This is a genomic window from Paraglaciecola sp. 25GB23A, from assembly GCF_040012495.1.
Lineage (GTDB): Bacteria > Pseudomonadota > Gammaproteobacteria > Enterobacterales > Alteromonadaceae > Paraglaciecola.
This window is the reverse complement of record NZ_JBDYKM010000028.1, coordinates 1-51,186: the sequence shown is the minus strand read 5'-3', so window position 1 is coordinate 51,186 and position 51,186 is coordinate 1. Positions and strand designations below refer to the sequence as shown.

Annotated in this window: 43 protein-coding genes; 12 read left to right on the top strand and 31 right to left on the bottom strand. The window is 41.5% G+C overall.

The features are described from left to right. Nucleotides 1-527: 527 nt before the first annotated feature. Nucleotides 528-1,874, top strand: a complete 1,347-nt coding sequence (glpT, locus tag ABKW31_RS20640) for a glycerol-3-phosphate transporter (RefSeq protein ID WP_348618504.1) — start codon at nucleotides 528-530, stop codon at nucleotides 1,872-1,874. A 48-nt stretch (nucleotides 1,875-1,922) separates the two neighbouring features. Here the strand turns inward: glpT and ABKW31_RS20635 are convergent, their stop codons facing one another. The 3 genes from ABKW31_RS20635 to ABKW31_RS20625 are packed head-to-tail and all read right to left on the bottom strand — an operon-like array spanning nucleotide 1,923 to nucleotide 3,993. Beyond that, nucleotides 1,923-2,249 (bottom strand): phosphotyrosine protein phosphatase, encoded by a 327-nt coding sequence (locus ABKW31_RS20635; RefSeq protein WP_348618503.1) that lies wholly within the window; start codon nucleotides 2,247-2,249, stop codon nucleotides 1,923-1,925. A 39-nt stretch (nucleotides 2,250-2,288) separates the two neighbouring features. After that, entirely contained in the window at nucleotides 2,289-3,092 is an 804-nt protein-coding gene (locus tag ABKW31_RS20630) for an ion channel (protein ID WP_348618502.1), read from the bottom strand. Between the two features lie 22 nt (nucleotides 3,093-3,114). Beyond that, nucleotides 3,115-3,993 (bottom strand): AraC family transcriptional regulator, encoded by an 879-nt coding sequence (locus ABKW31_RS20625; protein ID WP_348618500.1) that lies wholly within the window; start codon nucleotides 3,991-3,993, stop codon nucleotides 3,115-3,117. Between the two features lie 182 nt (nucleotides 3,994-4,175). Here ABKW31_RS20625 and ABKW31_RS20620 point away from each other — a divergent pair, with 182 nt between their 5' ends. Both ABKW31_RS20620 and pckA read left to right on the top strand, forming a co-directional pair. Continuing rightward, nucleotides 4,176-5,321, top strand: a complete 1,146-nt coding sequence (locus ABKW31_RS20620) for an iron-containing alcohol dehydrogenase (RefSeq protein ID WP_348618499.1) — start codon at nucleotides 4,176-4,178, stop codon at nucleotides 5,319-5,321. Between the two features lie 314 nt (nucleotides 5,322-5,635). Then, the gene (gene pckA, locus ABKW31_RS20615; protein ID WP_348618498.1) at nucleotides 5,636-7,261 is read left to right on the top strand and encodes a phosphoenolpyruvate carboxykinase (ATP); all 1,626 of its coding nucleotides are present in this window, start codon (nucleotides 5,636-5,638) and stop codon (nucleotides 7,259-7,261) included. Between the two features lie 87 nt (nucleotides 7,262-7,348). Here pckA and ABKW31_RS20610 read toward each other — a convergent pair whose 3' ends face one another. Together ABKW31_RS20610 and ABKW31_RS20605 are read right to left on the bottom strand one after the other, a co-directional pair. After that, a complete protein-coding gene (locus tag ABKW31_RS20610) occupies nucleotides 7,349-7,753 on the bottom strand; it encodes a VOC family protein (protein WP_348618496.1) in 405 nt (134 codons plus the stop codon). Between the two features lie 69 nt (nucleotides 7,754-7,822). Then, on the bottom strand, nucleotides 7,823-9,331 hold the full coding sequence (locus ABKW31_RS20605; protein ID WP_348618495.1) for an Hsp70 family protein: 1,509 nt from the start codon (nucleotides 9,329-9,331) through the stop codon (nucleotides 7,823-7,825). A gap of 387 nt (nucleotides 9,332-9,718) precedes the next feature. Between ABKW31_RS20605 and ABKW31_RS20600 the strand changes: the two genes are divergently transcribed. Beyond that, complete coding sequence (locus ABKW31_RS20600; RefSeq protein WP_348618494.1) at nucleotides 9,719-11,449, top strand: histone deacetylase family protein; 1,731 nt, start codon at nucleotides 9,719-9,721, stop codon at nucleotides 11,447-11,449. Between the two features lie 82 nt (nucleotides 11,450-11,531). Here ABKW31_RS20600 and ABKW31_RS20595 read toward each other — a convergent pair whose 3' ends face one another. Further along, the gene (locus ABKW31_RS20595) at nucleotides 11,532-12,713 is read right to left on the bottom strand and encodes an acyl-CoA dehydrogenase (protein WP_348618493.1); all 1,182 of its coding nucleotides are present in this window, start codon (nucleotides 12,711-12,713) and stop codon (nucleotides 11,532-11,534) included. 120 nt (nucleotides 12,714-12,833) lie between these two features. Between ABKW31_RS20595 and ABKW31_RS20590 the strand changes: the two genes are divergently transcribed. Together ABKW31_RS20590 and ABKW31_RS20585 are read left to right on the top strand one after the other, a co-directional pair. Next, nucleotides 12,834-13,727 (top strand): LysR family transcriptional regulator, encoded by an 894-nt coding sequence (locus ABKW31_RS20590; protein WP_348618492.1) that lies wholly within the window; start codon nucleotides 12,834-12,836, stop codon nucleotides 13,725-13,727. A 388-nt stretch (nucleotides 13,728-14,115) separates the two neighbouring features. Further along, nucleotides 14,116-14,916 (top strand): IclR family transcriptional regulator, encoded by an 801-nt coding sequence (locus ABKW31_RS20585; protein WP_348618491.1) that lies wholly within the window; start codon nucleotides 14,116-14,118, stop codon nucleotides 14,914-14,916. 103 nt (nucleotides 14,917-15,019) lie between these two features. On the opposite strand, the gene ABKW31_RS20580 is transcribed toward ABKW31_RS20585, so the two are convergent. The 12 genes from ABKW31_RS20580 to ABKW31_RS20525 form a co-directional block, all read right to left on the bottom strand. Then, nucleotides 15,020-16,360, bottom strand: a complete 1,341-nt coding sequence (locus ABKW31_RS20580) for a TRAP transporter large permease (RefSeq protein WP_348618490.1) — start codon at nucleotides 16,358-16,360, stop codon at nucleotides 15,020-15,022. A gap of 3 nt (nucleotides 16,361-16,363) precedes the next feature. Then, nucleotides 16,364-16,894, bottom strand: a complete 531-nt coding sequence (locus ABKW31_RS20575; RefSeq protein ID WP_348618488.1) for a TRAP transporter small permease subunit — start codon at nucleotides 16,892-16,894, stop codon at nucleotides 16,364-16,366. Between the two features lie 23 nt (nucleotides 16,895-16,917). Then, nucleotides 16,918-17,982, bottom strand: coding sequence for a C4-dicarboxylate TRAP transporter substrate-binding protein (locus tag ABKW31_RS20570; protein ID WP_348618487.1), 1,065 nt, complete (start codon nucleotides 17,980-17,982; stop codon nucleotides 16,918-16,920). A gap of 298 nt (nucleotides 17,983-18,280) precedes the next feature. Then, nucleotides 18,281-18,712: a PaaI family thioesterase gene (locus ABKW31_RS20565; protein WP_348618486.1), complete on the bottom strand. Its 432-nt coding sequence runs from the start codon at nucleotides 18,710-18,712 to the stop codon at nucleotides 18,281-18,283. Nucleotides 18,713-18,721: 9 nt separating this feature from the next. Further along, nucleotides 18,722-19,456: an enoyl-CoA hydratase-related protein gene (locus ABKW31_RS20560; protein WP_348618485.1), complete on the bottom strand. Its 735-nt coding sequence runs from the start codon at nucleotides 19,454-19,456 to the stop codon at nucleotides 18,722-18,724. Between the two features lie 24 nt (nucleotides 19,457-19,480). Then, nucleotides 19,481-20,458, bottom strand: a complete 978-nt coding sequence (locus ABKW31_RS20555; protein ID WP_348618483.1) for a nitronate monooxygenase family protein — start codon at nucleotides 20,456-20,458, stop codon at nucleotides 19,481-19,483. A gap of 83 nt (nucleotides 20,459-20,541) precedes the next feature. Then, a complete protein-coding gene (locus tag ABKW31_RS20550) occupies nucleotides 20,542-22,638 on the bottom strand; it encodes a 3-hydroxyacyl-CoA dehydrogenase NAD-binding domain-containing protein (protein ID WP_348618482.1) in 2,097 nt (698 codons plus the stop codon). A 40-nt stretch (nucleotides 22,639-22,678) separates the two neighbouring features. Then, nucleotides 22,679-23,878: a 3-oxoadipyl-CoA thiolase gene (locus ABKW31_RS20545; RefSeq protein ID WP_348618481.1), complete on the bottom strand. Its 1,200-nt coding sequence runs from the start codon at nucleotides 23,876-23,878 to the stop codon at nucleotides 22,679-22,681. 9 nt (nucleotides 23,879-23,887) lie between these two features. Further along, nucleotides 23,888-25,735 (bottom strand): AMP-binding protein, encoded by a 1,848-nt coding sequence (locus ABKW31_RS20540; RefSeq protein WP_348618480.1) that lies wholly within the window; start codon nucleotides 25,733-25,735, stop codon nucleotides 23,888-23,890. Nucleotides 25,736-26,392: 657 nt separating this feature from the next. Then, nucleotides 26,393-27,598 (bottom strand): serine hydrolase domain-containing protein, encoded by a 1,206-nt coding sequence (locus ABKW31_RS20535; protein WP_348618479.1) that lies wholly within the window; start codon nucleotides 27,596-27,598, stop codon nucleotides 26,393-26,395. A 113-nt stretch (nucleotides 27,599-27,711) separates the two neighbouring features. Beyond that, nucleotides 27,712-28,575 carry a crotonase/enoyl-CoA hydratase family protein gene (locus ABKW31_RS20530; protein WP_348618477.1) on the bottom strand — a complete coding sequence of 288 codons (864 nt, stop codon included), beginning with the start codon at nucleotides 28,573-28,575 and terminating at the stop codon, nucleotides 27,712-27,714. 37 nt (nucleotides 28,576-28,612) lie between these two features. Then, complete coding sequence (locus ABKW31_RS20525; protein ID WP_348618476.1) at nucleotides 28,613-29,620, bottom strand: nitronate monooxygenase family protein; 1,008 nt, start codon at nucleotides 29,618-29,620, stop codon at nucleotides 28,613-28,615. A 321-nt stretch (nucleotides 29,621-29,941) separates the two neighbouring features. On the opposite strand from ABKW31_RS20525, the gene ABKW31_RS20520 reads away from it, so the two are divergent. The 5 genes from ABKW31_RS20520 (at nucleotide 29,942) to ABKW31_RS20500 (ending at nucleotide 36,205) form a co-directional block, all read left to right on the top strand. Next, nucleotides 29,942-30,991, top strand: a complete 1,050-nt coding sequence (locus tag ABKW31_RS20520) for an AraC family transcriptional regulator ligand-binding domain-containing protein (protein ID WP_348618475.1) — start codon at nucleotides 29,942-29,944, stop codon at nucleotides 30,989-30,991. 316 nt (nucleotides 30,992-31,307) lie between these two features. After that, nucleotides 31,308-32,057: an NUDIX domain-containing protein gene (locus ABKW31_RS20515; protein WP_348618473.1), complete on the top strand. Its 750-nt coding sequence runs from the start codon at nucleotides 31,308-31,310 to the stop codon at nucleotides 32,055-32,057. A gap of 628 nt (nucleotides 32,058-32,685) precedes the next feature. After that, the gene (locus ABKW31_RS20510) at nucleotides 32,686-33,837 is read left to right on the top strand and encodes an acyl-CoA dehydrogenase family protein (protein ID WP_348618472.1); all 1,152 of its coding nucleotides are present in this window, start codon (nucleotides 32,686-32,688) and stop codon (nucleotides 33,835-33,837) included. A gap of 26 nt (nucleotides 33,838-33,863) precedes the next feature. Then, nucleotides 33,864-35,063 (top strand): acyl-CoA dehydrogenase family protein, encoded by a 1,200-nt coding sequence (locus ABKW31_RS20505; protein WP_348618471.1) that lies wholly within the window; start codon nucleotides 33,864-33,866, stop codon nucleotides 35,061-35,063. Nucleotides 35,064-35,083: 20 nt separating this feature from the next. Then, on the top strand, nucleotides 35,084-36,205 hold the full coding sequence (locus tag ABKW31_RS20500) for an acyl-CoA dehydrogenase (protein WP_348618470.1): 1,122 nt from the start codon (nucleotides 35,084-35,086) through the stop codon (nucleotides 36,203-36,205). Between the two features lie 187 nt (nucleotides 36,206-36,392). On the opposite strand, the gene ABKW31_RS20495 is transcribed toward ABKW31_RS20500, so the two are convergent. From ABKW31_RS20495 to smc, 4 genes are all read right to left on the bottom strand, one after another. Continuing rightward, on the bottom strand, nucleotides 36,393-36,725 hold the full coding sequence (locus tag ABKW31_RS20495; RefSeq protein ID WP_348618469.1) for a DUF3392 domain-containing protein: 333 nt from the start codon (nucleotides 36,723-36,725) through the stop codon (nucleotides 36,393-36,395). Further along, complete coding sequence (gene ligA, locus ABKW31_RS20490; protein ID WP_348618468.1) at nucleotides 36,726-38,759, bottom strand: NAD-dependent DNA ligase LigA; 2,034 nt, start codon at nucleotides 38,757-38,759, stop codon at nucleotides 36,726-36,728. It lies immediately after the preceding gene. Nucleotides 38,760-38,876: 117 nt separating this feature from the next. After that, nucleotides 38,877-40,244 carry a cell division protein ZipA gene (gene zipA, locus ABKW31_RS20485; protein WP_348618467.1) on the bottom strand — a complete coding sequence of 456 codons (1,368 nt, stop codon included), beginning with the start codon at nucleotides 40,242-40,244 and terminating at the stop codon, nucleotides 38,877-38,879. A 32-nt stretch (nucleotides 40,245-40,276) separates the two neighbouring features. Next, nucleotides 40,277-43,756 carry a chromosome segregation protein SMC gene (gene smc, locus ABKW31_RS20480; RefSeq protein ID WP_348618466.1) on the bottom strand — a complete coding sequence of 1,160 codons (3,480 nt, stop codon included), beginning with the start codon at nucleotides 43,754-43,756 and terminating at the stop codon, nucleotides 40,277-40,279. Between the two features lie 192 nt (nucleotides 43,757-43,948). On the opposite strand from smc, the gene cysZ reads away from it, so the two are divergent. Beyond that, nucleotides 43,949-44,680: a sulfate transporter CysZ gene (gene cysZ / locus ABKW31_RS20475; protein ID WP_348618465.1), complete on the top strand. Its 732-nt coding sequence runs from the start codon at nucleotides 43,949-43,951 to the stop codon at nucleotides 44,678-44,680. A gap of 84 nt (nucleotides 44,681-44,764) precedes the next feature. Here cysZ and ABKW31_RS20470 read toward each other — a convergent pair whose 3' ends face one another. From ABKW31_RS20470 to ABKW31_RS20430, 9 genes are all read right to left on the bottom strand, one after another. Next, nucleotides 44,765-45,160: a PAS domain-containing protein gene (locus tag ABKW31_RS20470; protein ID WP_348618464.1), complete on the bottom strand. Its 396-nt coding sequence runs from the start codon at nucleotides 45,158-45,160 to the stop codon at nucleotides 44,765-44,767. A 54-nt stretch (nucleotides 45,161-45,214) separates the two neighbouring features. After that, the gene (locus ABKW31_RS20465; protein ID WP_348618463.1) at nucleotides 45,215-46,267 is read right to left on the bottom strand and encodes a 2-dehydropantoate 2-reductase; all 1,053 of its coding nucleotides are present in this window, start codon (nucleotides 46,265-46,267) and stop codon (nucleotides 45,215-45,217) included. Between the two features lie 360 nt (nucleotides 46,268-46,627). After that, a complete protein-coding gene (locus ABKW31_RS20460; RefSeq protein WP_348618462.1) occupies nucleotides 46,628-46,981 on the bottom strand; it encodes a DUF1428 domain-containing protein in 354 nt (117 codons plus the stop codon). Between the two features lie 329 nt (nucleotides 46,982-47,310). After that, on the bottom strand, nucleotides 47,311-47,784 hold the full coding sequence (locus tag ABKW31_RS20455) for a tetratricopeptide repeat protein (protein WP_348618461.1): 474 nt from the start codon (nucleotides 47,782-47,784) through the stop codon (nucleotides 47,311-47,313). Nucleotides 47,785-47,877: 93 nt separating this feature from the next. Then, nucleotides 47,878-48,531, bottom strand: coding sequence for a helix-turn-helix transcriptional regulator (locus ABKW31_RS20450; RefSeq protein WP_348618460.1), 654 nt, complete (start codon nucleotides 48,529-48,531; stop codon nucleotides 47,878-47,880). Between the two features lie 154 nt (nucleotides 48,532-48,685). Next, nucleotides 48,686-49,252: a hypothetical protein gene (locus ABKW31_RS20445; protein ID WP_348618458.1), complete on the bottom strand. Its 567-nt coding sequence runs from the start codon at nucleotides 49,250-49,252 to the stop codon at nucleotides 48,686-48,688. A gap of 231 nt (nucleotides 49,253-49,483) precedes the next feature. Further along, nucleotides 49,484-49,831: a hypothetical protein gene (locus tag ABKW31_RS20440; RefSeq protein WP_348618457.1), complete on the bottom strand. Its 348-nt coding sequence runs from the start codon at nucleotides 49,829-49,831 to the stop codon at nucleotides 49,484-49,486. A 521-nt stretch (nucleotides 49,832-50,352) separates the two neighbouring features. Then, nucleotides 50,353-50,877 carry a hypothetical protein gene (locus tag ABKW31_RS20435; protein ID WP_348618456.1) on the bottom strand — a complete coding sequence of 175 codons (525 nt, stop codon included), beginning with the start codon at nucleotides 50,875-50,877 and terminating at the stop codon, nucleotides 50,353-50,355. Nucleotides 50,878-50,997: 120 nt separating this feature from the next. Continuing rightward, a partial coding sequence (locus tag ABKW31_RS20430; RefSeq protein WP_348618455.1) for a hypothetical protein occupies nucleotides 50,998-51,186 on the bottom strand: 189 nt, incomplete at its 5' end.

Here is a 51,186-nt window from a genome sequence, read left to right as displayed (position 1 = left end):
TTTATAGACACCTCATTAGTCGAGAGTCGTCATACCTACGGTTCTTAATAACACTGGCTTGCGGACAATAATGCTTAGGCAGTGGATAGTTCAGCTGTGGCGCTGACCTAGATCAGTGACAGCTATATTTGTATCTAATTTAAGAGAATTGATCGCCGCTATTAACCCATCTTCCACTGCAATTGCTGCTGGACCGATAAATTTACACTTGGCAACATTCAAATATTTTTTAACTTTGAATACTTTTTATCAGTAGCATTACTGATAAAACTCAATAGTAAACTTTATTTAAAAACAGACATCCTGCGACTGACCCACATTCTTATCCCCTGACGACGACGTCATATGTTTAGCTCTATTCTTGGGTCTTGGGTCTTGGGTCTTGGGTAAATCATCCAATAAATTCCAGCTTTTATCATAATCTGTTTAAACCTAAGGCATTAATTGTAAATAGATTATTAAGCAGATAGACAAGCCTTGAGTTTTTCTGCTCTAATCAAACAAACACGTTGAATTAAAGCCTTGTTATGTTTGGAATTTTTAAGCCCGCCCCCCATCAACCACTCATTGCCGAAGAAAAAATTGAAGATGCTTACAAAAAATATCGTTGGCAAATTTTCATTGGCATATTTGTAGGCTACGCGGGTTACTATTTAGTACGCAAAAACTTCTCGTTAGCCATGCCCTTCTTAATTGAAGAGTACGGCTACAGCAAAGGTCAATTGGGTGTAGCATTATCAGCGGTATCTATCGCTTACGGACTCAGTAAGTTTTTAATGGGCAGTGTGTCTGATCGCAGTAATCCTCGTTATTTCTTAACAACCGGTTTGCTTATTTCCGCTGGCATTATGTTTACCTTTGGTTTTAGCGACTGGGCTCTGCAAAGCGTAACCAGCATATTTATTTTATTGTTCCTCAACGGCTGGGCTCAAGGCATGGGGTGGCCGGCGTGCGGCCGAACCATGGTGCATTGGTACTCTGGTAATGAACGCGGTAGGACGGTATCTTTTTGGAATATCGCCCATAACGTGGGAGGCGGTCTTATCGGGCCGATTTTTATTTTGGGCATGTCTTGGTTTAATGATTGGCAAAGTGCTTTTTACTTGCCAGCCGCGGTAGCCACATTTATTGCGGGTTTTATCTTTTTTACTTTACGTGATACGCCACAGTCGTTAGGTTTACCGTCGATTGAAGATTATCGTCAAGACTATCCCAAAGACTATAGTCAAAGCCACGAAGAAGAACTCAGCGCCAAACAGATCTTTTTTACCTATGTACTAAATAATAAATTGTTATGGTACATCGCCGTCGCCAATGCCTTTGTTTACCTTATCCGCTATGGCGTGCTTGATTGGGCGCCAACCTATTTGTCTGAAGTTAAAGATTTTACCGTTAATAAAAGTTCATGGGCCTACTTTTTATATGAATGGGCTGGTATTCCTGGCACCTTACTGTGCGGGTATATCAGTGACAAATGGTTTAAAGGGCGTCGTGCCCCGGCCGGTATTTTGTATATGGTATTGGTCTTGATAGCGGTATTAATCTATTGGTTTAATCCTGCAGGTAACCCCGCTATTGATATCGCCGCATTAATGGCCATTGGTTTTTTGATTTATGGTCCTGTGATGTTAATTGGCCTATTTGCTCTAGAGCTAGTACCCAAAAAAGCGGCAGGTACCGCAGCGGGTTTAACTGGATTGTTTGGCTATTTAGGCGGAGCTGTGGTGGCTAATATAGCGCTGGGTTATACCGTGGATAATTTTGGTTGGGACGGCGGATTTGTGTTGTTGGTGGGTGGCTGCATTTGTTCTATTGTCTTAATTGCCATGACCTTAAAACATGAAATAGCCCATGAGCAACGCAAAAAAGTTTAAACTTTAAGCAAAATTAAAAGGTAATAAGCCACTTAGCCATGCATACCACTAATTAAGGTGAATATGCATTGCTACTTTTTGCTTTAACAGCAGCACTAATTCGGGCTGCATGCACTGATAGTTATCAGCAATGGCCAAGCAAATTAAACGCTTGCCCTTCAACAACGCTGAATATTTTTTTGTTGCTTTGCTTTTGTGCGACTGTTCCATTACAAAAATCACATCAGCCCATTCGATTAAATCACCAGATAGTGGTGTTGCAGCATCTGCATTAGTACCGCAGCCAATGGCCACAAAACCCTCATATTCAGAGAATACGGATTCCGCGGTCGGGCTACGCAGTCTATTTTCAGTACAGATAAACAGTAAATTCAAATCCTTCTCCTGCTGCCATATTGAGCATTAATAGCTGAATCAAGCTCTTCCGTCTGTTTCAATATGTACAATATGGCCACAATGTTTGCAATGGATAGCGTCACTATCATGGCGACTCAAACCACAACTTGGACATTCAAATTTAACTTTGTTGGGGCGAAATATGGTTTGAATAAGCCGTAAAAACAGTGAAATACCAAATATCATGATCAGCACGGCTAATATGCGGCCATCCGTGCCCATCAGGGTAATATCACCAAATCCGGTGGTAGTTAATGTGGTAACGGTAAAATACAGAGCATCAACATAGTTAGCTATTCCGGGGTTTTTGCCTTCTTGGCTAACCAAAACAACGGCGGTAATCACAAAAATAAACACCAGTAAATTAACCACACTAAAAATGATTTCTTCATTGGCTCTAACAAAGCTAGATTGTTTACGTAAAGCTTTAATCACATGATAAGAGCGCAATAAACGCAGGGCTCTGGCAACCCGTAAAAAGCTAAAATTGGCAGCCAGTGAGGGCATAAATAAAGACACAATTACAATTAAATCTGCCAAGCCAACCGGATGAATTATGTCGCGAATACGCTTTTTGCTGATCAGTGTTCTGGCTAAAAACTCGACTAAGTACACCACTCCTATACTAATTTCTAACCAGCGTAATTCATGCATGTAATGAAAAAACGAAGAAATAATAAAGTATAAGATAGTCAGAGCATCAAAACCTAATAGCCCCCAACGAAACCGGTTGGCATTTTTACTATTGCCTAAATACAGCAATTCTATTTTACGCAGCCATATTTGTTTGAAACTCTGTTCTGTAATGCTTTTAGTTGTCATAGATAGTCTATTTTACTCAATATCAAGCCGCACTCGGGGATTGATTAAATTGTCGTTTAAATTCTCGGCTAAATTGAGATGGGCTGGTATAACCCACTAATAATGCTGCTTCACTGGCTTTTTTACCTTCGTAGTTAATTAAGTCTCGCGCTTTAACCAGTCGTACTTTTTTAACATATTGTACCGGCGATTCCAGCGTAACTTGTCTAAAAGCACGGTGAAAGGCCGACACACTCATATTGGCTTCTGAAGCGAGGAAATCAACACTTAACTCTTGCGCATAATCTTGATGAACTCGGGTTAGTGCTTTGGCCACACGGGCATAATGACCGTCATGTTGCGCTAAGCCAAATAAAGTTTGACCTTGTGCGCCGATAAGAACCCGATAAACAATTTCTCGAATAAGTCCAGGCCCGAGGACTTGTGCTTCTGTGGGATTTTTAAGCGCCTTTAATAAGCGCATACAACTGAGCTGAAAATCTTCATCAAGACTGGCAGATTTTAGCCCGCAGGCGAGTTGATTTTTAGTCGGTCCAGAGTAACGCTTGTTTTGTGCCAATATATTAACCAGCTCATGCAGCACAGCATTTGGCACATCAATACTCAAACCGAGTATCGCTTGCTCGTCTTCAACAAAGGCTTCGCACTCTAATGGTAAGGGAACGCCGACGACCAAATAGTCACCTGCCCCGTAATTCACGTGGTGCTCCCCTAAGTGGATCACCTTGCGACCCTGACCAATAATAATAATACCAGACTGGTACAACAGTGGTTGACGGGCACTGCTTTGACTAGCACGATAAAAATGCACACCGGGTAAGAAAGTGGCCTTGCTGCCCTCCAAGGACTGAAAACCCATCACATCAACATAGTCTTGCATCGAACTTGCAATATTGCGCATGACATCCTCACTTGCTAATTAAAACGCGAAATCTACTCAAATAAGTAGCTTTAGGCAAGATATTGCGTGTTTTAACCGTTATAAAAGTTATTTTTAAGCATTATTATATGCGCATAGATTAACACGTAACTATATTAAAACTTGATTAATGCGCTATTAATCACCTAACAGGAGAACTAAATATGAAATTTTCTTTTTTAAATCCTACCAAGATTGAATTTGGCCAAGGTCAAATTGCCAGTATTAAAAACAATATTCCTGCTGATAGCAAAGTACTCGTCATTTATGGCGGCGGCTCTATCAAGAAAAATGGCGTATATGAGCAAGTTGTTGCTGCTTTGGCACAACATAATTGGCAAGAATTCTCTGGTGTTGAACCCAATCCTACAGCTGAAACCCTAGACAAAGCAGTGGCCATCGTGAAAGAGCAAGGTATTGATTTTATCCTAGCTGTTGGTGGAGGTTCTGTTATTGATGGCTCAAAATACATTGCTGCCGCAGCCCTATATGACGGCGGCGCTTGGGATATAATGACCGGTAAACATAAGGTCACTAAAGCGGTGGCGATTGGTGCGATATTAACTATACCAGCAACTGGCTCTGAATCTAACGGTGCCTCGGTGGTAACTAAAGCGGCAACTCACGACAAGCTTGCCTTTATGTCTCCTTTTGTATTCCCTAAGTTTGCCGTTATGGATCCCGAGGTAATGGTCACCCTACCCCAACGTCAACTTGCCAATGGTGTGGTTGACGCATTTGTGCATGTCTGTGAACAATATTTAACCTTCCCTGCCGGCGCCATGGTGCAAGATGGTTATGCAGAAGCCCTATTAAAAAATCTAACTGTATTAGCCGCTAATTTTAAACATCAAGACCAGGCATGGCGCGCTAATTTAATGTGGACAGCTAATCAGGCCTTAAATGGTTTAATTGGCGCCGGCGTTGCGCAAGATTGGGCAACTCACATGATTGGTCATGAATTAACTGCACTTTACGGTGTGGATCACGCGCGTTCTTTGGCGATCATTCAACCCTCATTATTACGTAATCAAATGGAGCATAAAAAAGCCAAACTTGAACAAATGGGTCGTAATGTCTTTGGCTTAAAACAAAGTGACGAGCTAGCAGAGCAAACAATTCAAGCAATGGAAGCCCTCTATCACAGTGTTGATGTGGCTACCCAGTTGACTGAGCACGGCACAGATAAAAATACTGCAGTAGAAGCAATCCTTAAGCAATTGACCAAACATGGTTTGTTAAAGATGGGTGAGCATCAAGCCATCACGCTTGAAAACAGCCGAGTTATTCTAGAAGCAGCGGTTGCTTAGTTGCGATAATTTTACCCATGGCGACTCACTCTGATGAGTCGCTTTTTCTGCTTTTGTTACTTCCCCACATACTGTCTATAAAGAATCAGCACCTAAATGTAAACGTCTTGCACGTTTTCGAAACCTGAGTATCTACCCATAAAATGCAGCCTTTCGCCCTAACTGTCTGGTTGAACATCGCCTATTTTTAACAGTATAAGCTTGGCTAATAGCCAACATAACGACAAAAGACTACTCAGCTGGCAGGCAATCTGGCTCAATACAAGTGCTGATATGCTTTAGCGTTTTGCAAGACATTTTAGGAAGTGTTATTTATGACAGAAACAAAAATTATTACCGAACTAGCTCAATATGGCATTGTTGACGTCAACGAAATAGTACACAACCCCTCTTATGAAAAATTGTTTGAGGAAACCACATTAAGCTCATTAGTGGGTTATGAACAGGCCGTTATAACAGAATGTGGTGCAGTGTCGGTTGACACAGGTATCTTTACTGGCCGCTCTCCTAAAGACAAATACATCGTAGAAGATGCGGTAAGCCAAGACACCGTGTGGTGGTCTACTCAAGGCAAAAATGATAACAAGCCCATCAGCCCTGCAGTGTGGGGTGAACTCAAAACCTTAGTCACCAAACAATTGTCGAATAAACGCTTATTTGTGGTTGATACTTACTGCGGTGCCAACAAAGACAGCAGACTTAAAGTCCGCTTTATTACAGAAGTCGCATGGCAAGCCCATTTTGTAAAAAACATGTTTATTCGTCCCACAGAAGAAGAGCTGAAGAGTTTTAAGGCTGATTTTGTGGTCATGAATGGCGCTAAAACCACTAACCCCAATTGGCAAGCGCAAGGCTTGAATTCAGAAAATTTTGTCGCTTTTAACCTCACTGAAAAGATTCAGTTGATTGGCGGTACATGGTATGGCGGAGAAATGAAAAAAGGTATGTTCTCAATCATGAACTATCTATTACCTCTCAAAGGTATCGCCTCTATGCACTGCAGTGCTAACGTGGGGAAAAGTGGCGATGTAGCGGTCTTTTTTGGACTATCAGGCACCGGTAAAACCACACTTTCAACCGATCCTCATCGTCAATTAATAGGCGATGATGAGCATGGTTGGGATGACAATGGCATATTTAATTTTGAAGGCGGTTGTTATGCCAAAACCATTGATTTGTCAGTCGAAAATGAACCTGATATTTATCATGCCATTCGCCGCAACGCCCTGCTAGAAAACGTAGCCGTTGATGCCAAAGGTAAAATTAACTATGCCGATAAGTCTAAAACCGAAAACACCCGGGTTTCATATCCTTTAGATCATATTGAAAATATTGTTAAACCCATTTCGCGAGCAGGACATGCCAACAAAGTCATTTTCTTAACTGCAGATGCTTTTGGGGTATTACCCGCAGTATCCAAATTAACAGCTGAGCAAGCCCAATATTACTTTTTATCAGGATTTACCGCTAAATTAGCGGGCACTGAACGAGGTATTACTCAACCTACCCCCACCTTTTCTAGCTGTTTTGGCGCGGCGTTTTTGACCCTACACCCAACCATTTATGCAAAAGTATTAAAACAACGCATGCAAAGCTCGAACGCCCAAGCCTACCTGGTTAATACAGGGTGGAATGGCAGTGGTAAACGTATTTCTATTAAAGCAACGCGAGCTATCATTGATGCCATCCTAAATGGCGATTTAGATGAGGCACCTTGCCGTAACTTGCCGATCTTTAATCTGTCTGTACCAACTCAACTTGAGCATGTCACCTCTGACTTGCTCGACCCACGCAGCAGCTATGCTGATGAAGGTGAGTGGCAACAAAAAGCAGAAGAGCTAGCTACCTTATTTATAGAAAACTTCAGTAAATTTACCGATACCGCCAATGGGATGTCATTAGTTGCTGCTGGCCCCAGTTTACTGGCGATGAGTGAGTAGTAGAGCAGAAAAACCAACCTTATAGTCTAGATTCAGGCTACGGCACTTAACTTTATTTGAGTTTTAGTGCCGCTTTTTTTTGCAGGCTTAAGCGTTTTTATTTTTATCATCCCACAGCATCGGCTGCCAAAGTTCAACTTTGTTACCATCAGGATCCATAATCCATGCAAATTTGCCATTTTCATGGGATTCAGGTCCCGCGACAATCACGATGCCAGCGGCCTGCAGTTGCACTAAAAGTTCATCCAGATCATCAACTCGATAGTTAATCATAAAAGAAGAATCACTCGGACTAAACCATTGGCTGTCTTTATCCGCAAGACTCCATACGGTTAGCCCTTTATCTTCAGCTTGGTCATCTGGCCACTTTAAAATAGCACCACCAAAATTTTCTAATGAAAATCCTAAATGTTGCTGATACCAAGCAGCAAGGGCCTTGCTATCACCTTTACACTTTAAAAATACGCCACCAATGCCAGTTACTTTCGCCAAGGTATTATCCTATTTGTTTAGTTAAATCACTTAGAGCATAAACTATTATTTGAATTTACCTATACAGCGTTAAATTTTAGTGAGTTTCGCCGCTTGAATAGCCAAACCTTCACACACTGAATTAAATGCATCGCCCTCAATGACGGGTAAATGGGGTAACATAATCTCTTGTAGTTCCTTTTTAACGATAGGCGATAAACTCATTCCACCAGTAATAAATAACATTTCAGGTGGCTCAGCACTGTTTGCTATACACTCAGTGACTAAACGTTTTACTTTTGTTAGCCACGATTGCATAGAGCGATGCAAATCATCGGTATCAATATTCACATCATAATCGGGCTCAATATAATGTAATGGCAAGACGATCTTGTTTTTAGAGGATAACAACTCTTTGGCCAGTCGAGATGAATTAACTAAGCGGGCTGATAGTTTTTGCTCCTGCACAATTAACAGGCGCTCTAGCAACTTTGGCTGTTTTACGATTGACTTTGTTTGCAGGATTTCTAGGCCATATTCTTCTGAAAAAAAGCGATTAAGTCGCGGAATATCATCAACCGCACACATATCTGAAAAGAAAGCAGGAGGCACAGGTAAGCCATTATAGGTCAACAAATCCTGACCCATTGTCGGGGCTATTGATTTGACGATGAGATTTTTATCACATTCCATGCCACCCAGACGAGCCCCCGTTACCGACAGCACATCATGTTGCCGGTCAATATTGCTTAGCTTTTCTGGAGACAATCGAATGCAGCAGATATCAGTAGTGCCTCCGCCAATATCGATAACCAATACATTGGTGTGCTTTTTGAGGCTGCGTTCAATTTTATAGGCGGCGGCGATCGGCTCTTCCAGAAATTCAACCTGCGCAAAACCGGCTTTTTGTGCAGCTTGGGTCATAATGTCGATGGCTTGTTTGTTGCCTTCGTCACCTCTAGAGCCATGAAATTTAACTGGCCGTCCAATAACAGCCGTATCCACCACTTGCTGCAGTTGTTTTTCAGCACTTAGTCGAAAAAACTCCAGTTGCTTGGCTATCATGCCAACAAAGGCCTCGTGTTGACCGGCAATCAAATTAGCGCCTAAGAAATTTTTAGGCGAGTAAATTAATCGACCTTTTTCAGGGGTTTGTAGATAACGCTTAAACCCTTCTTCACCAAAAGCAAATTTGCCGGTTTCGACTAATCTATGCAAAGGCAAGTCTTGTACGGTCATATCTTCTAATAAAATATCAATAGCACGGCGTTGCAAAGCAGGCTTATTGTGAAACTCGGCTCGAAGATCATCTATTCTATCACTATATATCTGCTGTTCTTTGGGCGTACTGGCTTCGTAGTAGCCCTCTTTCGCTTTATCAATTTGCTGGGAAATAGCGCCTTTGATTTGCATCACTTTTGCTTCAATAGATGAATCTGCAGGTCTGGGTAATTCACCGTCGTAATAGATAAATACTGACGAACGGATCTTATTAGCTGATTCTTGGGTAGGATCAAGCGTTATTAGTTGGTGCTGTCGCCCGTCAAAATAAATAGCCTCCGAGTTAGAGGTTCCGTAGTCAATACCAATTGCTGCCATTTTTACCACCAGATAGCCTAAAACAAAGCCGCGGATTGTAATGTAAAAACCAACTTAACTCATTAGAAGTTTTGCTTAAAACGTCTACTAGGGATTTTAAGTAAAATTACAGCTAGAATGTCGTCTTAGACTTTTTCAATTTTGCAAAAAATATGGGGGCTTAGGAACGTCTTTTTTTATAGTCAAGATCTCGAATTACTAGCAAAAACTCACCTTTATATCACAATTATTTAAGGACCAAATCGCCCCTTGATACCAAACAAGTTGTCACAAAAACTAAGGCTTAAATATACTGTTGTTAACCGCTATTAATAGATCTTGCACTAAGATAAGCTAGTCATTATCGACTTATATCTGTCTTATTATTATTTAAAAATGGAGAACAAAATGTTACGCATCCGTGTGTTACGGCATGTCGAATCAGACAACGACTTAGTGATACTTCAACAAGTTGAGGAAATTGCTCAAAAGCAATTTCCCTTGGCTTCTGATGCGGAAATATCCCGTGTTTCTGAGCGCTTAAAACAGCCATTGACCGATGAGTTTTTTCCTTTGCTATTCGTTGTTGAAGGCTTTGATGGTCAGGTCAGTGCTTATTGCAGTGTATTAATGTTTCCTCCCTTAAAACTGGCGCATATTGAATATATCAGCACAGCCCCTAATCGTCCTGGCGGTGGTTTAGGTGGCCTGCTATATGAACGAGTGCGCGATGAGTGCAAGGCCTTAGGCTGTCATGCCTTAATGCTTGAATGTTTACCTGACGAGCCTGGCGCCAGTCGAGATGATGCAACCTTAAAAATAAATCAACAGCGCTTAAAGTTTTATGAACATTTTGGCGCACGCCCACTGATCAATACGGGTTATGAAATTCCTGCCAATATCGGGGATGACATTGGTGCGTTTATTGTTATGGATCCACTGGATTCGTCATATCGACTGCCGCAAGAGGCGGCAAAAAAATATCTAAGCGCTTTTTTGAGTTATAAATATCCGCAAGATTGCCCGCCAGAGATAATCCAAACCGTAATTGAGGGCATCAAGGACGATCCGATTGAAATGCGTGCACCTCGATACTACAAAAAGCCGGCTAAGGCAGCACTACCCGTTTCGGTAAATGTACCTAAATACGCCATGGTGATCGCTGATAAACATGAAATTCATCATGTACGCGATAGAGGCTACGTTGAGGCACCGGTAAGAATTTCCAAAATTCGCGATGAATTACACAAAACCACTTTGTTTACAGAACTTCCTATCGGCCACACTAGCGAAAGTCACATTACTGCGGTGCACAGTAAAGATTATTTTAATTACCTAAAAAAGATCTGTTTATCACTACCTGAAAATAAGTCGGTGTATCCGCAGATCTTCCCGATCCGTAACCGCACTCGCCCGCCAAAAGATCTGGCAATGCAGGCTGGCTATTACTGTATTGATACCTTTACCCCTTTAAATAGAAATGCATATTTAGCGGCGCGCTCGGCTGTGGACTGCACGCTTACCGCAGCCAACGCTGTGCTAGACAAATATCCTATGGCTTATTCTCTAGTGCGCCCACCGGGGCATCACGCAGAACGCAGTGCCTTTGGTGGATTTTGTTACTTCAATTCTTCGGCAATTGCAGCCAACTACTTCAGTCAATATGGCAAGGTTGCCGTCATCGACATCGACTTTCACCACGGCAATGGTACCCAGGATATTTTTCTGAATAGAAAAGATGTATTTACTGTATCAATACATGGTAATCCGGTAAGCAACTACCCCTTTTTTACCGGTTTTGCTGATGAAGTAGGAGAAGATGAGGGCAAGGGCTTTAATCTCAATATACCACTGCCAGATACGCTTACTCCTGAGCAGTATCGCACGCATCTGAAGCGGGCTATTACCGCGATTAAAAAGTTCTCACCACAATATTTTGTTATTGCAATGGGCTTAGATACGGCTAAAAGTGATCCGACAGGAAGCTGGGCATTGATGCCTGACGATTTCTTTAAAAATGGCGCAATGCTGGCTGAACTGAAATTGCCAACATTGATTGTTCAAGAAGGTGGATACCGCACAAAAACCTTGGGACAAAATGCCCGTCGCTTTTTTGAAGGTTATCATTCGGTCAAATAAAACACTTAATATTGGCGAGGCTCAAGGCCTCGCCAATATTTACTTTTAATCGACAATACTTAGATTTAGCACTGACTAATTTTTAGAAGAAAGCCTGAATATTAGTGATTGCACGACCTAAAATTAGCGCATGAACATCATGTGTTCCCTCGTAGGTATTGACTGCTTCAAGATTCATTACATGACGAATGACACCATATTCATCACTGATACCATTACCACCATGCATATCCCGCGATACACGGGCAATATCTAAAGACTTACCACAATTATTTCGTTTCATTAGTGAAATCAATTCAACTGGGCATTGATTCATGTCCATCAAACGCCCCATTTGCAAACAGCCCTGTAAACCAAGTGCTATTTCAGTTTCCATATCAGCAAGTTTCTTCTGAATTAATTGATTCGCGGCCAAAGGGCGACCAAACTGCTCGCGATCTAGGGTATAAGTTCTAGCTGCATTAAAGCAAAATTCTGCTGCACCCATTGAGCCCCACGCAATTCCATAACGGGCTTTATTTAAACAACCAAAAGGTCCGGCTAAACCTGTAATCTCAGGAAAGATATTTTCTTCTGGCACCAAAACGTTATCCATCACAATTTCGCCCGTAATAGAGGCGCGTAAAGAAAACTTACCTTCTATTTTGGGTGCAGATAAACCTTGCATACCTTTTTCAAGTACAAAACCGCGAATTTTACCGTCAAGTTTGGCCCAAACAACAAAAACATCGGCTATGGGTGAGTTAGTGATCCACATTTTATTGCCTGTTACACAATAACCCCCGTCCACTTTTTTGGCGTGAGTGGTCATTGATGCCGGATCGCTACCTGAGTTTGGCTCAGTTAAACCGAAACAGCCCACCCATTCACCAGAGGCAAGTTTGGGTAAATACTTCATGCGTTGTTCTTCAGAACCATAAGTGTATATCGGGTGCATAACCAGTGAAGATTGAACACTCATGGCGCTGCGATAACCACTGTCTACCCGCTCTACTTCGCGAGCGATTAAGCCATAACTCACATAATTAACAGCACTGCCACCATATTCAGTAGGTAAGGTAGCCCCCAACAGCCCTAACTGACCCAATTCATTCATGATCTCCCGGTCAAAGCGTTCGTGCCTATTGGCCTCAAGTACACGTGGCATCAGTTTTTGTTGGCAATAATCATGAGCAGTATCACGTATCATGCGCTCTTCTTCACTCAATTGACTATCCAGAAACATGGGATCTTGCCAATTGAATGCAGTATGTTTTTGACTCATAAAGTGCCTCTGTTTATATGCGGTTATTGAGTAATGATCCAATTTATTCCTCTACTCTATACTCATTAGATAAATATATATAACATATAGTTTTTATAATTTTCATAGTTTTTATTTATCATGCTTAGTCATCTAAATTTAAAGCGTCTAGAGTATTTTTGTCAATTGGCCATGCTGGGTAACTTTACTCGGGCAGCCCATAAAATAGGTATAGCCCAACCGGCCTTAACCATTGCTATTCAAAAGCTAGAACAAGAAGTTGGACTAAAGTTAATTAATCGTACTGAAAAAAATTCCTTATTAACCGCTGAAGGTGAAGTCCTGCATAAAATAGCAACCCAGTTATTAAGCCATGTTAAGCAAGTCGAATTAGAACTGGAAGGACTGAAAAATTTAGAAGGAGGCACTATCCGTTTTGGCGTTTCCGCTATGATGGGCTCTTATTACTTTCCGCAAGTTTTGACCGCATTTAAGCAAAAACATCCAAAAATAAAAATACACTTAGTGGACCAAGGCACCGCAGCTCTGGAAAAAATGCTACTCAATGGCGAACTTGATCTGGCCTTGGTTCGAGGGGATTTAGAGAATTCGCAACTGCGTTACACTGAACTTATTCATGAGGAAATAGTGGCCGGCATGGCCAACTCCAATCCCCTCGCGCTTGAGCAAACATTATCCTTAGGGCAATTTTGCCAACAGCCCCTAGTATTATTTCATGAGGGTTATTTTTTGCGAGAAGTAATAAGTCAATATTCAAAAAAACATCACATACCTTTAGATATTCGCATAGAAACTAATCTCATTGAGCTGCAAAAATCCTTAGTTCGCAACGAGGTTGGTATCACCACTTGTTTATCGCGGATTTTACAAAATGAACCACACATGACAGCCATACCTTTTGCCCCAAAAATTGAATTTAAGTTGAGTTTAGCCTGGAAAAAAAATCACAACCTTTCTAAAGCCAGTAAAGCCTTTATGACTTACTTAAGTTCAATGGTTGATTGCATGGCCTGAGCTTAAATGATTGAGCTTAGCGAGTTAATATCAGCTTTAATTAACTGCTGTTGAGCGTGAATTACTTAGTCGTGATAAGCCCTACTGTGAAAGATTTTAATCCTAAAATTCACTCAGGGACCATTAAAACACATCAACTTATTTTTGTTATATTATCGTCCCTAGCGCAGCGGAATAGGCCAAATCAGCAAATTTGTGGTAAGCTAATTTGGCCTGAAGCCTTAGCCGCCGTTATTTATAATTCCGTAAATGTTTATATTTAAACCAAGGTATAAAGTTTATTTTTATAGAAAATAATGGGATCATGATGGTCATAATTTTCGACAAATGTATTGGCAGTTATCTGCCGCCAGTACACCGAGTGTGATAAACAATTGAGTAGTTCAAAATGAATACACTGACTGGTATGCCAAGAGATACAAAAAGGGAAGTCGATCGTAAGTTTGTCGAGGCACTTGCCAGAGGACTAGATATATTGCGGGCGTTCAATCCCGGAGATGGATTTCTTGGTAATCAAGAGATTGCCCAACGGACCGGATTGGCTAAATCAAGCATATCTCGTTTAACTTACACGCTAACAAGTTTGGGCTATCTTACCTATTCAAAGCGCTTAGAAAAATATCAGCTTGGAGCCGGCGTATTGGCATTGGGTTATGCCTTTGTTTCTAACCTAGCGATTCGCCAAGTAGCAAACCCCGTCATGAAAGAGCTTTCAATTGCAACGGGAACATCTATCGGTCTGGCAGACAGAGACCGATTAGATATGATTTATGTTGATCATTGTGCCCCAAAAGATATTGTCACCTTTAAGAAGGATATTGGCGATAGAATTCCAATGGCAACCACAGCGGCTGGACGAGCTTATTTGGTGGCTCTGTCTGAAGAGGAACGTGAATTTTTTATGCGCCATTTTAAAGAAAAATTAGGCGATAAATATGAGGCTATCAAAGCCGGTGTCGAACAAGCCGTGGCCAGCTATAAAGAATATGGATATTGCTATTCTTGGGGCGATTGGGAACGGGATACTAATGCAATTGCGGTTCCCCTAAAACTCACTCAAGGGCAAATCTATGTATTCAATGCCGGTGGGCCCGCATTTAGATTATCCAAGGAATTTTTGAGTAGTGAAGTGGCGCCGCAGTTAAAGAGTATGGTGCGCAATATTGAAGCCACCTTAATTCGCTTTTGATACTCTATCTTGATATGAGTATTTAGACTTTATTTGCGGTGGCTGGCATTGTGACCATACGGGGAATACCATACGGCGAATACCATATGGTGAATACCAGCCGTCACATCATTGCGTTAGGCAGCAGTAATGACAGTATTGGAAAGGCAATAATCGCAATCAGGACTAAAATATCCATTATCAAAAAACGTGCAACACCCATAAAAATATCATAAACCGCAACCGAAGGTTTAATCACGCTGGCGATAACAAACACATTTAATCCTACCGGCGGTGTGATCAAACTTATTTCAAGCAATTTTATCACTACCACGCCAAACCATATTAAGTCTAATCCATAACCATCTACCATAGGGATCAGAAAGGGTAAAGTTAGTACCATAATGCCCAGTGGATCTAAAAACATACCAAGTAAAAAGTAGATAGCTGCGATCATGACCAACAACAGCCACAGAGATACATCTGCTGATTCTACCAATTCAACCAAGGCCGGAGCCATACCAGTTAGGGCCACAAAGCCGACAAAAATCTTAGCGCCGGCCGCAATAAAAAAGATAGAGGTTGTCTGAGTGCAGGTTTCCTTGATAGATAAGATAAACTGCTGCCAATTAAGGCGCTTTTGCACCGTGCCTATCAGAACTACGGAAAATGCGCTGATCGCTGCGGCTTCGGTGGCGGTGAACAAACCACCATAAATTCCGCCAATAATAATAGTGAATAACAATAGTGCCGGCCAACACCTTATAGCCGCTTTGCGGCGATCTCCCTTAGCCAGTACTGAATCATCCACTGGCGCAGCCTCTGGGTGACGTTTTACCCACAAGTAGATAACCACTAGAAACCCGACTAAAGATAACAGTCCAGGCAGTACACCAGCCAAAAAGAGACGACTCACTGACATTTCGGTAAAAATACCGTACACAATAAATAATACACTTGGCGGGATCAGCGAACCTAAGGTGCCACCTACCGCTACAGTCGAAGTTGCCAGACGCTTGTCGTAACCCATGCGTAGCATTTCTGGCACGCAGATTTTGCCCATTGCCGATGCACAAGCTATGCTGGAGCCGGTAATAGCCGAAAAGCCACCACAGCCAAATACAGATGCCATGGCCACGCCGCCAGGCAAACGTTTCAGCCAAACTCGCGCAGCATGATAAATATCAGTGGTGATCCCGGTGTGATAGGCGATATGACCTAACAGCACGAATAGCGGAATCATACTCAAGTCATAAGAATGGACCAAATCAAAGGTATTGGATGACACCATCGACAAAGTAGGTGCCACTGCACTGACAATGTCAAAACCACCGTGTCGCATGGCAAAAAATAATAATATAAATACTGATGATACACCCGCCAAACTGAATGCTATGGGCACCCGCAATACCAGTAACAGCAAGGCACAGGCAAACCCAACGAGACCAAGAATCAATGGATCCACAGGTTAACCCTCTTCAACAATATCGTGTTCAGCATCTGTACGCTGCACAAGATATTCAGTATTACTACAGACAGCTGCACGCAAATCCGCCACAAATATAATGACTAAACGCACAATAAACAGCGCAGCCCCAGCAAAAAAGGCAAATCGACCCGGCCATTCAGGCAGCTCCAACTCGCCAAAAAAATAAGCACCACTGCTGGCGGCATGGAAAAACCCTTGCCATGCGGAAAATACAAGGGGCAGCAAAATTAATAGACTTATTAGCGAACCAATAGCTAACAGCCATAATTTTTTATGTTGGCCCAAGCGTTTGAATAAAAACTCGATGGTAATATGACTATACTCAGCTGTGACGTAGGCTAAGGGCAAAAACACAGCTCCCACCATAAGTTCTCGCACAATAACCACATCGTCGGTCACTGCCCAGCCAAATAGATTACGCGTAACAACCGTTAGGGTGATCATAAGACCGAGAGTGACTATGCACACACCAGCTATCATCAATGCCCCCTGCTCAATTTTTTTCAGCATAATAATCACTCTATAGGCTTAAATTAACGGGTCCAAGGGTAGCCGACCAGGTCGCGTTCTTGGCTGTATTTAGTTAGGGACCTTCGGTAGCTTTTCACCATGGCTTCTCCATCGAGGCCACTTTTTATGGCTTCTTTTTGCCATTTACTAATATGTGATTGACTCGCCGAATATAACTTTGCTGATTCACTAGGAGAAAGGCTAATCATCTCCAACTTACGACCATCAATTCCTTGCGTAAATCGTTGCTCTGCAGCTAAATCAGACTTCAGTACGTTCTGACCAAGGTAATCAATAAAGGACGCGCCAACCTCATTTAGCACCTTTTGTTGAGACTGACTCAATCTCGCCAGCGCATCTTTATTAATAAAAATTCCCAAACCGGTGTAAATTCCCCAATTGAGTTTGGTTAAGCTGTCAGCGACTTCATGGTGTTTGAGGGCAAGTGAGGCGTTCATATAACCTTGGCTGCAATCGAGCAAACCATTATCAAGTCCTTGGTATGCCTTATAAATATCCATACTGACTAAGTTTGCCCCTAAATCACCAAATATCTTACCAAAGGTCCCCACACCCCGGATTTTCTTATCTTTTATGTCCTCAAGGGAACGAACAGCGTCGCCTGTACACAGCATAATTACGTTAGAAAGCATGTATGAGCTAACAAAGACTAAATTTTGCTTGGCCAGATTTTGGGTAACTTCAGGGGAGGTCATGTGGTCAAAGTTGGCTTTTAGTCCCACCCAAGGATCTAGGTTTTCAAAGGGTAAGTTAGTCAGTGAAAAGGAGACCATTTCTTTTGGAAAATAATCCGGAATAATCGTACCTAAATCGACTACACCCGCAGCAATAGACTGTCGTGCAGCATTGGCCTTAAATAAAGCACCGCCCCACATAATGTTAATTTTTAAATCACCACCAGAGCGTTTTTCAACTTCCTGTGCAAACCATTGAGTTGCACCAGCCCGAGCACCTCTATTTGGACCTGGCTCACCATAGGTAAGCACCGTTTCCGCAAAAGCAGGGATAGTACTCAAGGTCATGGCTGTTAATGTTGCAGCTCTGAAAAATTGTTTCATCATTTTCATTGTTTTCAACTTCTCACTAGAGTTACTGATATTTCGCCTAGCGGAATAAAAGAACCACCACAATTTTTTTACTTTACATTAACAAACATAGTGCTGCAAGGAAGTCGTTGACTAATTATAACTAATTTTTTTACCTTAAATGGGTTAATCAAAAACAGCTAATATCCACTAAAACCAGCAAAAAACCGACCATCAGCTCTCAACTGTTTTGTTTGTTGTGCAGAGCACTATGTGACTGCTTAGCCCGCAATTGATAACACTCTCGATGTGTTGGCTTGCTTAAAAAATCCATTACCTTTTATGTTTGAATATTGACTGCGTTAACCTGAGTATGCTCTTGTCTATATCTGAATACCCCTTGGCCTGATGCAATAAGATTATGCAAGGAATCATATACCTCGGCAGAGCCGTAATAAATATGTCGACCAGAAGCAGTGACTCTGCCAATAGCATAAAGTTTGTTGGATTGTGCTTGCCCTAAATAATTGATGTTTAGTGATAAAGTTAGTGCTTTGCGATACTCAGTTGGATCATCACTATAGGCACCAGACAGAGCTGTGGCGGCATCGACCAAGGCCGAAATAAAACCACCATGTGGAATATCAGAACGGTTGAGATGTTCAGGCTTTAATGCAGCGCTAATTTTAATATGGTTTGCTTGCCATTCTTCAATCACAAAGCCTAGATGATTATTAAATGGCGGCATTATTTTATTGGCCCAAGGAGTCATTTTCAGCCCTTATTTTCTTTTTCTAGCAGCTTGAGACTCTTCACTTTGCAGTAACTCAGAAAAAACCACTAATTCATTTTCAATAATGTTAGTTAGCAGTGTCTGCTGTGAAGCTTTGAGCAATCTTTTGGTGGTCAGCAGAGCATTTTGAGGTTTGAGTGCTAAGGCTTTAGCTTTGCTTAAAGCAAAGTCAAAGACTTCAGACTTGTCTAGTTTCTGATTAACTATGCCCATATTAATAGCGGCTTCAGTGTTAAAAGCATCGCCCAACATCAACACCTCAGCAGCTTTACGATGGCCGGCCAACTGAGGAATAAGGAGGCTTGAACCACCTTCGGGGCAGACGCCTAAATCGACAAAAGGCATTTTAAACACTGTTTCCGATGCATAAACCAAATCAAAATGCAGCAACATGGTGACGCCTATACCAATCGCAATACCAGAAACAGCGCCAACAATCGGCTTAGGGTAGTGATGTAATTCATATAATAGAATCGCTGCGGGAGAAGGTTGATTAACATCGCGACTGTCAAAATCGTTTAGGTCGTTACCCGCTGAAAATACCTCCTCAGTGCCGTGTATTAAAACAACTTTTATACTTTGATCAGAAACACTGTCTTTTAACGCACTAGACATGGCGGTATACATTAAACTGGTTATCGCATTTTTTTTCTCTGGGCGATGGATACCAATGTGTAAAACACCATTATCTTTATGCACGACTATGTTAGTTTGAGATGTCATATTGACTGCACCTGTTGATTGAGACTATTGTTTATTTAAATTATTTAGTCGAGAAAGCGCCGAATCGTATTCTGTTTTAAAGCGATTAACGATAGTCGCTACATCGGTAATATCAGCAATACTGCCTAATCCTTGCCCTGCCCCCCAGATATCTTTCCACGCCTTAGATTTGCTGCCCCCTTCAGAGCCAAATTTCATGTTGTTTTTATCACCCTCGGCCAAGTTATCAGGATCCAAGCCCGCTTTCGAAATACTGGGTTTGAGATAATTCCCATGCACGCCGGTAAATAAAGAGCTATACACAATATCTTTGGCGCTACTTTCAACTAACATGTTTTTATATTCTTGTTCAGCATTGGCTTCTTTACTGGCAATAAAACGGGTGCCTATATAAGCAAAGTCAGCCCCTAATGCTTGAGCAGACAGAATAGCGGCGCCATTTGCAATTGAACCTGATAAGGCAATAGGACCCATAAAAAACTGTTTAATTTCACTGACTAAGGCAAACGGACTTAAAGTACCTGCGTGCCCACCTGCGCCAGCACAAACTAATACTAAACCATCAACGCCAGCCTCTATGGCTTTTTGGGCATGACGTACATTAATAACATCATGAAAAATAATGCCACCATAAGCATGAATACGCTCGACTAATGCAGGATCCAAGGCTCGCAAACTGGTGATAATAATTGGCACTTCAAATTCAATGCAGGTATTCACATCATCTTCTAAACGGTCATTGCTTTTATGCACAATTAAATTAACCGCATAGGGCGAAACGATAGCCTTTGGGTTAGCGGACTGATAGTTAACTAGCTCAGTTTTAATGGTAGTTAACCATTCGCCAAGTAAAGACTGTGGACGAGCATTGAGTGCTGGAAAAGACCCGACAATACCCGCTTTACATTGGGCAATAACTAATTCTGGTCCCGATATGATGAACAAAGGCGCACTGATAACAGGTAAATATAATTTATTCTGGAGGATTTTTGGAATTGACAACTTAGCTCCTTAGAAAATAGTCGAAGTAATGAATCAAACAAAGAGTTATGGCAGCAAAACGCCATAACTCCTTCTGTAGTGGTTTAGCTATTGGCCCATTCAGTCAGAGTTTTACCCTCTGTAACCAGTTGTTTTAACAAGGCTGCTGGTTGCCAAAACTCTTCTCCGTAGGTTTCACCAAATTCACAAATTGTTTGATATATTTTTTCTAAACCAATGGTATCTGCATAGTGCATTGGGCCGCCGCGATAAGCAGGAAATCCATAACCGTTTACATAGACTACATCAATGTCACTGGGACGCTGAGCAATGCCTTCTTCGAGAATTTTAAAACCCTCATTGATAAGGGCAAAGGTTAATCGAGCTAAAATGCTGTGCTCGGTTAACCCTTCGCGCTCAACATCATATTTTTCGGCCTGTTCTTCAATCACTTGCTCTACAACAGGATCAAGGTAGCGCTGCCGTGTTTGTGGGTCATAGCGGTAGTAACCTGCCCCCGTTTTTTGTCCTAAGCGCCCCATTTTGTAAAGCGCATCTGCAATACAATAGGTCCTCTCGTCACCTTTTTGTTCAGCAGTAAGTCCTTCACGGGCTTTGTAACCAATATCGAGTCCAGCTAAATCACTGACGGCCAATGGCCCCATCGCCATGCCAAAGTTTTGCATCACTGTGTCTATATCATCGGGTGATGCACCTTCAAGTAAACATAGTTGTGCTTCGCGGGCATATTGGCGCAACATACGATTACCAATAAAGCCGTAACAAACACGGGACATGACCGGCACTTTATTAATGATTTTAGCCATGGACATACAGGTGGCTAGTGCTTGATCAGAAGTATGTTCGCCGCGCACAATTTCAAGTAATTTCATCACATTAGCCGGGCTGAAAAAATGCAAACCAAGCACATCTTGCGGACGAGAGGTGGCCTGAGCAATTAAATTCACATCTTGATAGGAGGTGTTAGTGGCTAAAATAGCCCCCTGTTTACACACTGCATCGAGCTTGCTGAAAACTTGTTTTTTAATCTCGAGGCTTTCGAATACTGCTTCAATCACCAAATCCATATCCGATAAATCAGCATAATCAGTGGTACCGGTGATCAGGGCTTGACGCGTTGTTGCTTGCTCGGTACTTAACTTACCTTTACTCACGGTCATGGCGTAATTTTTAGCAATAATATCTTTGCTGCGCTGCAATGCGTCTTGGTTTATTTCAAGCAAAGTCACCGGAATACCCACATTCGCAAAATTCATTGCAATGCCGCCCCCCATAGTACCGCCACCAATAATACCGACTCGTTTTATGTCTTTTAGCGGTGTATCTTTGGCTAAACCGTCTATTTTTGCAGCCTTTCTTTGGGCAAAAAACATATGCCTTAAAGCAGCAGACTGGGAAGATTGCATGCACTCTACAAATAAACGTCTTTCAACTTTTAAACCTTTATTAAAGGGCTCATTTAACGCCGCTTCTACACATTCAACAATACGTTGTGGGGCTTTTTGTCCGCGATAACGTTTTTTCAATGAGGCTCTATATTCAGCAAAAAACTCATCTGTAATGCCTATTTTATCTACCTTTAATTCACTGACTTTTTTAAGCTTGGCACCTGTAGCAATGACCTCTCTGGCAAAATCTATTGCGCCAGTAAGCAAATCACCTTCAACCACTTTATCAATTAAACCAATACTGAATGCTTTAGCCGCTGCAATAGGCGTGCCTGAGGTCATTAAATCTAATGCGGCTTTAACGCCTGTTAATCTTGGCACTCTTTGCGTACCACCTGCACCAGGTAACAAACCTAATTTAACTTCTGGTAAGCCCACTTCTGCACTAGACAAGGCACAGCGATAGTGACAAGCCAAAGCGGTTTCTAATCCACCACCAAGGGCAGTGCCATGAATAGCCGCAATAATGGGTTTTTGTGATGCCTCAATGATAACAAGTAACTCTGGCAAAGATGGCGCTTGCGGGGTTTGTCCAAACTCAGAAATATCCGCCCCAGCAATAAAGGTGCGCCCTTCACATATAAGCACTATGGCTAAGGAACTATCCGATTTGGCTTGGATGACCGCATCTTGAATACCGCTACGTAAAGCATGGGAAAGCGCGTTAACCGGTGGGTTATTGAGACGAATAACACCGATATCACCGTCTAATTGATAACTAACAACTGACATAAACTAATTCCTTATTTTTAGAATGTTATTCACTGTAGAGCTAAACACGCTCAATGACCACTGCGATACCTTGCCCAATACCGATACACATTGTGGCGAGCGCATATCGACCGCCGGTTTTTTCTAATTGACGTAATGCTGTCAGCATAATCCGCGTACCACTAGCCCCCAAAGGATGACCAATAGCAATCGCCCCGCCATTTGGATTAACCCGAGGATCATCAAAAGCGATACCCAGTTGTTTCATACAGCCTAAAGCTTGCACCGCAAAGGCTTCATTAAATTCTAATACATCCATATCAGCTAGGGTTAAGCCCGCTCTAGCTAGGGCTTTTTGTGAAGCGGGTACGGGTCCTAAACCCATCACTCTTGGCGGGACACCGGCAATGGCACCAGCAAGAATTCTCCCACGAGGTTTAACGCCAAATTTTTCACCGACGTCTTTATTCCCAATAATCATCGCTGATGCACCATCGTTAATGCCTGAAGCATTACCCGCCGTTACAACACCATCAAACAAGGGTCGCAAATTACCTAAAGCTTCTAGTGTAGAAGCCGGACGTGGATGTTCATCAGCGGTGACAATAAGTGCTGGTTTCTTGCGGCCTTGTGACACTTCAATAGGAATGATTTCATCGTCAAAATACCCCGCTACTCGCGCCGCTTCGTATTTAGCTTGCGATGCGGCTGCAAATATATCACTTGCTTGTCTACTAATATTTAAATCACTGGCAATGTTGTCTGCTGTTTCAGGCATAGAGTCAGCACCAAACTGTTTAATTACTTCAGGGTTAGTGAAACGTGCACCCATAGTGGAATCGAACATTTCTTGCTGGCGGGCAAAAGCAGAAGTGGCTTTGGCTAACACAAAGGGTGCGCGACTCATCGACTCAACACCACAAGCAACAAATAATTGACCTTCGCTGGCTTTAACACACCGAGCGGCATCTAAGGCGGCGGCTAAGCTTGAACCGCACAAACGATTAACAGTTATACCACCGGTCTCAATCGGCAAACCCGCCAATAGTCCAGCAGTGCGAGCTACGTTTCTGCTGTCTTCACCAGCTTGGTTAGTATTACCAGCGATCACATCTTCATAAAGACTTAAATCAAAGTTGTTGCGTTGTACTAGTGTTTTAATAAGGTGAGCCAGCATATCATCGGGTCGAATAGAAGATAAAATGCCTGCATGTCTTCCAAATGCTGTTCTTGCGGCATCATATATATAGGCATCTTGCATAATGTTTCCTTATGGGTTTGGGTAATTAATTAAGGCTGGAAAAGCGACCAGTAAACTCGAGACTTTCTGCTGGTCTTTGACACTAGATAAGTGGATATGCACAACCTGCCCTTTTTCCGGGACAAATTCTGCTTCAACCTGGGCAGTGATATTATGTATTTTTAATAAGGCAGTGACGCTAAATTCTGTTGCTTTATTACGCAACAGTGGTTTAAACACTTTGCCCACAGCCGTTAGCGGTATGCTATCCACTAGCTCGATTCGTTTAGGAATGGCGGCTCTTTCACTAATAGTCTTTTGACAATAATCAAGTAATTCAGATGCCGAAGTTTGCTGTTTGTCTTTTACCACCACATAGGCAATAGGTATCTCGCCTGAATGCACATCAGGTTGACCAATAGCCACCGAGCGAATAACGTTAGCATGCGTCATTAATGCATCTTCAATGATCTGCGGATCAATATTATGCCCGCCTCGGATAATCAAATCCTTGGCCCGACCCGTCAGCTGAATATGGCCTAAGGTATTGATCACGCCTAAGTCGCCGGTATTAAACCAACCATCCTCGACCCATGCCCCATCATTATCACTTGGATTTAGGTAGCCCTGAAAAATATTAGGACCTTTTACTAAAATAATGCCAGATTCATTAGGTGCGCAAATACGGCTAATTTTATTATCGATCACTTGTGCAGCAATTACGCGACTGTATGGTATGCCATTGCCCACTGACACCCCACTGACATCGTAGCCAGGCAAAACTCTCGCAATTAAACAGGCTGACTCTGTCATGCCGTAACCATTAGTTACGTTACAATTGAATCGGCGTTGAAACGATAATTTAAGTTCAATAGGTAAAGGCGCCGATCCAGAGCCAGCATGTTTAAAACATGTTAAATCAATTTTTTCATCTTCTTGCTGCAGCAAAACTGACATGATGGTAGGTACCGTAGGAAACCAACAGACTTGATATCTGTTTACAAAATACCACCAGTTTTTGACTGTATTAGGATTTCTAAATCCTTCTGGGGTCATAATAACCACGGTGCGACCCACAATGAACATTGACAAACTCGCGGCAATCACACCAAACACGTGAAATAAGGGTAAGGCATTTAATACCGCAGATTTACCATGAAAAACATTAAAGCCGGCATATACTTGCACCACAAAACTAATATTACCGTGAGATAGTTTGGCTATTTTAGGGCGCCCTGTGGTTCCGCCAGTATGAAAGTACATGGCAATATCCTCCCCCTTTGGCTGAGAACATTGCGCTAGCCTTGCACTGGGTTGATTAGCTATAGCAGAATTAAAATCAGTGATGGTGACTGTTTTACCTGTGTTCGGCGTAAACCCATTATCAAGTACAAGCAGATGCTCAAGGGATGGCACTCGTTCAATGATCTCATGCACTTTCTTACCTAATTCAGTGGCATCATCCAGAGAAACAGTGACTAATACTTTTGCTTTGACCTCATTCAATATTTCAACAATGTGCTCAACTTGCAAAAGATAGTTGATAGGGTTGGCAATGCCTACTGCCTGCGCTGCCCATAGACTAAGATGAGTTTCAGTTAAGTTGGGTAATAATATAGAAATAACATCACTACGCTTAACACCTAGTGATTGGTACAGCGTGGCTGTTTGATTGATTTTTTTGGCTAAAGCAGTAAAAGTGAGTTCTTTGGCTATTTCATTACGAGTAGCACAGACATGTTCAGCTATGGCTAAGTCAGTAGAATATTCATCTGCTGCATGGCAAAACACATCGTATGTTGTTTTACACTGATAGCGGTTTTGGTAGCTTATTTTTTCTAAATCAGCCAATAACTCTAATTCTGTTGGTTTGGACATTAATCACTCAGTCAAATACAAGTTATCATTATCTACTACACTACAAATATCGCATAAAAACAGCGCAGATATTCTGCAATGCGGAATTTCATTTTGCAAGTATTTAAGAATACTATTAAATGTACTCTATAAAATTAGTAAATCCATCAATGAAGACTGCCTATCCTTGGCTATCTCCCTGTGCTTAGTGATTATTTTTTTCGACACTCATTACAAAATGGACCGCTTATCAGCCTACCGTTCAAATAGCTGCAAGCATGTTGGTACTGTTTACTTAACACCAATGAAAAAACTAGATTTAACCACAAAAATAATAGCCATAATGGCCACTGGCTTAAACTCCGTTGACGTACTCATCGGTGCTCGTATCATTGGAATTCTTCCCCTTAATATGAGATTCAAATGGAATGGTCTATGCCGTGTCTCAGTACTGTTAACATTAGCTTGTTTTAGTGGGATGTTAAAAAGTAGAAGTTATCCTACAGCAGACTAACACTTGAATTCTAAGCCGCAGTGCCAGAGCAAAAAAGTCAGCAAGCGTTAATTATTGATACATTTTATTTATAGACCTTGAACTGATAAAAAGTATTCGCCAGAATCGAAACATAGCGCAAAGATTCTGACAAAGGTGCATTGTTTACTCTGCTTGATGGCTGATTATTTTATCCAGACTCCCGCTTTGTTATTTTTGTAACCCAAAGCAAGATAGGCAGCATCAACTAAGCTCTGGCCGCGTTCGTTAAGTAATAGGCCACTGCCCATTTGTGTCATGGTATAGCTGAAAGCCAAACCACATTCTGGATCTGCGAAACCAATAGAACCTCCAGCACCAACGTGGCCAAAAGCTTGATCACCAAGAATACAGGACTGGCGATTTGCCACCGTGCGTAAGAGTCGATTATCGACAGACTTCATAAAGCCCGAACTAAAACGCGTGGGCACTAATAGGGTAAAGTCTTGTTGCGTTGCAGTGGTCACCATGCTCATATTTTTTAGCCTCTCAGAGGAAACCAGACGACCGTCATTGTTAGCCAATGGTTCATACATCGCCACTTGACCGCGGGCATTGGAAATCCCACCCGCACCACCTATTTGTGCGCGATAACCTGCCGGATTATCGGCTTTCCAGCCCCCATTATTGAGAAATGACAAAGCTTGGACGGAGCTAGGATCGCTGATCAGTTTAGCCGTAAAATCAGACAGTAAATCATTAGGATTGGGTGAATATGGAATCATTGGAGCGATGATTCGATCAAAATCCTCTGGAATACCAATCCAGAAATCAGCGCCTGTTGGATTTGCCACTTCATCAGCAAAAAATGCACCTAGGGATTTGCCAGAGACTCTGCGCACTAGTTCTCCCACAGTCCAACCAAAACTCAACATGTGATAGCCATTGCGAGTGCCAGGCTCCCAAAATGGCACCTCATCTTCCAAGCGAGAAATCATATAGTTCCAATCAAAAAAACCACCCGGTTTTATCGGCTCACGGAATGCGGGCACACCACTTTCATGATTAAGCATCATCGCCACAGTGGTGTTATGCTTTCCATGTTTGCCATAATCAGGCCAATAATCGGTGACCAAGGCATTCAAATCAAGCTGTCCCCTATCAATTAAAATATGCGCGCACAGTGCAGTAGCTGCTTTGGTGCATGAAAATACAATAGATACCGTATCCCGCTCCCAGAGCGCGCCCGTTTCTCGATTAGCCACCCCACCCCATAGGTCCACCATAGTCTCACCATTCACACTGAGACAAACCGAGGCACCAGATTCACCTCTGTCGGAAAAGTTACGTTCGAATTGAGCCTGTAGCTCGGCAAATTTTGGATCACACTGACCTTTTACTGATATGGGCATTTATTGTCTCGATTAATGTAACTTAATAAATAATAAAGAGCTGGTTAACATTTCAACAACATCAACTAGCCCGCTTTTAAGCGGTAGCTAAAAATAGCCTAGCGCTAAAAAAGTTAATCCCACCAAGGGTAAAAGCTGGGCATGTCAGTGGATGATTTTGAACTGAAATTAGGCTCTCGTTTCTCAAGAAAAGATTTCACACCTTCCTTACCATCCAATTGACTAGCATAGAATATAGCCAAGGAATCAATGTTGTGAGCTTCTCTCGGTGTTTGCGCAGCTGAGAGTCTGAGCATCATTTGTCGTGCCAGTGTGATACTCACTTGGGATTTTTTGGATATGCTGCGCGCCAGTGTATAGGCCGCTTCCATTAAATCCTCAGGAGTATGGACTGAGCGCACAAAACCACTTTCTTGCGCTTTTTGCGCATCAAATATTTCACCGGTGTATACCCACTCAAGCGCTTGGCTAATACCGACTATTCTGGGTAGAAACCAGCTTGAGCATGCTTCTGGGGTTATGCCAATTTTTTCAAATACAAAACCTATTTTTGCTTTTTCTGACGCCAAACGGATATCCATCGCCGCCAACATGGTTGCACCAACACCTACCGCAGCGCCGTTGATGGCAGCAATCACCGGTTTTTTACAATCATAAATACTTAGGTTAACCGTACCGCCGGTATCACTAACCCCAGGAATAGTCTCGCTAGACTGCATATCTGCTAGACTTGGTTTTTTACTTTCATCTAAACCAAAAACATTTCCTTCTCGGGTAAGATCCATGCCTGCGCAAAATGCACGACCATTGCCAGTGACAACGATGACGCTGACTTCATCGTCTTCACTAGCGCGCTTAAAGGCATGCACCAATTCATTTGCCATCTCTACAGTAAATGCATTCATCTGCTCAGGTCGATTTAAACTCAAAGTTAAAATGAGATCCTGTACCTGATAATCAATGGTCTTGTATTGCATATTTCGACTTCCTACCCTTGTGTTAGATATGTGTAAATCAGCTAGTAGATTTTGCAGATTCACTTGTATATTGTATCTGGTGACTGGCAATGGCTGCATGATATTCATTGACAAGTTGCTCGACTAATTCTTTTGTGCTGAGCACTTTATCGATCGAGCCTACACCTTGTCCGGCCGACCAGATATCACGCCATGCTTTTTTCTCTCCTGTTTGTGGTTTGTCATCAATATCCAATTCAGCACCAAAGTCCAATTCAGATTTAGGCCTCAAGTCTTCAGGGTCGATACCTGCATCGACAATACTTTGACGAATGAAGTTGGCGTTTACCCCTGATATTTTAGGTGTATACAAAATATCGTTGGCAGTACTGTTAACAATCAAAGTTTGATAATCCTGTGAGATATTAGCCTCTACGGTAGCGAGAAAACGCGTTCCCATATAAGCCATATCCGCACCCATCATTTGAGCTGCTGCCACATCGCTACCACTGGATAAACTGCCGGCAAGTATTAACGTCTTGGCAAAAAATTGTCTGATTTCTGCTACCAGTGCAAATGGATTTGTATTACCAGCGTGACCTCCAGCACCATTACAAACAGCGATTAGGCCATCTACTCCGGCTGCTGCTGCTTTTTTACCGTGACGGGCATTCACCACGTCATGAAAGACTAATCCACCATAAGCATGCACTGCATCAACCAGATCAGCCACCGCCCCTAAAGAAGTAATGATTAAAGGAACTTTGTGCTTAATACAAATAGCCAAATCGGCTTGCCAGCGCGGATTACTGCGATGCACAATTAGGTTCACACCAAAAGGCGCAGCCTTGGTACCTGTTTGTTTTTCCCAGCCAGATAAGCGCGATTGGATTTCAATTAACCAAGCTTCAAAGCCTTCGCTCGTTCGTTGATTCAGCGCAGGAAAAGTGCCCACTATCCCTGCTTTGCAACTTTCAATAACAAGCTCAATGCCACTGGCGATAAACATGGGCGATGCGATAAGTGGCAGGCGTAAACGATGTTGAAACTCAACTGGGATAGTCATAATATTTCCAATAGTAAAAATGTTAATGTCATTTTGCTTTGCCTGTTCATCGGCCTAAACTACCAAGTTATATGACTTCTTTTATCATTTCTGACATGCCAGTGCAGTGAGCCTTAAAGCGCGTGTCACGAGAAAAACGAGAGACAGAAAACTTGAACTACTTCATTATAAAATAAGCATAATCATGAAGAATTATTGATAAAGAAATGTTCACAAGCAATGAGAAATAAAGTCATTTACTTAGCAAATCCGGACAAATTTATTTAATTAATAGCTATTAAATGCTTAAATAAACAAATATTTTGTTAAAAGCGGACAAAAGTGACACTTAAAAATAGTTTTGTAAATCAGTATACCATTGCCAGTTATTTTGCTCGAACGCATCTGAGCAATGCTGTTTTACTGGGCGCAAATGAACAACTATTGTTAGCACGCGCCGATTTAAGGCCCGCACAGTTAGAACAAGCAAAATCAAGAGTATTGCCCACACAATTGGCGAGTATTATCAAAAGTTGTTGGCAATTAAGTGGTGATGAACTTTTAGGCTACACCCAAAATAAAATAAAAGTGGGTATGTTTAGATTATTAGCTGAACGCTTGATTGCCTGTAAAACACTGGCGGAAGTCTTCACTCATAGCGCCGATTTTTACAATCTAACCGGCGATCAGTTGCGCTTTGAAATTAAAAAAATAAATAGTCTCGTTGTGGTTAGCCTCAACGCCAACTTTAAATCAAACACCCAACATTCCTCACCCAACAGTTTACTCAGCGAACTAATTCTTTTGATTTGTCATCGATTTTCTAGCTGGTTAGTCGGACAGGTTGTTCCATTGGTCAAAGTCGAAATGCAACATGCAAAACCAACACATTATGAGGAATACAGATTAATGTATCCCTGCCCATGTATGTATCAATGCAGAAATAATGCATTGGTGTTTGATACAAAATATTTGCATCTGCCTGTAGTTCGAGAGCAAGCTGAATTAGTGGAGTACCTAAACCAGGTGCCCTTGCAATGGTTTAAAAAACAATCTTATTACGACACGTATAGTGCGAAAGTACTGCGACTATTAGAGAATGCGGTATTGGATAAGGAATCCAATCTAGAAATGCTAGCAGCAAAGCTCAATATGACCTCACGAACTTTGCGTCGAAAATTAATTGCAGAAGGTAGTCGATTTCAACAATTAAAAGATAATGTTAGACGAGATAAGGCCATCAGCCTTTTTGAACAACCCAGCTTGTCCATAGCGCAAATAAGTATAGCGGTTGGCTTTACTGAAATGGCAACTTTCTCTCGCGCTTTCAAACACTGGACTGGCGTATCACCTAGCACTTATCGCAATTATCGTTGGTCGTTCTCCCAGTAAAATTAGGCCTTAATTCAAAAAAACTAAACACTGATTATCTCTGATTCAGCTACAACTATATTTAGTCTGGTCACAAATACCTTATCAAATTGAGCTAGCTGAGAAATTTACTCTGTCATCAACACGTTCGACCCAACTCAATTATTTGAGTCCAGTTTGCACTCAATAAGCAGAGCCACTAGATAACATTAGCTGTTTACAAGTTACAATTACTTTAGAATACTGCACGATTAATAGTGCTTCGCGGCTCTGTAAGTTAGCCCTAGTCCTCTAAGCCCGCAAAAAGCGACGTGTTTTTAAATATAAGTGAGAAATTTTGTTAGCATTTGAATACAACAAATTTAACGGTATCATCGTCAACAGTGCCCAACTTCCTGCAGACATCGATGTATTCTTAGCAGAACTAAGCGCCTTATTGGATCATGCAAAGCTGCAAAAAAAGGCCGTTATTTGGTTAACATTATCCATTGATTTAGCCCATTTTATCGCAATAGCTACCTCACAAGGTTTTACTTTTCACAACTGTCTGCCTACTGAAGTCACTTTAATTTTTAAGTCACAAGCACAAGATTTTGTTCCTTTTGTGCCCACTCATTCACTTGGCGCCGGTGGTTTAGTGCAAAATTCACACGGCGAAATATTAGTGATCCGCGAACACGGAGCAACTACCTACAAGTTACCCGGTGGCCACATTGAATTGGGTGAAACAATTGAAGATGCTGTGATCCGAGAAGTACTCGAAGAAACCGGTATTCAAACTACCTTCAGCACCGTATTAGGCATGGCCAGTACTCACCCATATCGATTTGGTAAATCCAATATTTACATAGTGTGTAAGTTAGTGCCCCTATCAACGCAAATCAATATTCAAGATACCCACGAGGTTGATGATGCTAAATGGATATTGCCCCAAGACTACTTACTAGACGCTAATAATAGTGCTTTTAACAAGTATTTAATTAAATCCCTACTAAACGCCACTGGCTTAGGTAAATCAACCCTCGATCTCAGTCAATTCTCCACCCTAAAACATGAAGTCTTTTTAGCTGACAATGGGCTTAAGTAATTGCTTTGACCTCAATAATCCACCCTGCCCTTTAAACAGATTTATCTATTGGTTTGAAAATACGCCTTGTTGTACTAGTGTATTTTTCGACTGCTTGTGTTTTTATAATTTTTTTGCATGGTGATATTTTCAGATACTCTTTATCAATATCCCGATTTTAAAATAGTGTGATTGCATCTCAGTATTGAACTGTCTGTCAAGTATTTATCAAGGCCCTATTTCACAAGCTCTTCAAAGTAAGATTATGTGCCTGTGTTCGTGCAAACAATCACTTAATAATCCAAGTGCATCTCAGCTAGCAAATCCCTTGTTTTTTATAAGGATTGTGCAAGGTATTTTGATTGAAAAAACAACCCTGTTACAAAAAACCAATAACCGCAGCAACCAATAAGATAAAAATATTTTTTGCGATAACAGTCCTGATACGCAGATTACCCAAGCCATTTATGGCATTAAATATCTACAATAACAGGATTTTTCCGCGGCAAATAAACTGCAGGTAAGTCTGATTGAACATCACGCTTAACTTGGCAAAGAATTGCGGTCATAAAGCTTAAATACGCCTTGATATTTTGCGGCTTTTTTGTTCCACTGTGCGGAACACGATCACTTTCAGTGAGGATTAAAAATGATTCGAGATACAGAAATGTTGAATCAATTTCTGCACAGTATTGCCAAATTTGTCAAAGAGCGCTTAGTCCCGGCAGAGAATGAAGTGGCTGAAAACGATGCGATTCCTGATGATATTGTGCAAGAGATGAAAGATATGGGTCTGTTTGGCATGACAATCCCAGAGGAGTATGGTGGCTTAGGCCTTACCATGGAGGAAGAAGTGCTAGTGGCCATTGAGTTAGGTAGAACATCTCCAGCCTTTCGCTCCCTCATTGGCACTAACAATGGTATTGGTTCTGCCGCTATTGTATTTGACGGCACTGAGCAGCAAAAACAACACTACTTACCTAAATACGCGTCGGGCGAGCTTATTGGCTCGTTTTGTTTAACCGAGCCGGACGTTGGCTCTGACGCCGCAGCAGTCAAAACGACAGCAGTCAAAAAAGGCGATGAATATATTATCAACGGCACCAAGCGCTATATTACTAATGCTCCCAGAGCAGGCACATTTACCGTGATGGCGCGAACCGACCCATCAATAAAAGGCGCTAAGGGCATCTCAGCCTTTATAGTCGATGCAACAACGCCGGGTATTACACTTGGCCCTAAAGATAAAAAAATGGGCCAGCAGGGTTCTTATACCTGCGATGTGATTTTTGAAAATTGCCATGTGCCTGCACAAAACATCATTGGTGGAATTGCAGGTAAGGGTTTTATAACATCAATGAAAGTATTAGACAGAGGGCGTTTGCATATCTCCGCCTTAAGTGTTGGTATTGCCGAACGCTTAATTGATGATGCGCTAAGATACGCAATAGACAGAACTCAATTTGGTAAACCCATTGCAGAACACCAAATGATCCAAGTTATGTTAGCGGATAGCAAGGCCGAAGCCTACGCAGCTAAATGCATGGTGCTTGATGCGGCAAGACAAAAAGATCTAGGCCACAAAATAACCACAGAGGCCTCATGTTGTAAATTGTTTGCCACAGAAATGGTGGGCCGAGTCGCTGATAAAGCGGTGCAAATACATGGTGGTGCAGGCTATATTTCAGATTACGCCGTAGAAAGGTTCTATCGTGACGTCAGATTATTCCGATTATATGAAGGTACTACCCAGATCCAACAAATGATCATTGCTAAAAATATGATTAAAGACATTCAATAAATTACGTACAACCAAGGATTTGCAAGATGAATTTAAATTTCACCGCTGAAGAAAAAGACTTTCAACAAGAAGTGCAGCAATTTTTGCAAGAAAAACTGCCAAAAGATACCGCTGTAAAAACTCGCAAAGGCTTACATCTAGAAAAAGAGGCTTATATTGAGTGGCAACAAATACTAAATGCCAAGGGGTGGGCCGCGACTAACTGGCCAATCGAATATGGCGGCACAGGTTGGAGCCCAACACAGAAATACATTTTCGCTAATGAGTGTGCGAAAGCAGGTGCCCCAGATGTAGTACCCTTTGGTTTGAAAATGGTTGCGCCTATTATTTATACCTTCGGTAATGAAGAACAAAAACAACGTTTTCTACCTGATATTTTAGCCAGTAAAGTTTGGTGGTGTCAGGGATATTCAGAAACCGGCGCAGGCTCAGATCTCGCGGGTGTCAGAACCACGGCAGTAAGAGATGGCGACGAATATGTAATTAACGGCACAAAAACATGGACCACTTTGGGCCAATACGCCGACTGGATATTCTGCTTAGTCAGAACAGGTCCGCCTAGCGCAAAAAACCAAGAAGCCATCAGTTTTATCCTTATCAACATGCACGATCCTAAAATTACGGTATCGCCGATTATTACCATTGATGGTAAACATGAAGTAAATGAAGTGCACTTTGATGGGGTTCGCGTTCCAGCAGAGAACCTTATCGGTGCCGAGGGCCAAGGATGGACCTACGCTAAAGTGCTATTAACTCATGAACGCACCGGTATTGCCCGTGTGGCAATTTCTAAAGAACGCCTTGTACAACTAAAAGAATTGGCTGCAACATCTCCTGACGGGGACAATAAATTAATGGACGACCTTATATTTGCCCAAAAAGTCGCCAAACTAGAAATTGATTTATTGGCTTTAGAATATACTGAATTACGCACCCTCTCCGCTATCAGCACAGGCAAGGCACCGGGTCCAGAGTCCTCAATTTTAAAAATTGTCGGAACGCAGATTATCCAAGCAATTGATGAGCTATATGTCGAAGCCGCTGGATACTATTCAATGCCCTATGTTCCTCAGCAGTTCCATGATGATTTTGACGGGCAGTATATTGGATCTGATATGGCCGCTAACAGTGCATTACGTTACTTCAATAATCGCAAAGCCTCCATTTATGGTGGCAGTAACGAAATTCAAACTAACATCATCAGCAAAGCCGTTTTAGGCCTTTAAATTAGGATTAGGAGTTTATTATGGACTTTTCGTTAAGTAGTGAACAAAAAATGATTCAAGATAGTGTCTCGAGATTTATTCTCAACGATTACGATTTTGATACACGCCGAAAAATAATTACTTCAGCAGCAGGTTACAGCCAAAAAAATTGGAATACCTTCGCTGAACTCGGATGGTTAATGCTGCCATTTACCGAAGAAGACGGTGGTTTAGGTGGTTCGATGACCGACCTTATGCTGGTGATGGAAGAGTTTGGCAAAGGCATGGTAGTGGAGCCTTTTATTGCCACGGCGGTTATGGCCGGTGGTTTAGTTGCTCTAGCGGGTAATCAACAACAAAAAGACGATTATCTACCCAGGATCATGGCCGGTGAATTACAAATGGCCTTTGCTTATGCAGAACCACAAAGTCGTTATCAACTCAATAACGTCACTTGTCGCGCGAACGAAACTCAGGGTGAATTTTTTCTTAGCGGTCACAAATCAGTGGTATTAAATGGCAATCATGCCGATACATTAATTGTTTCGGCGCGTAGCTCTGGTGAAAATTCTGACGAACAGGGCATTAGCTTGTTTCTGGTTGATGCCAATCATCCCAGCGTTAAACGTGAAGGTTATGCCAATGTGGACGGGCACCAAGCTGCCGACATTTGGTTTGACAACACCCCTACCCTCGGATTGTTAGGCGAGCAAGACAATGCCTTGCCCGCCATCAACAATATTATCGATAAAGCTACCTTAGCGATTTGTGCCGAAGCCGTTGGTGCCATGCAAATAGCCCATGAACGTACCTTAGAATACGCTAAAACCCGTAAACAGTTTGGTCGTACCATTGGCTCTTTCCAAGCACTGCAGCACCGCATGGTAAATATGTTTATAGAGCATCAACAAGCTAAATCTATCTTGTTAATGGCTGTTTTAAAAATGGATAGCAATAACGGAAGCGACGCAAAAGCATTATCGGCGGCGAAAAGTCGTATTGGTCAAGCGGCTAACTTGGTGGGTCGTGAGGCGATACAAATTCACGGTGGTATCGGCATGACAGATGAACTGGATGTGGGTCATATATTCAAACGTTTAACCACCATCCAATATTTGTTTGGCAGTACGGATGTGCATACAAAACGTTTTGCTTCTTTGTAAATCGCTAATGAAGCATTAGTCAATATTGTGCATTAATTTGAACCACAAAATTCGCCTTTTCTTGCAGCGATATTTTGTGGTTCAAACCTTTTAAGGCTGAGTCACAGGCAACGCTATAAAGTAATCCAAGCCATTCATCTGAAATGTCACTTGGATAAATAGTAAACAGCTTATTTTCATCAAAGAATTAGATGTAGCGTCTATGTTCTGCCAGATATCCCAGTAACAAAAATACTGCAATGATAGATATTCCTCGATAAAGGTGTGGGATCATTAAGATAAGTTGCTTAATAAATGGTGCTGCAAACACGGTTAATAAACCATAACCAAAGGCACATATCAGCACAAAAACTACAGTACGGATAATAAAATGATAAGGGCTAACCAAACGTTTTAAGCGTTTATTAAAGACGTCACCATAAATAACCAATAAGGTTGCAACCATACTCAAAGCAATGGCTGAATAGTAAGCCTGCATGAAATGACTGAGTTGGCTGAGCACTGACTGTATGACTTCCATTTAGGCTCCAAGCTCTGCGAATAATGCCAACATATCGTCTTCATTCATTACTTTAATGCCCAGTGATTCAGCTTTTGCTAATTTTGAACCCGCACTGGCCCCTGCGACAACTACTGAGGTTTTAGCTGACACACTGCCTGCCACTTTTGCCCCAAGTGTTTGCAGTTTATCTTTGGCTGCATTGCGATCCATCTGACTCAAGGTGCCGGTTAATACAAAAGTTTGCCCGGCTAAGGGTAAAGATTCCAGAGCGGCTTTATCGATTTTTGGCCAATTAATGCCGGCCTCGATTAAAGCACCAATGACTTCTAGGTTATGGCTTTCTCGAAAAAAGTTGAATACATGTTCAGCAACGATAACCCCGACATCATTAACCCCTTGCAGAGCTTCAACGTCGGCAGCAATAATCGAATCCAAGTCACAAAAATGTTTGGCCAAATTAGCCGCCGTGGCCTCACCGACTTCTCGTATTCCTAATGAATACAGAAACTTGGCCAAGGTAGTCGTTTTGCTTTTTCCCAATGAAATCAGTAAATTTGCTGCAGATTTGTCACCCATACGTTCTAAATTAGCTAATTGCATAAATTCTAATTTAAAAAAGTCTGCAGGCGTTTTAACCAAATTTTGCTCAACAAGTTGTTCAATAATTTTATCGCCCAAACCATCAATATCGAAGGCTTTACGTGAGGCAAAATGTTTCATCGCTTCTTTGCGCTGCGCTGCGCAATATAAGCCGCCAGTGCAACGAGCGACGGCTTCTTCGGCTACTTTTTCTACCGCTGAATCGCAAACTGGACAATGGGTTGGAAATACAATCTCTCTCGCATCATCAGGGCGCTTAGCGACAACGACAGCGACCACTTGCGGTATGACATCACCTGCGCGGCGTATGATCACACTATCACCAATCTTTAAGCCTAAACGCTGAATTTCATCCTGATTATGCAAAGTGGCGTTCGACACGGTAACGCCACCAACCACCACTGGGCTTAAGCGAGCCACTGGAGTAATAGCGCCCGTTCTACCGACTTGAAATTCAACATCAAGCACCTGAGTCATTTCTTCTTGCGCAGGAAATTTATGTGCTATCGCCCAACGTGGCGCGCGAGCGACAAAACCTAGCTCTTGTTGTAAAGCGATGCTATCGGCTTTAAACACCACACCGTCAATATCGTAGTTAAGACTGTCTCGACGTTCAGCGATTTTTTTGTAGTAGGCTAAACACTGAGTTGCGCCAACGGCGACATCGAGCTCCTGACTCAGCGGTAAACCCCATTCACTAAGCTGTTTTAGCCGGCCAGAGTGGGTTTGCGCTAAGGGCTGTTGTTCGTTTTCGACTAAGCCCAATGAATAGGCAAAAAACAATAAAGGCCGAGCTGCCGTTATCCGAGAATCTAATTGTCGTAGACTACCCGCAGCAGCGTTGCGTGGATTAGCAAAAATCTTTTTGCCGTCTTTTGCCTGTCGTTCGTTCAATCGAGTAAAACCATCCCGTGTCATTATCACCTCTCCGCGCACTTCTAAGCGCTCAGGATATTGATCACCGCGTAGCGTTAAGGGTACGTTGCGAATAGTGCGCACGTTGGCACTAATATTTTCGCCAACACTGCCATCGCCCCGTGTGGCTCCTCTGACTAACTTACCATTTTGATACAGCAAGCTAACGGCTAACCCGTCTAATTTTGGCTCACAGCTATAAGTAATTTCGTCACTGCGCTTCACCCTATCCTGCATACGTTTTTCAAAGGCATACATTGACTCTTCATCAAAAGCATTGTCGAGCGATAACATCGGGACTTCATGTTCCACTTGCTCAAACTGCGCAAGTGGCATTCCACCGACTTTTTGACTGGGTGAATCACTGGTGAGTAGTGAGGGGAACGTTTTTTCTATTTGAGTTAATTCAAGCATTAGACGGTCGTACTCGGCATCGGGCACCGTAGGATTGTCGAGCACATAATACTGATAATTGAATTCAGTAATGTCGGTTATCAGTTGATTTAGTCGCTGAGATGCGTCGTTTAAGCTTGCCATTTATAAGCATTCCACAATAAAAGATTGAAACAGTAGAAAATTGGATAACAATAACTTAAAAACCCAAGCTGAAAACTGCAGCAAGGGCGTTTAATTCAAATTCCATAAAATACTAGATTAGTGCCGATTGACCATGCGCTTACGTTCAAATTCACGAATTTTTTCCACGTATTGCTGCAAGCTTTGTTTGGTTAATAAAGCTCGTCTGCCATCATAAACTTGAGCAGAAAATTCATCGGCTATTTTACGCGCAGCATTATGCATCATATTAAATACCTGATGCGGATCGCCTTCGATAGGTAAAATCATAAATAACGATATACCCAAGGTGGTGAAGTTTTCTAGATTATCAATATCAAAATTGCCAGGTTTAAACATGTTGGCGAGGCTAAATAATACTGGCCCCTTGCCGCTCGCATTAACGTGCCGATGAAAGATATCCTGATCACCAAACTTAAAACCAAGAGTTAACAACATAGGTAACAAAGCTGCGCCAGGTATGGGATTATTGTCACCGGCCTTAACATTTAAGACCAACACTTCTTGGGCAATTTCAGCGGGTTTAGCTTTAGGCTCTGCCGCTTTTTTAGGTACGTCTTTTACTGATTCTTCCTCAAAATCAATACGCATTTGATCTTCAGCTATTTTAGGCTCACGCCGTTTTCTAGTAGTATTGTCTGTTTTTTTGCCCAACACTAATTGTCGCGCCTGTTCAGCCAAACTCACCTTTTCTTGAGGTGGGTTAACATTAGCCCTAACTGCGGGTTCACTGACCTGTGGCTTCTCAGCGTCATGAGACTCTTGTGCCGTCTTAAACAATGCTTCCATATCCACCGAGGTCTTTTCAGGCGCTTTAACCTCATCTTTTTTCAACAAAAATGGCGGTGGCTCTGGTGCCCGGTATTCATCAATGGGTTTAGCACTAGCTGCGCCTGTGGGATTCTTACCTGTCCCTACATGACCAAATTTTGCAATATACTCGGGCTTAGGTTGGCTTACCACCGAGGCATAAACTTTACCGCTAGAAACAGGTTTTACCTCTGGTGCTGTAACTTTAGCAGACGGCTCAAAATCATCATCCAAAGTGGGAATATCTTCTGTCGTATTAACCACAGGCGAACTCACAGGATTAGACCCCACGATACGCACTGCGCCTAAACCGAGGTCATCAAACTCACCTATTTGCGGAGAAGTCTTACCGACGGCAAAGTTATCTTTGTCGGCCTTTTCATCTATTTCAAAATCGATTTTAATTTCTAGATCGTCATCATCCTGCCGTTTAAACTCAGCAGAGCTTTTTTCAGACTCATCTTCCTGCCAACCTCTAGGTTGCAATTGAGGTTTGCGGACAGCGCTATTTTGTTTCTTTGCTGACACTTTCTTTTGGCTATTTTTTCTGGAAACCCAAATACCATGAACCAATACCGCAATAATAATGCAACTGCCCAAAACGGCTAATATCCAACGAAATACACCATCATCCATTTAAACACATACCCTTTTATTATTATTCATCATCAAGCCTGGGCAATTGCCACTGCTTCCTCTACGTCGACTGCAACCATGCGTGACACTCCTGGTTCCGACATAGTGACCCCCGTCAAGTGTGTCGCCATTTCCATGGCTATTTTATTATGGGTGATATAAATAAACTGCACAGTTTTTGACATTTCTGACACTAATTTACAAAACCGTCCAACGTTGGCGTCATCCAATGGCGCATCAACTTCATCCAACAAACAAAACGGTGCGGGATTTAATCTAAAAATCGCGAATACCAATGATAAAGCCGTCAGCGCTTTTTCTCCACCAGAAAGCAAATGTATTGTACTATTTTTCTTACCTGGAGGTCTTGCCATTATGGTGACCCCTGTTTCGAGTAGATCATCACCAGTTAGTTCCAAATATGCGGAGCCTCCACCGAACACTTTTGGAAATAACATTTTCAAATCTTCATTCACTTGGTCAAAGGTTTCTTTGAATCGAGAACGGGTTTCTTTATCGATTTTACGAATCGCATGTTCAAGGGTTTCGAGAGCTGCCACTAAGTCATCATTTTGGGTATCAAGATGCAGCTTACGCTCTGCCTGCAGATCATACTCTTCTACCGCGGCTAAGTTAACTGCACCTAAACGTCCAACTGCCGCCGTGGTTTTTTCTAGATTTTGCTGCCAAATATTTTCATCAGCATCCTCGGGTAAATTTTCTAACAAAGATTCTAAAGATTGATGCAGTTCTTGCAGTTGTTCTAATACTCCATTTGCTCTAACTCGATAACCCTCACATTCAAGCTTGATGCTTTGTAATTCACCTAACATCACTTGAATTTTATCAGTAACACCTTGCTGGCCTTTTTGTGCTTCATTTATTTGACTGTCAAGTTCGGCTAATTGATCACTCAACAAATGTTGCTGACTTTCTAATTCAGCTCGCTGCTCTAACAATAACTGCAAATTTTCAGCTTGCTCTTCCAGTGGTTGACTCAATTCAATAAATTCTGCTTGTAATTGAGCACGTTTCTCCTGCATCTGCGTTAATTGCTGGATATCACGAGCTTGTATCGCCTGAATACTGGCATATTGGCTTTTAATTCCTTGCATGTGCAAAGCAAGTTGATGCAGCTTAGTCTTGTGATTATCCAACTGATTGCGCGCAGTGAGTATGGTATTTTGACTTCTTTCTCGGGCTTGCTCTATTTCAGCTTGGCGCTCAAGCAAGTCGGCTACATTCAGTTCCAACTCTTCGGCTTGCATCGATAATTGAGCTAATTCCTCTTGTTCTTGTTCAGCTAGCGTTTGTTGCTTACGTAATTCGACTTGCAGTTTTTCACTGCGTCCCTCATTTTGTTTTGCTTGAGCCTGCAATAATATTAATTGGTTAGTGCTTTGCTGGTATTGCTGTTCGATGGCGTTGAGTTTGTTTTTTGCCAAATCTACCGAGCATTTGGCGTCGCCTAATCTGAGTTTGGCAGCTTCAATCGTGTCATTGTTCTGCAATAATTGTAGCTCACCCGCTTGCTGTTGTGATTGTAAGCCACTTATTTGACCAGCTCGCTCAATTAAGCCACTCTGCTGTTTGGCAGTACCCACAATTAACCAGCCATGTCCAAGCCAATATCCTTGTGGGGTAATAACACTTTGATGTTTATCTAAGCTTAGAAGCTTTGTTTTCGCTTGGGTGATGGAGTCAGCAACTAGTACGTCGCACAACCAAGCAGGCACTCGACTATTATCTAGTTTGGCTGCCACACTATTGGCAGGAATGTCATCACAATAGTCTTCTGTCATCAATAAACGACTGCCAAGTAATGAGTCTAACTGTCCTAAAACAGGCGCTGAGCTATCTAACTGCAAGGCCTGTTGCCAATTTTGGGTTAGGCACTCAAAGGCCACTTCCCAACCTTTACTGACGTTTAATGTTTGCCACCAACGCTGGAAACTAATTTGTTGCTGATTTAACGCTGCAAGCAATTCATCACTTTGTTGAGCGTGTTGTTGCAACATATTCAATGCCGTCAACTGAGCATTAACTTGCTGCAATTCACCTTGTAAAAGCAAGCTTGTCTGCTCATGTAACTTGAGCTGTTGTTGCGCGTCTTCAAGCTGAATTTGCTGTGTTTGCCAATCTTCTGTGCTTACTTTTAATTGCTGCTGTATTGTTGCACTTTGTGAATGAGCCTGCTCAATTTCACTGTGTAATTCACTGTCAAGCAATTCAGATAATTCAAGTTTAATATCACTAACACGCTGCTCTGTGCGCAATTGCATACTGAGTAAAGATTGAATCTGACTGTGGCAGTTTTGTACCTGTTGCTTGCTGCTTTGAAATTCTTGTTCTTGGCGACGCCATTCACTTTGCTGCTCATTTGACTGTTGTTCACTGTTAAATAATTGTTCTTGCGCTTCTTCTAACTGCTCATCCAATAATATTTTTTCTGGCTCAGACAACGCAATTTGCTCAGCCAATTCGCTGATCGTTTCGCTATGTTGTTGCTGAAGGATTTGATGCTCATAAATCGCATCTTGCAGGCCGGCGCTTTCTTGCTCAATTTTTTGACGGCGTTGTTTGGTATGAATTTGGTTTTGTTCAATACGGCTAATATCCGTCGCTACTTTATAATTTTGTTGCTGAATATCGCCTAACTCTAATTTGAGCTCTTGCTGACTCTCTTTAAAAGCAGTTAAGTCTTTTTCTTCACCGCGCTGACGGGTAACAAAGGCCTCAATATCATTATTTTTTCGTTCAATATCTCGTTCAAACCGAGTTATTTTGGCATTATGTTTTAGCCAGCGGATGGCTGCTAACTCGCCTTTTAAGTTGCGTTCTTGGTGTTTTAACTCTTTAAAACGTTTTGCCGCTGCTGCTTGACGTTGCAGTTTTTCTAACTGCTGACCTAATTCACCGCGCACATCAGCTAGTCGTTCCAGGTTTTCTTTGGTATGACGAATACGCGTTTCTGTTTCACGACGCCGCTCTTTATATTTAGACACCCCAGCGGCTTCTTCAATAAACATTCTTAATTCTTGCGGCTTGGACTCAATTAAGCGCGAAATCATGCCCTGCTCAATAATGGCATAACTGCGCGGCCCTAAACCCGTGCCCAAAAACAAATCTGTTACATCTCGGCGCCGACATTTGCTGTTATTTAATAAGTAGTTAGATTGACCATCTTTGGTCACTACTCGTTTTACTGATAACTCGTTGTAACCCGCATATTCGCCTTGGATGCGGCCTGATGAATTATCAAATACCAGCTCAACACTGCATTGTGATACTGGTTTTCTTGCAGTAGAGCCGTTAAAAATAACGTCGGTCATCGCATCACCGCGCAAATTTTTGGCAGAGCTTTCACCTAGAACCCATCTTACCGCATCGATTACATTTGATTTTCCACAGCCATTCGGGCCTACAATGGCCGTCATGTCATCAGGAAATGGAATGGTAGTGGGATCGACAAAGGACTTAAACCCTGCCAATTTGATTTTCTTTAAGCGCATAGCGACACAGCGTGTTCCATTGGTTTTATCGTTTTTATTTTAACCCCAGCGAATGTATCAAAAGTCATCAAGTGTAACAATTGACGTTTTGATCAAAAAGTAGAAAGACTTATACTTAGCAATCACTATTAACTCAAGATATCATGCTATACAGCTTGGATTTATCTGTAAATCAATTAGTTAAGGAACGTTGTGCATTATTTTTTTCAAGGTTTTAGCCTAATAACCACAAAAGGACTTAAACGGTTTGTGTTTATTCCTTTGGTTGTCAATTTAGTGCTTTTTTCAAGCGCATTCTATTTTTTGTTTGGTCAAATCAGCGAAAGTATTGTTTGGCTAGTTGATCTTATTCCTGATTGGCAATGGCTTAGTTGGCTAAAAGATGGTTTAAGCTACATTATTTGGCCCATTGCGGTGATCAGTATCCTACTTATTTTTGCCTTGGTGTTTGGTACCTTGGCAAATTGGATTGCCGCTCCGTTTAATGGTTTGTTAGCTGAAAAAGTAGAGTTACATTTGACCGGTCAAAGTTTAGGAGACTCTGGTCTGCTCGATATAGTCAAAGATATTCCTCGCACTTTTGGCCGTGAGTTATCTAAATTCACCTATTATCTACCCAGAGCAATTGTTTTTTTGTTGTTGTTTTTTATCTTACCGGTGTTTGGCCAAGTACTGTGGTTTTTATTCAGTGCCTGGATGATGGCCATACAGTACTGTGATTATGCCTTTGATAATCATAAGATTTCATTCAATAGTATGCGTAAAACCTTACAATCTAGCCAAGCAAACTCCTTTAGTTTTGGTATTGCCGTAAGTATTGGGTCGATGATCCCTTTAGTAAACTTTTTAGTGATGCCGGTAGCCGTTTGTGGAGCCACTGCGATGTGGGTAGATGACTTAAGACATAAAGTAAATGATCAGTAGTTTATTTAGACCCTAATTCTTGTCTACCTAGTTATTAGGATAGGGTCAGCAAGTCTTTGGTTGACTATAACATTTGGAATAACGTTATTGAGTATTAGGTAATCGCGTTAAAACCACCACATTATATCCTGGACACAGCTTTTCACTTAGAAAACTAGACACTCTGAATCGCTTTGTAGCTTGAGATTTGGTGGCGATATTGACATCAATACTGACCAAGGTTTCTGACAGTTCTTTAGCATCAGAGACAACTAACTCCCACTGCCGCTCTACCACTTTTTGATAGTCAGGATCGGGATAAGCCTTCACCCACCAGGTATATTTGTCAGGTATATCGCTTAATTGCCAACCGAGTTCATCAACAAAATGTTGATTAACATAAACTATCTCAGCGTTGGCATTACCTTCCTGAGGCAAGGTCACTATGACAGGCACGGGCAGTAGTTCAAAAAATTTTGCTGGAATGTCGCTTAATATCATGTTTATTTTACAGCCATTAACTTCATTAGTATCTTATTAGTGACTATATCGGCATTAACCCAACATAGTTAACAAATCATTTGCATTGATTGACCTAATCTTATTTGGGGCACTTTTCTGATGCAAGGCCTTAATCAACTCTATTATTTTCTTATTTGCGGGGGTTTGCAGTCCTAACAACTCGGCTTGTTCAACAATAGCGCCGTTGAGAAAATCTATTTCTGTCGCTTTGCCCTGGGACACATCCCACCACATCGACGTACGTACGTTAGGGTCAACGGCCAACATAGAATTAGCGACTCTAGCGAACAAAAAATCTGGCAAACTTAATACACTGGGCAACCAATGTGCTGGTAAAGACGTCACTTTCGGCAACGAAATCGAAAGCGCATCGGTCACGGCTAGTAGCTCGCGCATTAATCTGGCAATCACTAAGCGATATCCTCGTTGCTGCAACATCGCCTTCACGGGAATATCAGCTAAAGCATTGATACTGTTACCTAAATTAAGTTGCAGCTTGGCCCATAATAAGGCTGACATATTTTGACTAAGGGCTACGGGTAAAAAGTCACATTGCAAAACCTTAGCTAATGCTTCGATAGAAGCTTGAGTAGAAGGTGAATATTCGAGTGTTAAACTCCCTTGGGAGCCGCGGTGATAATGTCCTGGCTTTAACTCAACCACATTAAAGGGCACCATCACACGTAATACCTGATTATTGGCAAAGTGAGTCTTAAGTAATGCCTCTGAACCTAAGCCATTTTGGCAGCATAAAATAACCGTATTGGCTGAAACAAATGGCGCAATATCTCGAACCGCTTGTTCTATTCCAGTACATTTGACGGTCAGCCACAGAAAATCAATTGGACTCGTTTCGCTAACAGCTGGGCCTGATCCTTGTTGTTCTGCAAACTGCAAAGCAATGTTGCTGCTAACATGCTCAAGATAGTCGGTTAATTTGATACCTTGTTGTAGTTTATCTTTAATCACAGGGCGACAGACTAAGCGCGTATTTAAACCTAAATACGACAAAACACCACCTAAATAGCACCCAATTAAACCAGCGCCAAATACTAGGTGTTGGCTTTGTTTAATATCTACCTGCATTGACTAACCAAGTTGGCAAAAAATTAGATTAACATAGAAAAACGCAAGACCAACATCAAAAAAATCTCGATATCGGTGTTTGTTTTTTGTTTTATAATTTCGTTTTACCTGCAATTGCTTTAGATTCGTCGCCTATTATCGGTTTTGCTTAAAGTAATAAGGGAAGTAATATGGTCAAACCGGCAAAATCTTTTTTATTCTTAATAAATCACTGTTTTGTATCGGTTTTATGCCTAAGTTTTTCCGCTGGGAGTTGGGCGAATACAACAGCACCCGCCAACACCAGTAACTACGTGTACAGACTCAGCCGCACTTTTTGCGGCGAAATTTGGCAACTTGTATGTGCAATATATCTCAGTGCTATTCCTCTAAAATAACGTCGAAACCACCGTATATTAAACGCTTACCATCAAACGGCATTGGGTTTTGATCTGGATGCATTCTAGGATCGTCCATAATAGCCGCCCAACCCGCATCACGAACTTCCTTCGTTGGCCATACAACAGATGAAAAGACTACAGTCTCATCTTTGCCACATTTCACAGCCATTGGGAATGATGTAATATCACCATCAGGAACGTTATCTCCCCAACTTTCAGTAATTTTCAGTGCTCCGTGATCTTTGAAGACGACCGCAGATAACTTCGCATGTTCAATATACTTTTCTTTATTTATTGTTGGTACTGCGGCAACAAAACCATCGACATAAGACATATATTATTCCTTTTATACTCTACAGGTTGAAGTTCACATAGCGAGGGTGCAGAAAAACCCTCGATTTAAAAATAAACAACAAAATTGGCCAAAATAAGCTTTTAAAACGCGGTGCTACGCAAAATCTGGATAGGTTAAACCATTAAACAGCAAATAGATTTAACGTAAAACACGATAGTTTTTTTGGCTTCGACCTTTTTCTAAAGCTTCAACGCTTCACTGAGCAGCGCCGAGTGTTGAGCAATGTTGAGTTATTTCCTGAGTTAAGTGAGAAACACAAAATTGCCTAATACTTGGTGTCTGTCTGTAGTGATTTGTTAGGCATTGCCCTACTCAACATACTTTTCCAGATTAGCTTTGACATCTGGGTAATCAATTAGGATCTGTTCGAAATTTGGCAATGTCTCTTGGCCAATGCGTACTGCACTTTTGTAATCTTCAACAGATTTTTCGATATTACCTAACGCTTCATAGGCCTGCCCTCTTTTCCACAACGCAAAGGCGTAATCCGGCTGATCTTGCAATCCCATATTATATGCTTCGATTGCCTTTTGAAATTCATCGTTTTCATAGTGAAGCCAGCCAAGATGGTAATAATATCGCATCCCTTTTTGAACATTTATAGATGAAAGACAATTGGAAAGTTCCGCAATTTCTTCAAAAGCTAAATCAATATTACCCGCTTCACGGTTGGATTTAACGTTATCTAAGTGTGCCCAACAATCTGCTTCATCTATACGATCACTACATCCTGAAATTTGAAAGATGATTACTACTGATAATAAAAGCTTAAATATTTTCATCAAACTACCTAAAAATGCATAACGCTTTGCTAGTGAGCAAACTGTATTTTGTCCTGTTGAGCAACTCGTATGGAATCTTTGCTTTAAAAAAAATTACTCTACATTATCTCTAGCATCGACAATGGCTTGAATAAGATAGTTTGGCTCATTTGTTCCTAACCTAATAAATGAACCACCATTTAATTCAATTTCTATACCTAAGAGCCCCGAAACATTATAAATCCAACCAGTTCCAAATGAGTGTATACCGAACCCCATCCATATTGGGTTTTTCACATTATTGCAGTTCGCAATCTCTTCCAGTGATATTTGTTTTTTAAATACTCCAGGACCAAAATACCAACTTACTTCACTTTCATTAACTTCAATTGTCATAGAGCTAAATATAATAGCAACGATAGTTAGCACACCGAAAATAATCCCTAGGGCTTCCGATGGTAGAAATTCATACCAATCATTTATTCCTAGTATTGTAGCCGCTAAAATAAATATAGCTGTTAATGTAACAATACCCCATTGCTTGTGTTTATATGTTTGGTAACTACCGTCACGCCAGACAAGAGTAGCTGGATCAACTTCAAAAACAGATGCTAGTGACATTATTGTTTCAGATGAACAACTTCCGCGAGACTCCAACCTTTGAATAGTCCTTAAGCCAAGTCCACTTACTTTTGATAAATGCTCTTGCGACCAGAGTCTCTCCGTTCTGTATTTCCTAATAAGCGATGATTTTACTTTCATATCCATAATTCATAACCTCAATTAAATAGAGGAATGAAACTACCCTAATATTATCAATTTCTGTTACGCCACTTCACCGCCAATACCCCGCCTACTTCATTATCTAACTGATAATTAGTAATAATCGAAATATTGAGGGGTGCATCTGAGACATAACGTTTTAAATACGGGGCGCGCGTTGTTTGCGCGTCCCTACCATAATTTTTTTGTTATGTTTTCTTCTATATTTATAGGTTTCGTATAATAAAAATAGGGCTGAAAAAACGAACAAACCCACCCCGATCCAAAGAATAGATTTAAAATCTGACATATAAGCATTTTTGACTTGCTCGTAAGATCTAACATTTGCGCTGTCGCTTACAACCTCGTAAACCGTGTGATAAGAATGCTCATCAAGTGGTGGCGAATGAGAGTCAGACATATCTACTAATATTTCGATATTGCTATTTGGAATCTCTAACTCCTCTTTTACTAGGCTGGCTTCTGTTGAATGATAAACAAAGTATTTTTCAAACTCCTTGAATTTAAAACGAATTGAATCCTCTCCCCTCCCTGCCTCGGTCTCTTTAACCCATTCAACAGTACCTTTGAATCGTTCCAAAACTTCTCGCTCAGGCTGAGTAAAACCTAGTTCAGGGTAGACCAAGGTCAGTCCGAAGTATGCTGTAATCAATAGACCTAATAAAATTCCAAATAAGGCAGCTACAGAATCCTTGTTGTATAACACTTTACTATCTAACTCCCAATCGATTGAAAAACATAACGCTTTGCAAATGGGGATTATAGGAGCGCTTTACCAGCGAGTAAAATTCCCACCATGATGCATTTGTTAGGTTTCATTTACACGCCCATTCTGAAACGCTCACTCTATACGAGAGTTCAGAAAGTTGGCGCTCATTACCAGTGTACGTGACGTCAATATAAGTATTGGCCCTGTAACTTGGTATAGCTTCTACAGTTAAATTAAATTAAATTGTTGATAGGACATTCTTTCATTATAGGCCGCAACGAGATAGTGATCACTGGATGATAAAAAATCCCCCTCTTGCGTGTAATTTGTTTCCGGTATCTCTATTTTGTATTTAACATCTATATCTTCTGGGATTTTATATTTTGTTAAATCACTCATTTCCCACACTAAAGGGGCATTTGGATCTATTAAGTATATAGTTACGCAATAGTGCCCTTTTCTAAAAAGGCCATTAACTTTGACTGTTCTTTCCCCGTTGCCAATGCTACTTGGGTCAAACGTGTAACCGATGGTCAAAGGTGCTTGTGAACATCCAACGACTACAAAAAGTAACAAAAAGGCTGTTATTTTCCTAATAATGATGAATTCTCCGTGAAAACTAATGCTTAATTAACAGGCAAAAAATAGTTGATTAAAATAAGCGAGGAACGAGCAAAAACCAACTATTTTTTGTCCTACTTTAATGCCTTGTTAGCCATTTACACTCAAATCTGCTTTTGCCTCTTAACCTTTACTATTTGCTCAATAAATACAAGGACCACCACTATTACATAGGCGATAGCAAGTCCATATTGATAGTTAAAAAGAGTGTGTTTCACATCATTAAAAGTAAAGTCATATAGTAAAGAGATTATGAAGATACTAAAAATCAGACTAATGAAAATTCCCAAAAAAGAACCGACGATACTTCTTATCAGTAATTCAGCTAAAATTTTAAAAGACATATAACAGAAACTCTCAACCTAAACACCTAACGCTTTGCCAAGGGGCAAATTTGAACGTTGTTGGGCGAAGCCCAGTGAGTATTTGTCCCAGCCGCGTTGTTTGCGGCGATTTTCGGCAACTTGTTAGAGGAACTAATCACCAATGTGTCCGTCAACCGACAGCAATTGTAGTTGCTCAAGCCAATTATCACGATTTTCCATTATTTCATTAAAGTTAACTTCTTTAGCAAACGGAATTCGGTGCGAGTAAAAAATTGATTTCACTGACTTTTCGTCATCTCGGTAAAACCTGTTCACGACATATTCGTAGTGTGATTTGTCTGGGGCTAAAAGCAGCATTCTGAGAAAGACTTCTTCCTTACTTTTTGAGTTATCCTTCTGGAGGAAATCAGGCTTCAAAGCAAACATTGGCTTGACGCTATTGAGATAATCAGGAAGAACTTCCTTTAATGCTGTTTTCCCATCATATTCACGAACTGTCATCATTGTCGTCCATGCATTAACAGTTTGGCCGTCAATTAAAAACTCAACTGTTTGCATCTCGCCATCTTTATTCTTCCAAACTTCACAGTATTCTTTTTCGTCGAATTTAATGCAATTACTAGCCACAGCTAATTGGGGAAATATAAAAAATATTAGAATCAACATCCGTTTCATACAAGTTCCCCTAGCGCCCCAATAAGGGGCTAAAAATTGTTTGCTAAAATGTGTAGCGAAGCGAAACCGAGCAAACTGTTTTTAGTCCCGCTTGATTGGCTTGTTAGGTGTTTTGTACACCTATCTTTCATTGCCCCATTTTACGTGAACACTAGGTTTTAATTGAAGCTCAAAATCTAGTAAGCCACTTGAGTCACCAAACTTAGCAATTAGCTTCTCTTCGCCATTTTTGTTAATAAGAGCTAAGGAAGTGATTCCTTCTAAGTTTAATGATGAAACTAAAGTACCACTTTTTTCCCAGACTAAATT

Bases quoted from the DNA above. Each gene is read 5' to 3' on its own strand.
- glpT (WP_348618504.1), top strand. From the start codon at position 528: ATGTTTGGAATTTTTAAGCCCGCCCCCCATCAACCACTCATTGCCGAA.
- ABKW31_RS20630 (WP_348618502.1), bottom strand. From the start codon at position 3,092: ATGACAACTAAAAGCATTACAGAACAGAGTTTCAAACAAATATGGCTG.
- ABKW31_RS20625 (WP_348618500.1), bottom strand. From the start codon at position 3,993: ATGCGCAATATTGCAAGTTCGATGCAAGACTATGTTGATGTGATGGGT.
- ABKW31_RS20620 (WP_348618499.1), top strand. From the start codon at position 4,176: ATGAAATTTTCTTTTTTAAATCCTACCAAGATTGAATTTGGCCAAGGT.
- pckA (WP_348618498.1), top strand. From the start codon at position 5,636: ATGACAGAAACAAAAATTATTACCGAACTAGCTCAATATGGCATTGTT.
- ABKW31_RS20605 (WP_348618495.1), bottom strand. From the start codon at position 9,331: ATGGCAGCAATTGGTATTGACTACGGAACCTCTAACTCGGAGGCTATT.
- ABKW31_RS20600 (WP_348618494.1), top strand. From the start codon at position 9,719: ATGTTACGCATCCGTGTGTTACGGCATGTCGAATCAGACAACGACTTA.
- ABKW31_RS20595 (WP_348618493.1), bottom strand. From the start codon at position 12,713: ATGAGTCAAAAACATACTGCATTCAATTGGCAAGATCCCATGTTTCTG.
- ABKW31_RS20590 (WP_348618492.1), top strand. From the start codon at position 12,834: ATGCTTAGTCATCTAAATTTAAAGCGTCTAGAGTATTTTTGTCAATTG.
- ABKW31_RS20585 (WP_348618491.1), top strand. From the start codon at position 14,116: ATGAATACACTGACTGGTATGCCAAGAGATACAAAAAGGGAAGTCGAT.
- ABKW31_RS20575 (WP_348618488.1), bottom strand. From the start codon at position 16,894: ATGCTGAAAAAAATTGAGCAGGGGGCATTGATGATAGCTGGTGTGTGC.
- ABKW31_RS20570 (WP_348618487.1), bottom strand. From the start codon at position 17,982: ATGAAAATGATGAAACAATTTTTCAGAGCTGCAACATTAACAGCCATG.
- ABKW31_RS20565 (WP_348618486.1), bottom strand. From the start codon at position 18,712: ATGACTCCTTGGGCCAATAAAATAATGCCGCCATTTAATAATCATCTA.
- ABKW31_RS20560 (WP_348618485.1), bottom strand. From the start codon at position 19,456: ATGACATCTCAAACTAACATAGTCGTGCATAAAGATAATGGTGTTTTA.
- ABKW31_RS20550 (WP_348618482.1), bottom strand. From the start codon at position 22,638: ATGTCAGTTGTTAGTTATCAATTAGACGGTGATATCGGTGTTATTCGT.
- ABKW31_RS20545 (WP_348618481.1), bottom strand. From the start codon at position 23,878: ATGCAAGATGCCTATATATATGATGCCGCAAGAACAGCATTTGGAAGA.
- ABKW31_RS20540 (WP_348618480.1), bottom strand. From the start codon at position 25,735: ATGTCCAAACCAACAGAATTAGAGTTATTGGCTGATTTAGAAAAAATA.
- ABKW31_RS20535 (WP_348618479.1), bottom strand. From the start codon at position 27,598: ATGCCCATATCAGTAAAAGGTCAGTGTGATCCAAAATTTGCCGAGCTA.
- ABKW31_RS20530 (WP_348618477.1), bottom strand. From the start codon at position 28,575: ATGCAATACAAGACCATTGATTATCAGGTACAGGATCTCATTTTAACT.
- ABKW31_RS20525 (WP_348618476.1), bottom strand. From the start codon at position 29,620: ATGACTATCCCAGTTGAGTTTCAACATCGTTTACGCCTGCCACTTATC.
- ABKW31_RS20510 (WP_348618472.1), top strand. From the start codon at position 32,686: ATGATTCGAGATACAGAAATGTTGAATCAATTTCTGCACAGTATTGCC.
- ABKW31_RS20505 (WP_348618471.1), top strand. From the start codon at position 33,864: ATGAATTTAAATTTCACCGCTGAAGAAAAAGACTTTCAACAAGAAGTG.
- ABKW31_RS20500 (WP_348618470.1), top strand. From the start codon at position 35,084: ATGGACTTTTCGTTAAGTAGTGAACAAAAAATGATTCAAGATAGTGTC.
- ABKW31_RS20495 (WP_348618469.1), bottom strand. From the start codon at position 36,725: ATGGAAGTCATACAGTCAGTGCTCAGCCAACTCAGTCATTTCATGCAG.
- ligA (WP_348618468.1), bottom strand. From the start codon at position 38,759: ATGGCAAGCTTAAACGACGCATCTCAGCGACTAAATCAACTGATAACC.
- zipA (WP_348618467.1), bottom strand. From the start codon at position 40,244: ATGGATGATGGTGTATTTCGTTGGATATTAGCCGTTTTGGGCAGTTGC.
- smc (WP_348618466.1), bottom strand. From the start codon at position 43,756: ATGCGCTTAAAGAAAATCAAATTGGCAGGGTTTAAGTCCTTTGTCGAT.
- ABKW31_RS20470 (WP_348618464.1), bottom strand. From the start codon at position 45,160: ATGATATTAAGCGACATTCCAGCAAAATTTTTTGAACTACTGCCCGTG.
- ABKW31_RS20465 (WP_348618463.1), bottom strand. From the start codon at position 46,267: ATGCAGGTAGATATTAAACAAAGCCAACACCTAGTATTTGGCGCTGGT.
- ABKW31_RS20460 (WP_348618462.1), bottom strand. From the start codon at position 46,981: ATGTCTTATGTCGATGGTTTTGTTGCCGCAGTACCAACAATAAATAAA.
- ABKW31_RS20455 (WP_348618461.1), bottom strand. From the start codon at position 47,784: ATGAAAATATTTAAGCTTTTATTATCAGTAGTAATCATCTTTCAAATT.
- ABKW31_RS20450 (WP_348618460.1), bottom strand. From the start codon at position 48,531: ATGGATATGAAAGTAAAATCATCGCTTATTAGGAAATACAGAACGGAG.
- ABKW31_RS20435 (WP_348618456.1), bottom strand. From the start codon at position 50,877: ATGAAACGGATGTTGATTCTAATATTTTTTATATTTCCCCAATTAGCT.